General features: G+C 63.0%; 35 protein-coding genes, 2 tRNA genes and 8 pseudogenes (1 of these 45 only partly in view). 29 read left to right on the forward strand and 16 right to left on the reverse strand.

The window, feature by feature from the left end:
* The 5 genes from mce to WBG79_RS24275 all read left to right on the forward strand — a co-directional run.
* Positions 1-404 carry the 3' portion of a methylmalonyl-CoA epimerase gene (mce, locus tag WBG79_RS24255; RefSeq protein WP_337359820.1) on the forward strand. It extends 1 nt beyond the left edge of the window, so the window shows 404 of its 405 coding nt (coding positions 2-405); only part of the start codon is in view: it crosses the left edge, with 2 bases visible at positions 1-2; the stop codon is at positions 402-404.
* 43 nt (positions 405-447) lie between these two features.
* Positions 448-717, forward strand: coding sequence for a DUF1467 family protein (locus WBG79_RS24260; RefSeq protein WP_337359821.1), 270 nt, complete (start codon positions 448-450; stop codon positions 715-717).
* Between the two features lie 564 nt (positions 718-1,281).
* Entirely contained in the window at positions 1,282-2,598 is a 1,317-nt protein-coding gene (gene proS / locus WBG79_RS24265) for a proline--tRNA ligase (RefSeq protein ID WP_337359822.1), read from the forward strand.
* A 19-nt stretch (positions 2,599-2,617) separates the two neighbouring features.
* Positions 2,618-3,913 (forward strand): lipoprotein-releasing ABC transporter permease subunit, encoded by a 1,296-nt coding sequence (locus WBG79_RS24270; protein WP_337359823.1) that lies wholly within the window; start codon positions 2,618-2,620, stop codon positions 3,911-3,913.
* Positions 3,913-4,638 (forward strand): ABC transporter ATP-binding protein, encoded by a 726-nt coding sequence (locus WBG79_RS24275; RefSeq protein WP_337359824.1) that lies wholly within the window; start codon positions 3,913-3,915, stop codon positions 4,636-4,638. Before WBG79_RS24270 ends, WBG79_RS24275 begins: the two co-directional genes overlap by 1 nt.
* Positions 4,639-5,202: 564 nt before the next feature.
* On the opposite strand, the gene WBG79_RS24280 is transcribed toward WBG79_RS24275, so the two are convergent.
* Positions 5,203-5,643 (reverse strand): VOC family protein, encoded by a 441-nt coding sequence (locus tag WBG79_RS24280; RefSeq protein WP_337359825.1) that lies wholly within the window; start codon positions 5,641-5,643, stop codon positions 5,203-5,205.
* Positions 5,644-5,680: 37 nt separating this feature from the next.
* Here WBG79_RS24280 and WBG79_RS24285 point away from each other — a divergent pair, with 37 nt between their 5' ends.
* The 3 genes from WBG79_RS24285 (at position 5,681) to WBG79_RS24295 (ending at position 7,903) form a co-directional block, all read left to right on the forward strand.
* Complete coding sequence (locus tag WBG79_RS24285) at positions 5,681-6,442, forward strand: SIR2 family NAD-dependent protein deacylase (protein WP_337359826.1); 762 nt, start codon at positions 5,681-5,683, stop codon at positions 6,440-6,442.
* 190 nt (positions 6,443-6,632) lie between these two features.
* On the forward strand, positions 6,633-7,211 hold the full coding sequence (locus WBG79_RS24290) for a cold-shock protein (protein ID WP_337359827.1): 579 nt from the start codon (positions 6,633-6,635) through the stop codon (positions 7,209-7,211).
* Positions 7,212-7,411: 200 nt separating this feature from the next.
* Complete coding sequence (locus WBG79_RS24295; protein ID WP_337359828.1) at positions 7,412-7,903, forward strand: DUF192 domain-containing protein; 492 nt, start codon at positions 7,412-7,414, stop codon at positions 7,901-7,903.
* Positions 7,904-7,956: 53 nt separating this feature from the next.
* Here the strand turns inward: WBG79_RS24295 and WBG79_RS24300 are convergent.
* Positions 7,957-8,033, reverse strand: a tRNA-Pro gene (locus WBG79_RS24300).
* Positions 8,034-8,517: 484 nt separating this feature from the next.
* Between WBG79_RS24300 and WBG79_RS24305 the strand changes: the two genes are divergently transcribed.
* From WBG79_RS24305 to WBG79_RS24315, 3 genes are all read left to right on the forward strand, one after another.
* Positions 8,518-9,801 carry a DUF1236 domain-containing protein gene (locus WBG79_RS24305; protein ID WP_337359829.1) on the forward strand — a complete coding sequence of 428 codons (1,284 nt, stop codon included), beginning with the start codon at positions 8,518-8,520 and terminating at the stop codon, positions 9,799-9,801.
* 213 nt (positions 9,802-10,014) lie between these two features.
* Positions 10,015-10,320, forward strand: coding sequence for an ETC complex I subunit (locus WBG79_RS24310; protein WP_337359830.1), 306 nt, complete (start codon positions 10,015-10,017; stop codon positions 10,318-10,320).
* A gap of 21 nt (positions 10,321-10,341) precedes the next feature.
* Positions 10,342-10,418: transfer RNA gene (locus tag WBG79_RS24315), tRNA-Arg, on the forward strand.
* A 64-nt stretch (positions 10,419-10,482) separates the two neighbouring features.
* Here the strand turns inward: WBG79_RS24315 and WBG79_RS24320 are convergent.
* On the reverse strand, positions 10,483-11,697 hold the full coding sequence (locus tag WBG79_RS24320; protein ID WP_337359831.1) for a tyrosine-type recombinase/integrase: 1,215 nt from the start codon (positions 11,695-11,697) through the stop codon (positions 10,483-10,485).
* A gap of 1,006 nt (positions 11,698-12,703) precedes the next feature.
* Between WBG79_RS24320 and WBG79_RS24325 the strand changes: the two genes are divergently transcribed.
* From WBG79_RS24325 to WBG79_RS24370, 10 genes and pseudogenes are all read left to right on the forward strand, one after another.
* On the forward strand, positions 12,704-14,983 hold the full coding sequence (locus WBG79_RS24325) for a bifunctional DNA primase/polymerase (protein WP_337359832.1): 2,280 nt from the start codon (positions 12,704-12,706) through the stop codon (positions 14,981-14,983).
* A gap of 1,060 nt (positions 14,984-16,043) precedes the next feature.
* Positions 16,044-16,619 (forward strand): hypothetical protein, encoded by a 576-nt coding sequence (locus WBG79_RS24330; RefSeq protein WP_337359833.1) that lies wholly within the window; start codon positions 16,044-16,046, stop codon positions 16,617-16,619.
* 283 nt (positions 16,620-16,902) lie between these two features.
* Positions 16,903-17,172, forward strand: coding sequence for a hypothetical protein (locus WBG79_RS24335; protein ID WP_337359834.1), 270 nt, complete (start codon positions 16,903-16,905; stop codon positions 17,170-17,172).
* Positions 17,173-17,919: 747 nt separating this feature from the next.
* A pseudogene (gene istB / locus WBG79_RS24345) lies at positions 17,920-18,694 on the forward strand (IS21-like element helper ATPase IstB).
* 81 nt (positions 18,695-18,775) lie between these two features.
* A pseudogene (locus WBG79_RS27670) lies at positions 18,776-19,042 on the forward strand (transposase); the annotation flags it as partial.
* Complete coding sequence (locus tag WBG79_RS24350) at positions 19,024-19,188, forward strand: hypothetical protein (RefSeq protein ID WP_337359835.1); 165 nt, start codon at positions 19,024-19,026, stop codon at positions 19,186-19,188. The pseudogene WBG79_RS27670 and the gene WBG79_RS24350, both read left to right, overlap by 19 nt.
* A gap of 1,895 nt (positions 19,189-21,083) precedes the next feature.
* Positions 21,084-21,884, forward strand: a complete 801-nt coding sequence (locus WBG79_RS24355) for a S1 family peptidase (protein WP_337359836.1) — start codon at positions 21,084-21,086, stop codon at positions 21,882-21,884.
* The gene (locus WBG79_RS24360; protein WP_337359837.1) at positions 21,881-24,217 is read left to right on the forward strand and encodes a S8 family serine peptidase; all 2,337 of its coding nucleotides are present in this window, start codon (positions 21,881-21,883) and stop codon (positions 24,215-24,217) included. The genes WBG79_RS24355 and WBG79_RS24360 overlap by 4 nt, the downstream gene beginning before the upstream one ends.
* Before the next feature lie 59 nt (positions 24,218-24,276).
* The gene (locus WBG79_RS24365; RefSeq protein ID WP_337359838.1) at positions 24,277-25,659 is read left to right on the forward strand and encodes a hypothetical protein; all 1,383 of its coding nucleotides are present in this window, start codon (positions 24,277-24,279) and stop codon (positions 25,657-25,659) included.
* An 83-nt stretch (positions 25,660-25,742) separates the two neighbouring features.
* On the forward strand, positions 25,743-27,680 hold the full coding sequence (locus WBG79_RS24370; RefSeq protein WP_337359839.1) for a di-heme-cytochrome C peroxidase: 1,938 nt from the start codon (positions 25,743-25,745) through the stop codon (positions 27,678-27,680).
* 231 nt (positions 27,681-27,911) lie between these two features.
* Here WBG79_RS24370 and tnpC read toward each other — a convergent pair whose 3' ends face one another.
* The 8 genes and pseudogenes from tnpC to WBG79_RS24410 all read right to left on the reverse strand — a co-directional run bounded on the left by tnpC (position 27,912) and on the right by WBG79_RS24410 (position 33,381).
* A complete protein-coding gene (gene tnpC, locus WBG79_RS24375) occupies positions 27,912-29,495 on the reverse strand; it encodes an IS66 family transposase (RefSeq protein ID WP_337359861.1) in 1,584 nt (527 codons plus the stop codon).
* A 92-nt stretch (positions 29,496-29,587) separates the two neighbouring features.
* Positions 29,588-29,866 (reverse strand): IS66 family insertion sequence element accessory protein TnpB, encoded by a 279-nt coding sequence (gene tnpB / locus WBG79_RS24380; protein WP_337359840.1) that lies wholly within the window; start codon positions 29,864-29,866, stop codon positions 29,588-29,590.
* The gene (locus WBG79_RS24385) at positions 29,863-30,249 is read right to left on the reverse strand and encodes a 6-pyruvoyl trahydropterin synthase family protein (RefSeq protein ID WP_337359841.1); all 387 of its coding nucleotides are present in this window, start codon (positions 30,247-30,249) and stop codon (positions 29,863-29,865) included. Before WBG79_RS24385 ends, tnpB (WBG79_RS24380) begins: the two co-directional genes overlap by 4 nt.
* Positions 30,249-30,876: pseudogene (gene queE, locus WBG79_RS24390) on the reverse strand (7-carboxy-7-deazaguanine synthase). Before queE ends, WBG79_RS24385 begins: the two are co-directional and overlap by 1 nt.
* Before the next feature lie 3 nt (positions 30,877-30,879).
* On the reverse strand, positions 30,880-31,104 hold the full coding sequence (locus WBG79_RS24395) for a hypothetical protein (protein WP_337359842.1): 225 nt from the start codon (positions 31,102-31,104) through the stop codon (positions 30,880-30,882).
* 18 nt (positions 31,105-31,122) lie between these two features.
* Positions 31,123-32,188, reverse strand: a pseudogene (locus tag WBG79_RS24400) (IS630 family transposase).
* An 83-nt stretch (positions 32,189-32,271) separates the two neighbouring features.
* Complete coding sequence (locus WBG79_RS24405; protein WP_337359862.1) at positions 32,272-33,051, reverse strand: DGQHR domain-containing protein; 780 nt, start codon at positions 33,049-33,051, stop codon at positions 32,272-32,274.
* Positions 33,052-33,060: 9 nt separating this feature from the next.
* The gene (locus WBG79_RS24410; protein ID WP_337359843.1) at positions 33,061-33,381 is read right to left on the reverse strand and encodes a hypothetical protein; all 321 of its coding nucleotides are present in this window, start codon (positions 33,379-33,381) and stop codon (positions 33,061-33,063) included.
* A gap of 427 nt (positions 33,382-33,808) precedes the next feature.
* Between WBG79_RS24410 and WBG79_RS24415 the strand changes: the two genes are divergently transcribed.
* The 3 genes from WBG79_RS24415 to WBG79_RS24425 all read left to right on the forward strand — a co-directional run bounded on the left by WBG79_RS24415 (position 33,809) and on the right by WBG79_RS24425 (position 36,056).
* Positions 33,809-34,411, forward strand: a complete 603-nt coding sequence (locus WBG79_RS24415) for a hypothetical protein (RefSeq protein ID WP_337359844.1) — start codon at positions 33,809-33,811, stop codon at positions 34,409-34,411.
* 23 nt (positions 34,412-34,434) lie between these two features.
* On the forward strand, positions 34,435-35,169 hold the full coding sequence (locus WBG79_RS24420; RefSeq protein ID WP_337359845.1) for a caspase family protein: 735 nt from the start codon (positions 34,435-34,437) through the stop codon (positions 35,167-35,169).
* 74 nt (positions 35,170-35,243) lie between these two features.
* Positions 35,244-36,056: a hypothetical protein gene (locus WBG79_RS24425; RefSeq protein ID WP_337359846.1), complete on the forward strand. Its 813-nt coding sequence runs from the start codon at positions 35,244-35,246 to the stop codon at positions 36,054-36,056.
* Positions 36,057-36,189: 133 nt separating this feature from the next.
* On the opposite strand, the pseudogene WBG79_RS24430 reads toward WBG79_RS24425, so the two are convergent.
* Positions 36,190-36,521, reverse strand: a pseudogene (locus tag WBG79_RS24430) (IS66 family transposase); the annotation flags it as partial.
* A gap of 103 nt (positions 36,522-36,624) precedes the next feature.
* On the opposite strand from WBG79_RS24430, the pseudogene WBG79_RS24435 reads away from it, so the two are divergent.
* Both WBG79_RS24435 and tnpA (WBG79_RS24440) read left to right on the forward strand, forming a co-directional pair.
* Positions 36,625-37,733: pseudogene (locus tag WBG79_RS24435) on the forward strand (IS110 family transposase).
* A 457-nt stretch (positions 37,734-38,190) separates the two neighbouring features.
* Positions 38,191-38,520 (forward strand): IS66-like element accessory protein TnpA, encoded by a 330-nt coding sequence (gene tnpA / locus WBG79_RS24440; protein WP_337359847.1) that lies wholly within the window; start codon positions 38,191-38,193, stop codon positions 38,518-38,520.
* On the opposite strand, the gene WBG79_RS24445 is transcribed toward tnpA (WBG79_RS24440), so the two are convergent.
* The 4 genes and pseudogenes from WBG79_RS24445 to tnpA (WBG79_RS24460) form a co-directional block, all read right to left on the reverse strand.
* Complete coding sequence (locus WBG79_RS24445; RefSeq protein WP_337359848.1) at positions 38,501-39,718, reverse strand: IS256 family transposase; 1,218 nt, start codon at positions 39,716-39,718, stop codon at positions 38,501-38,503. The two genes, tnpA (WBG79_RS24440) and WBG79_RS24445, sit on opposite strands and share 20 nt — an antisense overlap.
* A gap of 60 nt (positions 39,719-39,778) precedes the next feature.
* Positions 39,779-40,180, reverse strand: a pseudogene (locus WBG79_RS24450) (IS66 family transposase); the annotation flags it as partial.
* 92 nt (positions 40,181-40,272) lie between these two features.
* Positions 40,273-40,620 (reverse strand): IS66 family insertion sequence element accessory protein TnpB, encoded by a 348-nt coding sequence (gene tnpB / locus WBG79_RS24455; RefSeq protein WP_337359850.1) that lies wholly within the window; start codon positions 40,618-40,620, stop codon positions 40,273-40,275.
* Positions 40,617-41,042, reverse strand: a complete 426-nt coding sequence (tnpA, locus tag WBG79_RS24460; RefSeq protein ID WP_337359851.1) for an IS66-like element accessory protein TnpA — start codon at positions 41,040-41,042, stop codon at positions 40,617-40,619. The genes tnpB (WBG79_RS24455) and tnpA (WBG79_RS24460) overlap by 4 nt, the downstream gene beginning before the upstream one ends.
* 77 nt (positions 41,043-41,119) lie before the next feature.
* Between tnpA (WBG79_RS24460) and WBG79_RS24465 the strand changes: the two are divergent.
* From WBG79_RS24465 to tnpB (WBG79_RS24475), 3 genes and pseudogenes are all read left to right on the forward strand, one after another.
* A pseudogene (locus tag WBG79_RS24465) lies at positions 41,120-41,353 on the forward strand (transposase domain-containing protein); the annotation flags it as partial.
* Between the two features lie 80 nt (positions 41,354-41,433).
* Positions 41,434-41,829 (forward strand): transposase, encoded by a 396-nt coding sequence (locus WBG79_RS24470; RefSeq protein WP_337359852.1) that lies wholly within the window; start codon positions 41,434-41,436, stop codon positions 41,827-41,829.
* Positions 41,830-41,836: 7 nt separating this feature from the next.
* Positions 41,837-42,184 carry an IS66 family insertion sequence element accessory protein TnpB gene (gene tnpB, locus WBG79_RS24475; protein ID WP_337359853.1) on the forward strand — a complete coding sequence of 116 codons (348 nt, stop codon included), beginning with the start codon at positions 41,837-41,839 and terminating at the stop codon, positions 42,182-42,184.
* Positions 42,185-42,398: the final 214 nt, after the last annotated feature.

Below are 42,398 nucleotides of genomic sequence, written 5' to 3' on the forward strand. Positions count from 1 at the left end.
TGATCGGACGCCTCAACCACGTCGCCATCGCGGTGAAGAACATCGAGGCCGCCTCGGCGGTCTACCGGGGGTCGCTCGGCGCGAAGGTGACCGCGCCGACGCCGCAGCCGGAGCATGGCGTGACGGTGGTCTTCATCGAGCTGCCCAACACCAAGATCGAGCTCCTGGAGCCGCTCGGGGCCGACTCGCCCATCGCCAAGTTCCTCGACAAGAACCCGGACGGCGGCATCCACCACGTCTGCTACGAGGTCGACGACATCCTGGCGGCCCGCGACCGCCTGAAGGCGGAAGGCGCGCGGGTGCTCGGCTCGGGCGAACCCAGGATCGGGGCGCACGGCAAGCCCGTCCTGTTCCTGCACCCCAAGGACTTCTGCGGCACGCTGGTGGAACTGGAGCAGGCCTGAGCCAAGGCCCGGCCCGCGACGGGCGGCCGACCCGGAGAGGATCATGGCATTCGGAACAGGGCTCGCGGTCTATTTCGTGATCTGGTGGCTCACCCTCTTCGCGGTGCTTCCCTTCGGGGTCACCTCGCAGCACGAAACCGGGGAGATCACCCCGGGCAGCGAGCCGGGCGCGCCGGCCGTGCCGAGGCTGCTCGTGAAACTCTTTTGGACCACCGTCGTCTCGGGGGTGATCTTCGCGGGCTTCGTGGCCGTAAGACAATCGGGCCTGACGCTCGAGGACATTCCGCTGCCGGGCTATCCGGGGCGAAGCTGAGCCGGCGTGCAGGCAATAAAAAAAGCAAGGCGGAGACCGCCTTGCTTTCTGATAGTTGCGCGTCCCAACCCCATTCCGTCCGCCTTCAAGCTCCTGACTGCGAGAAGCGACGGTGGCAGCAGCCTTACGGCGCGCCGGGGTTGTTTCCTCCCAAGACTTAGACCGCGATGCCTCGTTCGGGTCTCACGAAGGCCGGGCTGTTGATCAACCCTGGCGGACCCTGTTCTTATGGTTCGAGACCATATCGTGGCGAATTCGGTTTGTCACCATTTTGTGCAGCCGCAGCCCATGTTTTTTGCGTAGGGCAGCGAAAAGTCAGACCTTTGAATCGGTTAGCAATACGATTTCCTGGGGTCCGGTGCTCCAAAATGGAAATTTCGTAATTACAGCATGCGTTTCGGGGGGCGCCAAGGCCGCTCGGCGGCAGGCGGTGCCCGGGCCACGCGGCGGGGGCCGCCGATCCTGCTGCGCCCTTGTGTTTTCGCGGAGCATGGGGTTTCAGTGTCGGGCCCCGCCGCCGCGGTGGATTCCGTTCGACCCAGCCGACCGTTCCGAGGCCGTCCGATGCGCCTGTCCCGCTATTTCCTTCCCATCCTCCGGGAGACGCCCAAGGAGGCCGAGATCGTCTCGCACCGGCTCATGCTGCGCGCCGGCATGATCCGCCAGCAGTCGGCCGGCATCTATTCCTGGCTGCCGCTGGGCTACCGGGTGCTGACCCGGATCGGGCAGATCGTGCGCGAGGAGCAGAACCGGGCCGGCGCCCTGGAACTGCTCATGCCGACCATCCAGTCGGCCGACCTGTGGCGCGAATCCGGGCGCTACGACGACTACGGCAAGGAGATGCTGCGCATCGAGGATCGGCACGAGCGCGAGATGCTCTTCGGGCCGACCAACGAGGAGATGATCACCGAGATCTTCCGCTCCTACGTGCGCTCCTACCGCGACCTGCCGCTCAATCTCTACCATATCCAGTGGAAGTTCCGGGACGAGGTGCGGCCCCGCTTCGGCGTGATGCGCGGGCGCGAGTTCCTCATGAAGGACGCCTACTCGTTCGACGTGGACCAGGAGGCGGCCCGCCACGCTTACAACAAGATGTTCGTCGCGTACTTGCGCACCTTCGCGCGCATGGGCCTCAAGGCGATTCCCATGCGGGCGGATTCGGGGCCGATCGGCGGGGACATGAGCCACGAATTCATCATCCTGGCGTCGACCGGTGAGAGCCAGGTGTTCTGCGACCGCCGGCTGCTCGACATGCCCATCCCCGGCGCCGACACCGATTTCGACGCCGACCTCTCCGGCATCGTGCGGGACTGGACGACGCGCTACGCCGCCACCGAGGAGAAGCACGACCCGGCGGCCTTCGAGGCCCTGCCGGAGGCGGACCGGATGGCGGCGCGCGGCATCGAGGTCGGCCACATCTTCTATTTCGGCACCAAGTATTCCGAACCCATGGGGGCGAAGGTCGCCGGCCCGGACGGAGCGGAGAAGCCGGTGCACATGGGCTCCTACGGGGTCGGCGTGTCGCGGCTGGTGGCCGGCATCATCGAGGCGAGCCACGACGAGGCGGGGATCGTCTGGCCGGACGCGGTGGCGCCCTTCGATGTCGGGCTCGTCAACCTGAAGGTCGGCGACGCGGCGACGGACGGGGCCTGCCTCGACCTCTACCGGCGGCTCGGCGCCAAGGGCAAGGACGTGCTCTACGACGACACCGACGGCCGGGCGGGTGCCAAGTTCGCCGCCATGGACCTGATCGGGCTGCCGTGGCAGCTGATCGTCGGCCCCAAGGGCCTCGCCGAGGGCAAGGTCGAACTGAAGCGCCGGGCGACCGGCGAACGCGAGACCCTGTCGCCCGAGGCGGCCGTCGCCCGCCTGACCGCCTGAACGGAGACCTGTTGAGCCGATGGCCGTTGCCGATGCCGTGAGGACCGACGCCGAGCCGACCGAGACCCGGCCCTTCTCGCCCTTCGAATGGATGATCGCCTGGCGCTACCTGCGTTCGCGCCGGCGCGAGGCCTTCATCTCCATCATCGCCGGCTTCTCCTTCGTCGGCATCATGCTCGGCGTCGCCACGCTCATCACCGTCATGGCGGTGATGAACGGGTTCCGCGAGGAGCTGCTCGGCAAGATGCTCGGCCTCAACGGCCACATGATCGTCATGCCGACGGACGCGGCCTTCACCGACTTCGACGAGGTGGCGAGCCGCATCGGCTTCGTCGAAGGCGTGAAGTTCGCAATTCCCTTCGTGGAGGGGCAGGCGCTCGCCTCCGGCCCGGCCGCGGCGCTCGGCACGCTCGTGCGCGGGATCAAGAAGGAGGACCTGGACAAGATCACGCTCGTCTCGGGCAACGTGCAGCAGGGCACCCTCGAGGGCTTCGACCAGAGCAAGGGCGTGGCGGTGGGCGAGAAGCTCGCCGAGAAGCTGGGCCTGAGGCTCGGCGATCCGATCACGATCGTGACCCCGCGCGGCAACGTCACCCCGATGGGCGTGACGCCACGCGTGAAGGCCTTCCCGATCGTGGCGATCTTCAAGGTCGGGATGTCGGAATACGACGCCGCCTTCGTGTTCATGCCCTTCGTGCAGGCGCAGGCCTATTTCAACACGGACGACAAGGCCTCGGCGGTCGACGTCTTCGTGCAGGATCCCGACAAGGTCGGCGACATGCGCAAGGCGGTGGAGATCGCGGCGCAGCGGTCGGTCTTCGTCACCGATTGGCGATTCCGGAACGTGACCTTCTTCTCCGCGCTGGAGGTCGAGCGGAACGTCATGTTCCTGATCCTGACGATGATCGTGCTGGTGGCGGCGCTCAACATCATCGCGGGCCTGACCATGCTGGTGAAGGACAAGTCGCGCGACATCGCGATCCTGAGGACCATGGGGGCGGAGCGCGGCTCGGTCATGCGCATCTTCTTCATCACCGGCGCTGCGATCGGGACTACGGGCACGGCCGCGGGGGTGCTGCTGGGATTCCTGATCTGCCGCAACATCGAGGGCGTGCGCCAGTTCCTGTCCTGGGTGCTCGGCACCAACCTGTACCCGCCGGAGATCTATTTCCTGTCGCGCATGAAGGCGGTGATGCACACGGGCGAGACCGTCTCGGTGGTGCTGCTGGCGCTCGGGCTGTCGCTGCTCGCCACCGTCTATCCGGCCTGGAAGGCGGCGCGGCTCGATCCGGTCGAAGCGCTGAGGTACGAGTGATGGCGATGCAGGCGGTCGAGCGGGAGACGGCGGTTCCGGCCCCTGCGGGTGCGCCGGCGCTGGTGCTGTCGGGCGTGGAGCGGCGCTATCCGGAGGGGAGCCGCTTCCTGGAAGTGCTGCGGGGGGCGGACCTGGTGCTGCGGCCGGGCGAGGTCGTCGCCCTGATCGCGCCGTCGGGCGCGGGCAAGTCGACGCTCCTGCACGTGGCGGGCCTCCTGGAGCGGCCGGACGGCGGCGAGGTGATCGTCGGCGGCGTGTCGGCCGGCAAGCTCGACGACAAGGGCCGGACGCGGATGCGGCGGCTGGAGATCGGCTTCGTCTACCAGTTCCACCACCTTCTGCCCGAGTTCACCGCGCTCGAGAACATCATGATGCCGCAGCTCATCCGCGGCCTCGACCGGGCGACGGCCGCGAAGCGTGCGCTCGAGCTCCTCGACTACATGAAGCTCGGCGAACGCGCCACGCACCGGCCGACGGAGCTGTCCGGCGGCGAGCAGCAGCGCGTCGCCATCGCGCGTGCGGTCGCCAACGCGCCCCGGCTCCTGCTCGCCGACGAGCCGACCGGCAACCTCGACCCGAAGACCGCCCACTACGTCTTCGACGCCCTGTCCGCCCTCGTGCGCGCCTCCGGCCTCGCCGCCCTGATCGCGACCCACAACATGGACCTCGCCGCCCGCATGGACCGGCGCATCACGCTCGGCGACGGCAAGATCGTCGAGATGTGAGTGCGGGGAGCCCCGGCGGGGCTCTCGTTTCGCATCCCCGGCCGAAGCGAAGTGGATGCATCACCTCTCCCCCGCATCCCCGGCCGGAGCGCCGGGGGCCAGCGCTCTCCACGGGCCGCGGCGCTGCGGATGGGGGCTCGCGCTGGATCCCGGATCTGCGGCGCCTTCGGCGCCTTGTCCGGGAACGCGGATCGAGAGGGATGGGGGTAGGGCGAAGAAGCGCCGACCGTTGATGCAACGCTTCTCCTCCCGCATCCCCGGCCGAAGCGAAGCGGACGCAACACCTCTCCGTCCGCACCCCCGGTCGGAGCGAAGTGGATGCATCACCTCTCCCCCGCATCCCCGGCCGGAGCGCCGGGGGCCAGCGCTCTCCACGGGCCGCGGCGCTGCGGATGGGGGCTCGCGCTGGATCCCGGATCTGCGGCGCCTTCGGCGCCTTGTCCGGGAACGCGGATCGAGAGGGATGGGGGCGAAGAGGCGCCGACCCCTTGATGCAACACCTTTCCGCCTGCATCCCCGATCGGAGCGAGGCGGAGAGGACTGGAGTACGCGGGCGGGGCAGGCTCACCACACGCCGGTGTTGCCCATGCTCGCCCAGGGCTCCTGCGGAGGCTTGGCGCCGCCCTTCTGGAGGAGTTCGATGGAGATCAGGTCGGGGGAGCGGACGAAGGCCATGTAGCCGTCGCGGGGCGGGCGATTGATGGTGACGCCGGCGGCCTGGAGCTTCGCGCAGGTCTCGTAGATGTCGTCGACCTCGTAGGCGAGGTGGCCGAAATTGCGGGCGGTGCCGTAGTCCTCGGGATCCCAGTTGTAGGTGAGTTCGAGGAGCGGCGCCTTCTTCTCGGTGCCGGTGGCCCGGTCCTCGGGTGCGGCGAGGAAGACGAGCGTGAAGCGGCCCTTCTCGCTTTCGGTGCGCCGAACCTCGACGAGGCCCATCTTGGTGACCCAGAAATCCAGGGACTCCTCGAGATTGCGGACGCGGACCATCGTGTGCAGATATCTCATGGGATCCTCCTCTGACCTTTTTCCGGACATTACAGCGATGCCCACCAATATCGTCCGCGACCTCGACGAGGGAAGGCGCATTCTGGCAGACGAGATCGCCGCGTCGCGCGCGCTCGTGGTGTTCACGGGGGCGGGGATCTCGACGGAGTCGGGAATTCCGGATTTTCGCTCGCCGGGCGGGCTGTGGTCGCGCCTGCGCCCGATCGAGTTCCAGGACTTCGTCGCCTCCGAGGCGGCGCGGCTGGAGGACTGGCGCCGCCGCTTCGAACTGGGCCGCCAGTTCGGCGGCGCGGAGCCGAACGAGGGCCACAAGGCCATCGCGCGGCTGGTCGAGAGCGGGCACTGCCGCGCGGTGATCACCCAGAACATCGACGGCCTGCACGCGCGCGCCGGCGTGCCCGCGGACCGGATCGTCGAACTGCACGGGAACGGGACCTACGCGCATTGCCTGCGATGCGGCACGCGGGCCGGGATCGCGGCCGTCGAGGCGGAGATCGCCGAGACGGGCACGTCGCCCCGGTGCCCGGCCTGCGGGGGACTGGTCAAGTGCGCGGTCGTGTCCTTCGGGGAAGCCATGCCGGTCGACGCCATGGCACGGGCCGAGGAGGCCACGCGGGCCGCGGACCTGTTCCTCGCCGTCGGCTCGTCGCTGCAGGTCTATCCGGCCGCCGGTTTTCCCATCATGGCGAAACGGCTCGGGGCACGGCTCGTGATCGTCAATCGCGACGAGACCGAACTCGACGACCTCGCCGACAGGGTGCTGCGGCTGCCCATCGGGCCTCTCTTCAAAACGCTGTGATACGCCTGTTCCCGCATCAACCGCGCCGGCGGTGCATTCAAAAAAACCGGTTGCTCTTGCGCATTGTCAGTGGTCGTGCCTGAGACCGATGTTATGCTTTCAGTAAGAATCAAGGCGTGTGCGGCCGCCGGGTTCGAGCATCGGGAGCGGCCGGAGGTCGCTTCCGCGAGTTCTAGGGGGGTGGTCAGGCATGGGGGCCAAATTCGGACCGGACACCCGTCCTCTCGAAACAGGCGGCGACGAGGCAGCCGTCGACGTCATCGAGGTGGCCGGTTCCATCAAGTGGTTCGATGTCGCCAAGGGCTATGGCTTCATCGTGCCGGATAACGGACTTCCGGACATCTTGCTTCATGTCACCTGCCTCAGGCGGGACGGATTTCAAACCGCCTACGAGGGAGCCCGGGTGGTCTGCGAGGTGCTGAACCGGCCTCGCGGCCTGCAGGCCCTGCGCATCGTCCACATGGACGAATCGACGGCCGTCCACCCCTCGCAGCTTCCGCCCTCGCGCACGCACGTCCAGGTGGTGCCGACCAGCGGGATGGAGCGGGCCGTCGTGAAGTGGTTCAACCGCATCAAGGGATTCGGCTTCCTGACCTGCGGCGACGGAACGCCGGACATCTTCATCCACATGGAGACGCTCCGCCGCTTCGGCCTGGCCGAGCTCCGGCCCGGGCAGACCGTCCTGGTGCGCTTTGGGGAAGGTCCGAAGGGCCGGATGGCGGCCGAGATCCGCCCCGACGGCGGGGGGCACATTCCGAACTCCCACTGATCGGAAAACGCATCTCCGGGCGTCGGTCGGTCGTACCTGACCCGGCGGCGCCGGGGGAGGCGCGCCCCGCCTCGTGTGTGCGTGCGGACCAGGCGGTCCGCGGCTCGGTCTGGCCTTCTCCTGCCACTTTCATGCTATGACGTCGCGAGGCCGGCGGCCGGGCCGACCGGCTGTCGGACAGCTCTTGCCGGATCGCTTCCATGGACTTGCGACGTCTGCGCCTCGCCCTTCTTCTCTTCCTGGCCGTCCTGCCCCTTCTCGCCGCCCCCGGGCTCCCCGGCGTGGGCCGCAGCGGGGCGGCGTCGGCACAGGCCGGCCTGGACCGGCTGGAGCTCGTGACCGCCTCGGGGCGGCACGCGTTCCGGATCGAGATCGCGGCGGACGACGAGAAGCGGGCCGAAGGGCTGATGTTCCGGACCAAGCTCGATCCGGACTACGGCATGCTGTTCGACTTCAAGCGCGAGCAGCCGGTCTATTTCTGGATGAAGAACACCTACGTGTCGCTCGACATGATCTTCATCCGGGCGGACGGCACGATCGCGCATATCGCCGAGAACACCACGCCGCTGTCCGAGGCGACCGTGCCCTCGCAGGCTTCGGTGCGCTTCGTCCTCGAGGTGGTGGCAGGAACCTCGAAGCGTCTCGGCCTGAAGGCCGGCGACAAGGTCGTGCATCCGCTGATGCGGGGTTGACCCGACGGGCCTCCGCTCAGGTCAGCTGTGCCCGGCCCGGACAGGGGCGGGACTGGTCGGGGCAGCAGGATTCGAACCTGCGACCTGGAGTACCCAAAACTCCCGCGCTACCAGACTGCGCTATGCCCCGCCGCACGACGTCGAGGGCTTGGATACACGGGGCCCGCGCGCAGGTAAAGGCTCCCGGCCTTGCGGGCGGGCGACCCGGCGAGCCGGGGGGCAGGCTCGCCGGGAGCGTCCCCCGAAGGGGACGGTGCAGGAGCTCGGGGAGACTTCGAAGCCGCCGTGACCGGCGGCTGAGCCCTGCCCGGAGGAGGGGCGGGTGGCGTCGCCCCTGCTTCCGACATGGAGCTATACGGATGTGAGGCGACTTCGGTTTAGTCGCCGATCGATTCCGGACGACGCCGCCTGTCCCAGGTCGTGGAAGCATCTGGCTTGAACTGAGCCGTGGCTCCCATGAATTCCCTAAGTTATCGGAACCGGTGCAGCTCTAGAACGTTTGGAAGCGACCCCCCGAGGTCGAGTCGGCGGCGACAGGACTCTTTTGGCGTCTTGTGAGCCGCCTGAAACACCTCGCCCGGGCAAAGATCGACATGAAAAAAGGAGTCGACTCCATGCGAACTCTCCTGATGACCGGCACCGCCGTTGCGGCCCTGCTCGCCGGCCTCGCCACCGTCTCCGCCCAGACCGGGGACCCGCAGATCAAGCGCCCGGGCGCCACCCAGGAGCGCCAGGACAGCGGCACCCCGAGCCGTTCCGATTCGGCTCCGGGCCAGAACCGGCCGGCCGCCGACGACGCCAACCGTCCCGGCCGCTCCGAGGCCGCCCCCGGGCAGAACCGTCCGCAGGCCGACGATTCGGCCCGTCCCGGTCGGTCCGAGTCCGCTCCCGGGCAGAACCGCGCCCAGGACGACAGCCAGCGCCGCCGCCAGTACCAGGCCGGCCAGGACCAGGATCGCAACAAGCCCGAGGCGGACCAGAACCGCCGCCGCGATGCGCAGGGCGACGACGCGAACCGCGACCGCAACAAGTCGGCCGAGGACCAGAACCTGCGCGAGCGTGACAAGAACCGCAACGCGCAGGGCGACGACGCCAACCGGGACCGCAACAAGTCGGCCGAGGACCAGAACCTGCGCGAGCGCGACAAGAATCGCAACGCGCAGGGCGACGACGCCAACCGTGACCGCAACAAGTCGGCCGAGGACCAGAACCTCCGCGAGCGCGACAAGAACCGCAACGCGCAGGATCGGGACGGCGCCGAGCGTGACCGCAACAAGGCCGCGGACGACCAGAACCAGCGCGATCGCGATCGCAATCGTCAGGCCGGCTCCGACAAGGGCGACGGCCCGGACGCCAAGCTCTCCGTCAAGCTGAAGGGCGAGGAGCGCTCGCGCGTGACCGCCACCCTGGTCGAGCGGGCCAAGCCGGTCGAGCGGTCGAAGATCAAGTTCAACATCAACGTCGGCACCTCCGTGCCGCGCGGCGAAATTGAACTGCACAGCGTCCCCGAGACGATCGTTTCGATCGTTCCGCAGTATCGCGGGTACCGCTACTTCGTGGTCGAGGACGAGATCGTCATCGTGGAGCCGAGCTCCTATCGGATCGTCGAGGTCATCGACCGTTCGGGCGGGGGCGGCTCGACCGGCAGTGCCCGGATCATCGTCGACCGCTCCAAGTTCGGCCTGATCAAGCGTGAACTGAAGCCGCACCAGGACATCAAGATCAAGATCACCACCCGCCAGGGTGAGGTGCTGCCGGACGACGTCGAACTGCAGTCGATCCCGCGCACGGTCGTGGAAGAGGTGCCGGAGCTCCGCGAGTACCGGTACGTCTACTACAACAACGAGGTTCTCCTCGTTGAGCCGCAGAGCCGCCGGATCGTCGAAGTCATCGAGTGATCCATCTCTCCTACGACGTTCTTGGAACCCCGCGCCCTCCGGCGCGGGGTTTCCGCATCTTGTCAGGGTGGCGTGGTGCCGCTACGGTCGCGCGATCCGGGCCGGACCGACGAAACGCCGATGGCGCGGGCGCACGGAGCCGGCTATGAGAAGCGCGCCGGGATCCCGACGGGACTCGCGCGGGTTCGAGACAGCGACGGAGCGACGACATCCATGGTGGCGCGGATCTATCGGCCGGCGAAGACGGCCATGCAGTCCGGTCAGGCGAAGACCAGGCGCTGGTGCCTCGACTACGAGCCCGAGGTTGCGAAGGGGCCGGAGCCGCTGATGGGCTGGACCTCCTCCGCCGACATGAAGAGCCAGATCCGCCTCTATTTCGCGACGGCCGAAGACGCCGTCGCCTACTGCGAGAAGAACGGCATCGCGTACCGGCTGGTCGAGCCGAAGGAGCGCAAGCCGAAGACCATGTCGTATTCCGACAATTTCAAGTTTGGCCGGATCGGCATCTGGACCCACTGACGCCGCGTACCCCTGGCGCGAGGCCCCGTAGCTCAGCGGATTAGAGCAGCAGCCTTCTAAGCTGTTGGTCGTTGGTTCGAGTCCAACCGGGGTCGCCAATAATTCAAGCACTTAGGCCGGTGCTTCGGGCCGTCGTGCTAAGCCCGTGCCAAGCGTTCCATGTCACAGCTTTTCTTCGCGCCGAGCGGCGCGCGCGGCTGCGACCTTTTCGGATGCGACCACGGCTTTCCCTCGGACGTAGATTTGCGTGACCTTCGGCGTCGTGTGACCGAGAAGCTTCTGCGCGTCCTCCACGCCAAGTCCGGCCTCGTCGACTTCGGATGCAGCGCCTGCGCGCGAGTCCCGATTCCAGACGTCGCGCGGGACGCCGGCGGCATCGGCGATCCGGCGCCAGTCCTTCGAGAACGTGAACCCCTGGAACGGCATGCCGGTCGCCTTGCTGACGACGACAGGGCCGACCCGGCTCTCGATCGGGATCCGCTCAAGCTCGGCCACCACGAGCGGCATCGACCGCAGGGCGTGAGTGACCTTCGCGCCCGTCTTACTCGTCTGCAGTGTCAGGACGAGGCTTGCGTGGATGTCCTGCCAGACGAGTCCCGGCACCCATCGACGGGTCTTCGTCCGATAAGGCGAGCCGTCGTCCGCCGCGCAGGGTTCCCAAAGGCCGATCACGTCCGACTGCCGCAGGCCGGTCTCGAACTGCAGGGCCTGTGCGAGCGCGATCTCTGGCCGGCCGACCTCGTGCGCCTTCCGGATCACGGCGACAACCTGCTCGAACGAGATGAAGACGCGCCGGGGCGCCGGCTTCACGAACCGCATCCCGAGAAGGATCTCGTGCAGGCGCCGCGCGTGCGGGACCTCGGCGGCGGCACCGAACTTCATGATCGCGCGGACCCGCTTAATCAGACCGTGCGCCTTCCGGATGCCGCCGCCCTCGACCGAGTCTCGAGCCTGCCCATACCATCGATGGAAGTCGAGCACGCCGAGGGCGTCGAGCCGGCGCTCGCCCCATGCCCGGCGGATCACGCCGAGTTCCTGATCGTAATTCCGGCGCGTGTTCCATTTGGCGCCGTGGTAGGGCGAGGCCTCGTGCGTCTCATAGAGGTCGCACAGGCCGGCGATCGTCCCGCGGCGGACGCGAGGCTCCGCCTTCAACGAAAGCCACGCCTCGGCCCGCGCAAGCTCATCGCGGCACGCCTGTTCGATCAGCGGCCAGGTCGCCTCGTCGCGGATGTCGTAAACGAGGTTGACGGAGTGGGTCGCGTAGCCGGCCTGCACGAGGCGGATCGGGCATCGCCACAAAAGGCGGAAGGACCCGTCCGCGCGAGGGATCACCTTAAGGCCGCGCGCGTTTACCTTTGGCTGTTCTTGGCGCATGGGGGGTATCACTCCCGTCCGGTCGTTGTGCAATGATCTCGGTCCCCGCCGGACAATACTGGGTGTATCCGAAACCTCCTCATCGTAGTATTAATACCAGAAAACTCAAATCGAAATTGAGGCGAATGATGATAAAGAAGTAACCTCGTAATAATTCAGACATGGGTGATGTGTCCGTCGTTTATTGATTGCCCCCTTTGCCTTGGGCAATCGTAAGCGACTATACGTACCGTTGGCAGGCCAGAGGAGTTGGATGTCGACTCTTTTCCGCAGCACGGAGGTCATGAGCGTTAGTGCGGGGACCGGTGCGCGTTCATCGAAATTCCACGCGAATCATTCTCCTGACACGAGTACCCGCTTTCAAACTCTAGTTTTGCTACCGGGAACCAAGCCAGTTTGAAGCTGGTGCAATCGGGTCGCTTGTAGGCCGCGCCGACAATCCACAGGAAATTTAGATCCAGGCCCCGAAAAGTTCATTCGTCGGGAAGCCAGGTCCGCTTCACAGACTGTGTAATTCATTAGAATATCATAATATAAAAAACCTAACAAGGTGCCGTCCGAAATTCAGTTGATTTCCTCACTATAGCTAGAACTCCCAGTTAAGTTCGGCTCACCTGCTCCAGACACGTTTATACACGTTTTGTGAAGTCTTTCTTAGTGCTTAAGGTCAAGCTTCAAAATTGAAATGCATCAGAGATTGTGGTGACGCGTTTGCGCAACTCCAATCGCTGCGGCCAAAGTTCGCCGGGCTCTGGGCGTAACGCTCAGACTTTTCCTGCTCACCAAGTACAAGGGCGAACGCTATGACGCGAGTAAAGAGGTATTACGCGGAGAATGACTGGAAATACGAAAAAAATAAAATGATGCATTGAAGACACCAACCTTAATTGCCTCATGCCCGGCAAAAGTACAGAGGACGGAAAGCGAAAGGCTTTCTTGATTGCGCATTGTCCGTGGTGCCGAACATAAAACTCATCACATGTTGGGGTTTGTCGTGAACGATCTGATGAGAAAGCAGCTGATCGCTGGCGTTAACGAATTTCGTCGACGCGCCTACGAAAACGGGTTTCAGCCGATCCCGGTCCGGACTGGCGAGAAGGTCCCGGCCCGCCCTGGTTGGCAGTACACGGACGGCGTGATTCCGGCGACCATCACGACCACGAACACCGGCATCCTGTGCCGCGGCCTGCGCGCGGTCGACATCGACGTCGACGATCCGGAGCACGTCACCGAGGTCGTCGGCATCCTGCGCGAGGTCGCCGGCCTCTCGATCGCGCGGGTTCGTGGCGACAGTCCGCGCGCCCTGTTCGTCTTCACCGCGCCGCCTGGCGAGGCGCCGGCGAAGCGGATCATCAAGCTCGGCGCGGTCGGCAAGGTCGGAATCCTCGGCGACGGGCAACAGTTCGTCGCACATGGCGTGCACCCTGACGGCGCCCCGTTCGAGTGGCCGTCCGGATCGCCGGCGACGGTCACGCGCGACGAACTCCCGATCCTCGACGAGCTCGCCGAGGACGAACTCGAGACTCGCCTTCTCGCGAAATTCAACGTCGGGCAGGCGCCCACGCCGGCCCCGAGCCCGCCGGCCAGGTCGTCGCTTCCCTTGCCCGCCGGGCGCGACGAGAAGCGGATCGACTCCTACCTCTCGAACGCGATCGAGGGCGAGGCCGAGGCCGTCCGCTCGGCGCCGAAGGGCGGGCGGAACAACCAGCTGAACGCCTCGGCCGTGAAGCTCGGGCACTACGTCGCCGGCGGGCACCTGCCCGAGTCGCACGTCGTCGCCGTCCTGTCGGCCGCAGCTGCGTCCGCCGGGCTCGACCCGGTCGAGACGGCGAAGACGATCCGGTCCGGCCTCGCCGCGGGCATGCGGACGCCCAAGGACCCGCCGCTGCCGGCGGCGGACATCGACCCCGAGTTCGTCGCCGTGGTCGACAAGCTGCAGGCCTTGTTCTCGGCGCAACTGTTCGACGAGGACACCGGCGAGGTCGCGGACATCGGCGAGGACCTGCCAGCCGAAGCTTGGACGACCGCGCCGCCCCTGGCGGGCCGGTACGAGGTCCCTGACGAGCTCACGCGACCGCCGGGGCTCGTCGGGCGCCTCGTCGACTGGATCACGGACTCGAACCGGTTCCCGTGCCGCGCCCTCGCCCTCGGCGCCGCCCTGACGATCGTCGGCACGGTCGCTGGGCGCCAGTGCGGGACGCCCACGGGGGCGGGCACGCACCTGTACGTCCTCGCCCTCGCGCCGACCGGCGTCGGCAAGAACCATCCCGCGCAGTGCATCGCTCGTGCGATGGACTCGGCCCTGCTCGGGCACCTGCTCGGGCCGGACGACTTCGCCTCGGGGACCGCCCTATACAAGGTCCTGGCCGACACGCCGCTCGCCCTGTGCACGATGGACGAGTTCGGCGTTTTCCTCGCCCGCATCAATAACAAGCGCGCCGGCGGGCACGAGCAGGCCATGTCAGGCGTGTTGCGCAAGGCGTGGGGCAACTCGTTCGCCAGGATGACGACGCCGTCCTATGCCTCGATCCAGGCGCAGACGATCTACGGGCCCGCCCTGTCGATCTATGCGACCTCGACGCCCGAAGAGTTCTATCGGTCGCTCGCCTCGGCCGACGTGCACAACGGCCTGCTTAATCGCTTCCTGCTCCTGTCGACCGAGCAGAAGGCGCGCCCGGTCAAGCCGGCCATCGGGGGCGACGTGCCCGACGACATCCGCGACGGGCTCGCGCGCCTCTTCTATGCCTCGGGCGAGATGTCGGCGAGCGGAATCCACAAGGGCCCCTGCAAGGCGCCGGCGCGGGTCGTGCAGTGGGGCACGGACGCCGAGGCGATGTTCGAGGCCTTCGCAGAAGAGGTCGCGACCATCATCGACGAGGACACGGGCACGGGCGCATTCTTCGCCCGCACGGCCGAGATGGCGGTCCGGATCGCTACCATCGTCGCCCTCGGCCGCGACCCGCACGCCTTCGTGACCGTCGAGGACATGCAGTTCGGGATTGAGGTCGCGCGCTGGTCGGCAGAGGCGATGCGGACGCAGGCGCTCGAACACATGGCCGAGTCCGAGGCGCAGGCGCTCGCATTGCGCATCCTCCGAATCGTGCGGAAGGCGGGCGGCGAAATTACGCGGGCCGGCCTTCTGAGGGCACTGAATCATGTCGCCCGTAAACGGGATATTAACGACGCCATGGATGGGCTTCGGGAGGCCGGCCAGATCGCGCAAGTCGCTGACCGCACGCCGGGTGCCAAGGGGCGGACGCCCGTAGTCTACAAGCTTTTGCGGTAGCCCTCCCGGTAGGCCTCGGCGAGCAGGACCGGCGTCGGGCGGGGGTCTTCGCGCCCCGCTCGACGTCGAACGAGTGTTGGCGCCCGATGTCGAGGCAGCTAGCGAAGTGCGCCTGTGTTAAGCAGGGTTGTTGCGTGGGGGGCGGAGCTTGCCGGTGATTAGCGGTAAGGACTTCCCTGGTGGGCGCGCTATATTGTCCTCGTCGCACGCGAACTCGCACTGTGGACGGTTAAGGGCGGCGCCTGGTTCTCCCCACAGAAATCGCCGTTCTCGATTACAAAACGCCATTCCTCTTGGGCTGACTGGCTCTTAGATGACATAGGCGCCCACTTAGACGCACCCCGGATCGGCCTTCGACTCACGGCGGCCTGGAACTCGCCGAACGCCATCAGGAGCGTGCCCGGTCGGACGGGTTCAGATGGGCCGGTTGGGAAGGGCATCGTTTTTATGCTGCCCGGAATGACCCGCGTCTCGCCCTTCGCTGGCCGGCCTTTGGGATATCGAGTGCGCCACGGAACCGAACCCCACGGCAAGGCCGTGTTCCTCATGCTTCACACAGGGCCTCACGGGCGTCGTCGGGTGCTTCGCGCTAGGTCATGGGCACGTATTGCGCTCCTTTCGTTGCGGGATTTCCGTTGCTTCCAACGACGCGCTGTGCAGACGATATTTGTAGCCTCAGGCGACATTTTCGGGCCTGCATTCTTTCGCGCAGATTTCATTCTTTCGCGGACCTCGCACGGGGCGTGTTCACAGCACGTGTGAATTCTTTCGTATTCTTTCGTCAGGCGGAAACGAAAGAACGGAGCTATAATCATATAATAATATCATATATATAACTCATTCTTTCGTTTCTTTCGTCACTCCCTCCATCCAGATGTTTTTCTTCACGTTCTGTGTAGTTCCTTCTCTCCCTCTTAGGGCGGCGACGAAAGAACGAAGGAATTGCTCGCGTGCAAGATCTGGCTCGCACAACCGAACCCGAATCGGCCATGGTGCGTGTCGACACCGGGCGACAGGCTCCCGACCGTCCGTCTACTCACCGGACACGAGGTCGGGACACATGGCACGAGGACGACCCCGCAAGGCGGGCAAGCGATACCCTTCCGGCGACAGGATCACGAAGGCCGAGCCCGCCGACCAGGTCGGGCTCGAAGCGCGATGCCGTCACTTCGGCATCTCGAAGAAACTCGCCAGGGACGCCCGGGTCGGTTCCCTCGCCGGTCGGCTCCTGCTCGGCGAGCGGATCACCTTCGCGCAGTTCGACACCGGGCAGAAGTTCCGCGACACCCGGCTCGCGTTCCTGAGCCTCGTCGGCGCGCCAGGGCTCCCGGCGAACACCGCGGCCGAGGACGGGCAGGCCTGCGGCGCGTGCGGCGCCGAGGTCCCGTGCGAGGCCTGCGCCGAGGAACGGAAGGCCAGGTTCCGCGATCGATGGTTCAAGGTCTGCGCCGCCGTGCAGGCGGACGAACTCAATGCCCACATGCGGGTCGTCTGGTTCGAGAACTGGCGCGACGAGTTCGAGCCCCGCCTCGTGGCTGGCCTGTCATCGCTCGTCGCGCACTTCGGGCTCGAATCCGACGAGGCCGTCAACACCCGGCGTGGAAGGTCAAGGACGTGGCAAAGCGAACCGGCTTGACACGACCCGCGCACATCACCGATCAGTTGGGAAATTCATGCTGGTCTTCGTGTCACTGCAGGGTAGGGAAGCGGCCATCCCGGCGGGTTCAAACCTCGCATGTAGACGGTTCGAGTGTGACCTCAAACCCGCACTTCGCAGCAGGTACCCGAGGCGCAGGGACAGTCGGTCGGTTGAGGCCGAGGCCTATCCCCGACTATACCGCACCGCTCGATGGCAGAGCATCCGTGACGCCCAACTGCGGGCCGAACCCCTGTGTCGCTTCTGTGCAGCGCAAGGGCGAGTGACCGCCGCACGCATCGTCGACCACGTCGAGCCCCACAAGGGCGACCCGATCGCCTTCTACTGCTCGCCCCTGCAATCCCTCTGCGACCCGTGCCATAGCCGAACGAAGCAGGGCATCGAGCGGCGAGGCTACGACACGACCCCCGGCCTCGACGGATGGCCGATCGACCCTGCGCACCCGGCGAACCGAGGCTGGGCCATGGCAACGGTCGTCCTGCTCGCCCTGTTCGCTGTCCTCGTCGCCCTCATCCTCGTCGAGGCTTGGTAGGACCCTGCGCCCCCGTCGCAGGCTGACCGGGCCGCCTCGGGCTCGACCGCCCCCCGGCGGGCCTGGGGCGGTCACGGCGCCCCTCTGAGACCTGCCAGGGCAGGGTAGGGGGGGGCCTCGAAGTTTGGGGCTGGGACGCCCCTGACCGGCGCGGGGCGTTTACGCGTGACGCCGCAGATCAGGGCTTCCTTTTCTGGACCGAGTTCTGCTGGGCGCCCACACAGGACGTTTTCGCGAGTTGCGGGGCCTCGCGTCTGAATGCCCCGCGCTGATCCGGATCCCTTCGGCGCAGAAGATCGAGCCTCACAAGCACCGCGCGTTCAGCCGCCCGCCGCTCGAGGGCAAGAGCATCTGAATGGACCGTGCCCCCATCAGACGCATTGCCGGTGAGATCGCCAGGAGCCTGGAGGAGTTCGCGGTCTTGCAGGGCTTCGAACAAGGAGGTTTGTGCGGCAGCCACGGACGGGTCGCGATGCTCAGCAGCCAGCACCTGTCACTGCCGAATCAGTTCTCCCCAGAAGTTGGAGTGGGCCCCTTGGCCCGGACAGTCGGGGGGCAAATGATGATCCTGGATCTGTACCGGCAAGGCCCGTCGGTGTCGGCGATCGCCGGCGGACGGATAGCGACCGCAAGACCGTTCGCAAGTACATCGAGCGCGGCTTGGAGGCTCCGGCCTACGGATCGCGCTCACCGCGGGCCACCGCGCCCGATCCCTTCACGGCCTACCTGCGTGTACGCGTTCTCAAGATGCCGCGCGCCCTGGAGGCGCTCGATCATGTGGTCCGGCGGCTCGAGCAGGGCGAACTCTCCGCCCTGGAAGCCATCGACGCCCTACTCGCCGAGGAGTGACCCTGCGCGAGAACAGCCGCATCAAGCCCGCGCTGCGCACGGGCCGCCTCGCCACCATCAAGACCATCAGGGGCTTTGACTTCTCCTTCCAGCCATCGCTCGACCCCGACCGGATCCTGGCGCTCGCCGGGCTCGGCTCCGTCCAACGCGCCGAAGTCGTCCACTTCCTCGGCCCGCCCGGTACCGGCAAGAGCCACCTGGGCGCCGCCCTCGGCGTCGAAGGCGTCAAGGCAGGACGAAGCGTCTACTTCACCACCCTCGCCGACCTCATCACCGCGCTCGCACGCTCCGAGCGCGAGGGTAGGCTCGCCGAGCGCCTCCGCTTCTTCTGTCGCCCGAGCCTCCTCGTCGTCGATGAGATCGGTTACCTGCCCGTCGTCCCCGGCGGCGGCACCTCTTGTTCCAGCTTGTCAACGCTCGCTACGAACGAGGCGCCATGATCCCTACCTCCAGCCGCGGCTTCGCTGAATAGGGCGAGGTCTTCGGAGGTACCGTCGTCGCCACCGCCCTCCTGGACCGCCTGCTCCACCACGCCGTTGTCGACCAGATCGAAGGCTCCAGCTGCCGACTGCGCCACCGAGAGCTCCTGAACGCGAGATCGCAAGCGCCGACCACGACATCGCCGCCATCATCCGCGCCTACGAGGGCCTCGGCCGCCGCGCCGCCCTCCTGAAATCGATCCCCCGCCTCGTCCCGGTCACCGTGACTACCTTGATCGCCCTCATGCCCGCACTCGGACGGCTCGACCAAGGCTGCGGCCGCACTCGCAGGCCTCGCCGGCTTCAATCGCGATAGCGGGCAGTTCCGCGGGCAACGCAGCATCCACGGCGGCCGTAAGCGCGTCCGAGACGCCCTCTACATGCCCGCTAACGCCGCCATCAAATCCCGATGCCCGCTTCACCGACTTCCACACGCAACTCGTCGAACGCGGAAAAGTGTTGATGCAGGCCCTCATCGCCGTCGACGGGAAGCTCCTCATCACCGCCAACGCCGTGCCCAGAAATGCTGCCCTCTACCTTAGCTAACTGCGACCCTACAGTTACCGGCAGCACGCTCGTCTTCTTCGCCGCGATTCTCCGCAAGGTGGCCGCCGAGGACCCGACCCTGGCCGCGCTCGCCGACCCGTTCGCCCTCATGCGCGAACTCGAGACCGCCGGGGCCGCTTGACGATTGAACGATATTTACTCATCGGCGTAGGCCCGCCGGTGCGCTCGCGACGGGCGAGTCTGGGCTCCGAAGTCCCATCGGCGCCGCACCGGGATGGTGCGCGGCGATCGGCTTCGCTAGCCCTCCCTGCCCGACCACTGATCGCTTTCCCGCTTGGTGTCGCCGTGTCCGATGTTTCCCGTCTAGACATGAAGCTCTCCGGCGAATTCCCGTTTGAAGCCGGCGAGTTTTCCGATATGGCGCCGTCTTTGGCCACCTGAACGCCTCTGGCCACGTGATCGCCAAGGGAACGCTCCAGGGCCCCGCGCGACTGGCAGAAGGCCGGGGAGCTGCCTGCCGATGCTCCTGCCGCTCGGCGGGTTCATGGACTGTCCGGGCGACATCTTGTCGGTCGGGCGGTGGACCGGCATGGAGAGGACGCGAACGGCCTCCGCGTCACTAACCGGCTCTCCGTCCGGGGCGCGGAACGCGACTAGTACGTGTTCGAGAAGCTCAAGCCCGGCGAGCTCGACGGGCTCTCGGTCGGCTACCGGGCGAAGAACCTCACGCTCGGGACGAACGACGGTGAGCCCCGGCGGACCCTCGAAGCCGCAACCTCCTCGAGGTCTCGATCGTCACCTTCCCAGCCAATGGCAAGGCCCGGGTCGCGGAAGTGAGGTCGATTGGCCGGCGGAACTACGAGTGCTTCCTGAAGGCCGCGGGCTCTCGGGGCGGCTCGCCACCAAGCTGGCTAGCGCTTGGCCGGCCGACCCCTTCACTAATCCGGACAACGACGCAGCGTCCGCGCTCCTGACGTTCATCAAGGCCGCGGGGCGAACTCACGAAAGGGCTCTGACCATGGACATCAGAATTTGCCGACCGGTTCGGCGGATATCACGCCAAAGACGAAGTCCGCCCCGACGGCATCCGCGCGGCGATCGACGCCCAGCGAGATGAACGCGAGGAGGTCGATGTGCGCCTGAACCGGGCCGGCCTGTCCGCCCGTGCCGGCGACTCCAGCGGGAGGCCGAGGCCGCCCTCGCGACCTCACTGTCATGGGGCGACGAGACCGAACTAAAGGGGACGAGCATCGATCCGATCCGGACGGCGGCCTCTTGGTGCGCTCCCTCCCCGCCACGACGATCATCCTGCGCCTCTTCGACGTCTCGCCGATGTGCCGGATCACCCGGAACGCGATACCTCAACCCCAACATGTAAGGAGATAGATTTCGCGCAGAATGCCGAGGCTTCGTGGGTTGGGCGAGATCGCGGTGCGGCCGAGGACGTCGACGCCACAGAGTCGGAATATCTTGATCCCGGTGCAAGTGAGATCCCATCCCATTGCCGCAGATTGTGATCATGGGCATACAGACCTGCCTCGCTTGGCCGGGGGCCAGCTCTAACCATTGCCATGACGTCTCCGAACGCCCGAACGTGGTGCCCCCCCCCCCCCGAAGTTCCGCGTGTTCATCGCTTCAAGGCCGAAGCACGCCTTGTGAGGCTTGGAGGAGGCTATAATCCCCTGCCGACTCGCCTCACCAAAGATCGACCGAGGCCATGGTGGCGCATGTGCTGGGGCTAAAGTGAACCGATCAACAGCCCCAGCGATACGGTCTGCGACCGTCTCCACAGTCTGGGCTTGCAATCAGTCACTGTTAGCGTATTGTGAAGCGTCGGAAAACCTCCTTCGCCTATCTGGGAGGGTTTGCTAGGCACGTTCACCATTCGAGTTGGACGTGTACTTCCGGTCTGCAAATACTAAGGACATTGCTCCGGCACTAGATGACATGTATTAGGCGCCTCCTGAGTGGAAAGCGCGTACTGACGTATCTGCGAGAAGTCGCCTTGTACTGAGGACATCCTGGCCCTAAGGATCGATTAGTCACGTGTCTATGCGGGTAAGCTAGGAGGAACGAATGGTTAGGACCATTATCGCCGCATTAGCAATTGGCATTGTGAACTCGCCTGCTTATTGCCAAGTACAAGGGGATAAATTCGTGATGGTACCACTGACTGATGTCGCGACTGGACCTTCCCCGGAAGTAATTGGAGGAAAGCCATCAGAGCCAAAAGATTGGCCTGCAACTTTCGTCTTCGAGACAAATTCCGGATTTTGTACAAGTACCGCAGTGTCAAATCGTGTGATATTGACTGCTGCACATTGTATTTCGGATGGCGCATCTGGCGTGATTAAACTGACTTCCCAAGAAATAGCAGTTAAGTGCCGCAATCATCCAGATTATCAGTCCGACAGACCCAACATATCGGCAGATATCTCTGTTTGCACCACCGACAAGCAACTGAAAATTAAGCATTTCGAGCGAGTAAACACCAGGGGAAGTCTGGTGTCCCCCGGCCGCGACGTCACGCTGCTCGGATACGGCTGTCGTGCCCGAGGTGGAGCAGGACCGAGTGGCTCCCTGTATGAAGGCCAAGCCAGAGTGGTCCTGACGCCTGGGCCCGCACCAGAACAACACTATATGGTTGTGAAGGGCGGCGCGGCGGTCTGCTTCGGTGACAGTGGTGGAGGAGCGTATATTGCCGATGGAACCGTTTTGTACATGGTCGGGATCAATTCGCGCGGAGACATACAGACGACATCCTGGTTATCGACGACGTCACAACCGAGCTTGCTGAAGTTTATTCAGGACACAGCTAAGCAGGTTGGGGCCAAGGTTTGCGGGGTTGATGATTCTGCTGAGGAGTGCAGGCCATGAAGGGGGTTGATCCTCGAAATATGCGTTTTGCAGCGAGTTTCATGCTTGCACTCTCGTCTGTAGAGGTCAGCTCTTGTGGTCCAGCTCAAGCTCAGATCTTGCCTGAAGCAGCGTCTGAGTCACCGTCTGTAATCGAGATCACTCCAAAAACCTTCCTAAGCAAACAGCTGGTTGAGCAGTTTGCGAAGATAACTGCTACTAATATTGTGAGTATACCCAACGAACCCATGGCTTTGCAGGCTTATATAGTGGGCCAATGTGGATGGCTTGATCCCGTCATTCTCTCGGAGATCGCGCGCCTGAATGGAATCGCCCGTCTAACACCTGAAGCGATGGCGAGCTTCGAAGGTAAGACAATCGAAATGCCGTCGTGTACCCGGCTCTCCCCTGCGTCGGCTTTGCTGAACCGTGTTTCGGGTTCCGCCAAAGCCCCCATCGATCTTATACCAACCGTTAGTGGAAGTCGCACTTTAGATTTTCCGTTGCTTGAGGCGGCCTTTAGATCGGCTCGTGATGAAATTAAAAGCACTACTGGTATAGAGCAAAAAAAAATTGTGATCCCGCAGTACCCGCACTTGAACGAACTATCAGTTGGCATCGCGAACATGATTTTAGCAGGAGGAATAACGGAGCGCGATGTAGATACTCGTCGAGAGGAGCTTTTTTGGAGCAATGTCACACGGTTAGCATTTAATGTCTTTAGCGACAAGCAGGTTGCTATAGATGTTTTACGGGATGCGGAACTTAAGAGTGTCACGACGATAAGACTACGGCCATCACTTAATTTACCCTTGTCGAGAAACAATACGCAGGTTAACGTGGGAACAAGCTATACCACTCTAGGAACAGGTGAATTAGAAGCTGTGAAGCTGCTGGATCCTAAGCAGCTAAATGTGAGTGCACCCGTTCCAGCGCACATATTCCCGGTTGACACACCCGTTCAGTGTGACATGCCTGCGGGGCAGTCAGCCAAATGGCCAATAGCTATGGAAAGAGTGCTGGATGCGCTGCTACTAAATGCATACGAACGCGAGCGGCGGGGCCGCGTCTCTTCGGCATCGATCGTGCTTGTAGCCGATACCGGCTTTCCGATCGACGCCTTTACTAACGTCAATTCGGGTACACGGTCGGAAAACGTTATCGAACCTCGCCTGTTTTTTACTCATCAAGACTTTTTCGAGAACGAAGAGGAGAAAGGTCAAGAGACGGAGCTAAACGACTTCGATGGTGACGAGTTTCGTGGCAATATTCTCGGTATTTCTTTGCAGAATTACGATGGGAATGTCAATCCAGCGCCAAGCTATAAATACCGTGACCATGGAATGTCAGTGGCCTCGCTGGTAATTGGTGGTATGCATCTGAATAGATATCGGATGCTACGGACGCTGCCAATCCGCCTGCATTTCGCGAATCTCATGAATGATTCTCAGCCAGATCGGGTGCAGTTGAGCCAGAACGAGCTTGGATCGCTTGTGCTGTATGCAAGGAGACACAGGATCGACGTTGCAAACTTGAGCTTCTCTTCTACGCAACCGATGCAATCCCTCGAAATGCAGCTGCAAGGTGCAACTGAGACTATCTTCATCGTGGCCGCCGGAAACGAAGGGAAGTCGCTCGACGTGCACAAGCGCTATCCTGCGAATCTTGGAGGAGGGGCAGGGGAATTTAATAGAATTGTAATCACCGTTGGTGCTCATGGTCCGGACGGGGCGATTACTTCTTTCTCTAACTTCAGTAATAATTTTGTGGACATACTGGCACCAGGATGTTCCATCCCGGTGCCGACACTAGACTATACCAATGATCGGCCTGTTATCAAAATAGACTATCAATCGGGCACTTCGTTCAGTGCACCTATAGTTAGCTTTGTGGCGGCACTACTTAGGTCAGAGGGGGTGCGAGTTCAGGACATCAAGAGACGTATAGTTTTGACCGCATCGCACGATAGCAAATTAAAGACCAAGGTAAGGTTTGGGGCTCGATTAGACATTCCGAATGCTCTATCCGTATACAACGACGTTATTATTCTACGAACTTCGAGTGGGGCTGATGGTGAACGCTTGCGAGGAAGGCTGAATCAGCGCCAGACAATAAACCTCCCCGAGGATTGCGGCGGTTCGACTACAATAAGGAGAGTAGCGCGTTTAGATCAGATTGGTTTGCCTGGTGAATTTCGAATCTTTGCTCATAATGAAGGCTCGATTCCTGAACCTAAAGCATGCAAGCTCGCAGATGAAGGCGAGCAGACGCTTAGCTTTTATGACATAGATGCTTTGTTGGAGAAAAGCGTCAAGCTATCCGATGTGGGGATCTTGCTCACAAGGGAGCGTTGATTGAAACATATGTGACTTACGTCCGTAAGAATTTATATGTCTTTCCAACGGAGGCATAGATGAAAACGACAGCTGTTACTATTGTTGTTGTCTGTCTCGGGTTGCATGTCCAATGGTCGACGGCGCAGGAGCCTGCGGTTGCGGCGCCTGTTGTTGGTGTTTTTTCTCAGCACCGCCTAAAAGTGGTTAAGAACCCGGCTGTTTTGGCCACAAATGAAGACATCGACGAGATACTTAGGAGCATCTCACGCAGTGCTCAAAGAGCAAATTATGGATGGGACAAGCCCTGCTCCGTGGAGTTCGTGAGAGAAGCAGAGGTGATAAACGATGGGCGGCTGCCAATTCGTGGCTCGGCCCGACAACATCAGGAAGCGTTAAGTCGAGTGCAGCCGGATGCCAATGTACTGTTGGTTTTGTCAATTGAGGATTGTGCTGGGTGGCAGGCAGCCGGATGTGCTCCGTTGGGTTCAGACAAGATGGCGGTAACTGCAGACTTTTCCTCACGCGGGGAGATCGTGTGGTTGCACGAGCGGGGCCACGTAGTCGGGCGAGATCATGTTGCACAGGGTTCCAGTGTTAGTCAGGCGAGTGACATTGAAAAGACCGACGTTATGTTTTGGAATCCAAGTAAAATGAGCACGGCAATATCTGAGGAAACATGTAAAGCGATGCGAAATGCAAGACTTCCATCAGTTCGCGGAGTTTCATCGCCTTCTTTCCTAGTCGTCGGGGATCAACTCACCACGGTGGCAGGCCAGGAGTTGCGCGATATGCCAGAGTATCTCCGAGAGCTTTTAGAGTCGGCTTGGCTTGAACGGCCACCTCTTGAGGCTATCTCGAAGTTAACTGACAGAGATCTTGATATCATCCGAAATTTACTAAGGGCGGAGCCTAGCGATCTCTGGGTCAATGCGCTCCGAATTCTTGAGATGCTCGGGGCAGAGCAAGATGCCACGCTGTTGGCTCGGCCACTGGGGTTTCCTGTCTCGTCGATTCCTAGCGAGCCCGACAGAAGTACGAGATTGAAAACCAACCTTCTTAGGTCACTGGCTTTGCAGAGTACAAGTTCACTTGGTCAACTTGCTAAGCGAACACAATCACTAGAGGCGATTTTTCTTCTCCGAATGGTAGCTCATACTACAGTTGCGGCCAAGAGCGTGGGCCAGGAGTTTTCTACTGAACTTGCTCGATCAGCTGTTCAAAGTTTGGCCAGAACCGGTCATGAGCTAGCTTTACCGATTGTGCTTTCAGCGGTTCGAGGGGCGCGCGGTGATTTTCCTGCTGTAGTGTCATCAGGCAGAACGGTCCGACCGGACCCATTGCCAGGTCCGCTCCTGGACGATGTCCCTGCGTTTGATGACGACGAATCCAAGGATTTGCTTACCGACTGGACAGGTGCTCAAGCCGCTCAGTCCAATATCATCCTTAGAAGGAACAAATAAGTCCCAGAATTCCCTGATGAAACGTTGAACTGTAAGCGGAGACGAATGCGCCGTATCTGCTATATAACTAAGGAGCTCATTTCATGAGGAAAAGAAACAATGCGCCGTTGTTAGGACGATACTCTAGCCGCAAGACGGCGTGGTGCGTGGCGCTTGTCTTGATTTTGACAGCGTTCCTGCCCCAGTCAACTGGGTTTGCAGGCGCGGGCACGGGGTGCGGAACGGCCGTTCGTTGCTTGGACCAAGGCTGGAATGATAACGATCGGGACTGGTGGTACGAGGTCTCCCAGGGTTCGCGACTTCTTCCAGTCGCTTGGCTTCGCGCGCTCGAACTGCCAAATAGCGAGGCACTCCTGCTGGACGACGTAAATGTCATCCGCCTCGGCTACATCCCGCGAGGCGGTGGCCAACTGCCCATTGGCTTTGCGGTGGATCTCGACGGGACCGATAACGCCGACCTCATGTGCGACGTGTTCCCCCGGTCCTGTGAGACGCGATTGATGCGGCAGCCCTGGGTCGGGATGAACTGCTCCGCCTGCCACACAGGGCAGATCACGTATGCTGGACGAACAATTCGGATCGACGGCGCGCCAACGCTGGCCGATTTTCAAAGCCTCACCGAGCAGGTGGTCGGTTCACTCGGAGCCACTCTGAAGGACCGCCGCAAGTTCGACCGCTTCGCGCGATCCGTCCTTGGGCAAACCATGTCGGTCGAGAATCGACAGCTTTTGGAGGTGCAAGTCGTTGAAGTGGCAGCCTGGCTAGAGCGACTAGAGGCCCAGAACGCCTCCTCCGTCCGATATGGACATGGCCGACTCGACGCGCAGGGCCACATCCTTAACAAGGTCGTGTCCGTCGTTGGCGCGCCCGAGCCGGTCATGTCGCAACCGGCCGATGCACCTGCGAGCTATCCTCACATCTGGAACGCGCCCCAGCTCGGCAAGGTGCAGTGGAACGGCATTGCCGCTAACGCCGCAAGCGTCCCATTTTTCGGCAAGAACACGGATCTCGGCGCGCTCGTGCGCAATACCGCCGAAGTAATTGGCGTCTTCGCGCATATCGAAACTGACAAGCGCCGGCCGCACCACCGCTCCAGCCTGCGTGTTGCGGCAATGGTCGACATAGAACGTCAGCTAGGCACGCTGATGTCGCCGCGATGGCCGGAGGAACTTCTCGGGTCGATTGACTGGGACCAAGCCTCAATAGGGAAAGGCCTGTTTGAGCGAAACTGCGCCGGGTGCCACAAACCGCTCGCCCGGACCGACCTCAAGTCCGCGGCCGGCGAGCAAATGAAGCCGCTCTCGGCGGCAGGATTTGAGACTACCGATATCGCGCTCGCTTGCAATACTTACTTGCACCATGCCAAATCAGGCAACCTGGCCGGGCGACGGCAGCTCGTGATAGTCAAGGATCGCATCGCCGAGGAGGACGTCACCCGGGCTATGCTGGTCAACTTGGCGGTCGGCTCGATTCTCGGGCAGGCCGACGAGCTTGCAAGAAAGACTTTGGAAGATTATTTCTTCGGCACAACCCGCCCCGCCGCTGTCGTTGGTGCAGAACGCGAGGCAATCAACTATCTCCCCGAGGAGAAGGATCCGACCCGCAAAGAGAAGGCTGCGCTGTGCCTAAGAAGCCAGGATGACATTCTTGCATACAAGGCTCGCCCGCTGAACGGAATCTGGGCAACCGCTCCCTACCTTCACAACGGGTCCGTGCCCACGCTCTACGATCTTCTTTTGCCGGCTCGACTGCGAATTGCCGTGCGCTCGGGCGAACCGGCGACCCGCACCTTCGATCCCGGCAGGCCGGTACGACCCGAGCACTTTTTGGTCGGGGCGGAGTTCGACCCGGTCCGGGTCGGCCTAGCGGTGGAGCAGCCCGGAGCTTCGTCGGTATTTACGGTGCGCGATACAACGGGCGCGCCAATCCTCGGCAACTACAACAATGGCCACGAGTACGGCGCAGAGTTGATGAGCGAGCATGAGCGTCGGGCTCTTATCGAATACCTTAAGACGCTTTAATGGGAATGCACGAATGCTTGTCCAACTCGGCCTCATGTAGCCTTAAATTGGACTTCCTGAAACGCATCGTCTGGTGCGCCGTTCTCGATCGTCAGGCGAGGGAAAGTGGAACCCGGCTCGGAGCAAGGCAGATCTGGGGAGGTCGGGGAAGAGTCTAGGAGGCCGCCTTACATTGCCGCTATCAGCGCGTTCCTGCGTAACCTTCCGGTGACGGCCACAGACACAGGCTGTTCAGGCTGCGGAACGTGACGGCTGGGGCTTTTGCCATTTCCAGGGCAAGAGTTCGTCGAGCCGGCTTGCCGGGTGTTCGGCGATGCGTGCGAGCACGTCGGCGAGCCATGCCTGGGGGTCGACGTCGTTCATCTTGGCCGTCGCGATCAGGCTGATGATCGTCGCTGCCCGCTGGCCGCCCCGGTCGGAGCCGGCGAACAGCCAGGATTTCCGGCCCAAAGCTATGCCACGGAGGGCTCGTTCGGCCGCGTTGTTGGAGAGGCAGACGCGTCCATCGGCCAGGAAGCGGGTGAAGGCGTCCCAGCGCTTCAGCAAGTAGTCGATGGCCTTGGCGATGTCGCTGCTGCGGGACAGCGTGGCGCGATGCTCGACCATGACGGCATGTAGAGCGTCGACCAGCGGCCGGCTCTGTTCATGTCGAACCTCGAGCCTTTGGTCGGCGGCGAGGCCGTTGATCTCCCGCTCGATCTCGAACAGCGCGTCGATGCGGCGCACGATGTTCAGCGCGATCGGCGATATCACCGGCGCAACCTTGCCCTTCGACTGCGCCTTGCGGCGCGCCGCTGCCTCAACGTCCGCCATCACGAAGAAGGGGCGACGGGCATGGCTCCAACACCCCGCTTCGAGGATCGCCTCCGTTCGTCGCGCCGGATCGTAGAGTGCGCCGTAGCCGCTGTAGGCATCGGCCTGGAAGAGCCCCTGCCAACCGGCGAGGTGCGCGGCAGGATGGGTCCCCGCGCGATCGGGCGAGTAGTAGAACACGGCCGCCGGCGGGGCACGGCCGGCGAAGGGGCGGTCGTCGCGGACATAGGTCCATATGCGCCCGGTCGACGTTTTTCCCTTCGCGAGCACCGGGACCGTCGTGTCGTCACCGTGCAGCCGCTTGGCGGCAAAGACGTGAGCTTCCAGGCGCCGGAACAACGGCATGAGCACGTGGGTCGCCGTGCCAACGTGATCCGCCAGCGTAGACAGGCCGAGGTCGATCCCTTCGCGGGCATAGCGCTCGCTCTGTCGGTTCAGTGGCTGATGCTGGCCATACTTCTCGAACAGCACCATCGCCAGAAGGTTCGGTCCGACGTGACCGCGCGGGATGGCGTGGAACGGCGCCGGAGCTTGGTCGATCGCTTCGCACTCTCGACAGCTGAACTTCTCCCGAACCGTCTGGATCACCTTCCATTGCCGCGGCACCACCTCTAGGGTCTCGGTGACGTCCTCACCCAGCTTGGACAGGCGATCCCCGCCGCAGCACGAGCACACGGTCGGCCCCGGCACGACGACCCGCTCGCGCGGCAGGTGATCCGGCAGCGGGCCTCGCATCGGCCGGCGCCTGTCGCGCGCCTCGTTCTTGGCAGGCTCGATGGCGGCGAGCGCCACCTCGGCCGCGATCTCCGCAGCCGCCAGGCTCGCCTCGGCGTCTTCGAGCATCAGCTCCAACTGCTCGAGCCTGCGGCCGCGTTCTGAGGAAGTCCCGAACGCCTGCCGGCGCAGCCGGGCGATCTTCAGCCGAAGCTTCTCGATGAGCAGCTGATCACCGGCCTGCACCCGCTCGAAGGCCAGCCGCGCCTCCCGCTCCGCGAGGATCATCGCGTGCGCGCTAGCAAGGTCGGAGGGCAGGTCGGGTGCTTCTGTCACGCTGCCGATTCTGCCACAAAGCAAAGCTGAAGCAATGGCTTATCTCATCCAGCCGCGGTCGGGCGCCACGTCTTCTGCGGCATCCGCCAGTCGATCCCTTCGCGCAGATAGCCGAGTTGGCCGGCCGTGATCGTCACCGTGCCGTCGGCGGTCGACGGCCACAGGAAACGCCCTCGGTCCAGCCGCTTGGCGAACAGGCACATGCCCTGGCCGTCGTGCCACAGGATCTTGATCAGGTCGCCGCGGCGACCGCGGAACACGATCAGATGTCCCGAATGCGGATCGCGCTTCAATGTCTTAGAGAACGAGCGCGGTGCGATCATCCATTGATCTTGGCCCCTGTCGTCGCCCAGGAGTAGCTGCGGGTGTCACCGCTCGAGTCTCGGTAAACGCTTTCGTTCGCGAGGCCGCAGCAGACCGGCGCCGTGCGATGCAAGATCCACACGGATAGATTCTCCAGTTTGGCTGGGCCGAGGTCGTTGATCCCATCGAGGAAGCGGTGGTCGAGGGCTCCGCGCTCTGTCTCAAGCGCGCGCTCGAACTGGCCGAGGTCAACCACAATCCCTGTAACTGGACCAACGAGACCTCGCACCGTCACTTCCGCGCGATAGGAGAGGCCGTGGATGCGGCGGCTCGGCTCCGCGTCAACCTCTCGGTGAAGCGTGTGCGCTGCCTCGAACCGGAACTGTTTGCTGAGGTCAAACATCAGGGAAATCCGAGCACCTTGTGAGTCTGGATCGTCAAGCGCCAGCGCGAATGGCAATGTAGTAGGCCACGGCTGCAGCCGTGTTGGCCTCACGGTTCGGGCGGGGCGTGGGCTGCAGCAGCAGGTGACCATCCGAGCAGTTCGAAGCGCTCGGTTGCAACGTCACGCTGAAGATAGATGAGGTTGAGTTCATCGCCGCCGCTCACGGCGAGAGGTGCCGTGACTTTCGGGCTCGCAGAGCCAATCGATGCCGGCCGGCGGCTCGACGGTCCCATTCGCCTCGACTGCCACTTCGAAGTGGGCGCCTTTAAGCGCGGCGATCAAGCTCTCGTCGTGAAGAAGGGGCTCGCCAGCGGAAAGAACGACCAGTCGTCGCCCGGCCGCGCCGACCGGCCATGCTCGTTCGACGGCCCGGGCAAGCACGGGCGCAGTCGAGAACCGGCCACCACCCGGCTCGTCCATGCCGACGAAATCTGTTTCACAGAAGTTGCACCACGCCGTGCGACGATCGCTCTTCCGGCCAGACCAGAGAGTGCAGCCGGCGAAGCGGCGGAATACCGCCGCACGCCCGGCAATCCGCCCCTCACCCTGCAACGTGTAGAGGATATCTTTGACAGCGTAGAACATAGGTCACGCCGCCTCCGCCTGTGAGAGCGCCCGCTTCAGTTCGCCGACCAGGTAGAGCGAGAGTTGCCGGATGTCAGAAGGAACATTCTGAAGCCCGTTCCAACGCCGTCTTGCCTCGCCGAACGCCCATTCGCCAGTGCTCCACGCTGTCTTCGGCTTCAGGAGTCGCAGGCCGCGCGCGAACGCGTCGCGGTCCTCCGCCCCTGCCATCACGTGGAGCGCTTCCATGACTTATACCAACGGCCCTCATGGCTGACCGATATGCGCCCAATCGCGTAGGCCGATGGACGTGATGGTCTCGGGGAGCGCGACGAGCTTGTTCCAGGCTTCGCACGCCGCCGCGATGATCTCGTCGTAGGTCTCGAAGACCCGGTTTGAGAGGAAGTTAGCGCGCAGGAACTGCCAGACCTGCTCGACTGGGTTCAGTTCTGGGGAGCGCGACGGCAGGAGGATCGGCGTGATGCTGGCCGGCCACTTCAACGCGCCAGTGGTGTGCCAGCCGGCGCGGTCGAGCAGCAGCACGGCGTGGGCGCCCTTGGCGATGTGGCGGGCGATCTCGTCGATGTGGAACTGCATCCCCTCGGTGTCGGCGAAGGGCAGTGCCAGAGCGGCGCCGACGCCCCTGGCCGGGCAGATCGCGCCGAAAAGATAGGCGCTCTCGTACGCTGGTCTGCGGGTTGGCTCGGTCGCGTGCCGCGCCGGGCCCACTGCCGGACCAGGCCGTTCTTCTGGCCGATGCGGGCTTCGTCTTGGAACCAGATCTCGATGGGCTTGCGGCGGGCTATCCGGCCGACATGGGCTTGGAGCGTGCGCGCGAAGTTTTTTTGAACGTCTGGATGACCTCGCCATCCTGCTTTGGGTGTCGTGGACGCGCGCTGACGTGGGAGAAGCCAAGCGTACTTAAAAGCTTGCCGATTGTGCGCTCGTGGTACTCGACCCCGAATCGCTCGGCGACGAGCGCCCGAAGATCGACCCGCCGCCAGCGCACCACGCCATGGACCGAGCGATCGGGGCCGGTCTCGACGATGGCCGCAAGCTCCGCCTCTTGGGCGGCCGTCAGCCGCCGCGGTCTCGGCCGCGCGAGATCGTCCTTCAGGCCTTCCGGCCCATGTTCGTTGAAGCGGTGGACCCAGTCGCGCAGCGTCTGGCGGTCCATCCCGCCGATCTTGGCCGCCTCGGTCCGGTTCATCCCGTCCAGCACCGCCGCAAGCGACAAAAGCCGCCGGCTCTGGTTCGCGTGCCGCGACGCCGCCGCCAGACGTCGCAGCTCCGACGCCGTCCAATCTCCCGTGATCGCGATCGCCCTGGCCATGGCATGAACCCTCCATGCCATCTTGAATCACGCCGCAAAGCCGATGGGAATCCCCCGCGAGTCAGCCGTCGCGGCCGTTGGTATTAGCCCATTGCAATGATTCCAGCGCCATGAACGAGACGTGAGGTTTTGGGCGTCTTGCCGTCCGAGTCGTCCTCAAACACGTGCTTGACGGCGTGGAAAGACTCGCTGACCAGCCGAACACCTCTGTCCAGCAGCAGCCGGTCGTCATCGGCGTAAAGCCGTAAGGCGCCATCGGTAAGCGAGTTCATGATCACCCGCTGAAGCACCGTATCGCGGATCATGCCCTTCGGGTTGGTCTGCTGCCGGATTAGCGCGCGCAACGCCGAGCCGGGGCGGTAATTGAGCGCCTCGGTGATGAGCGCGGCTTGGCTGCGGTTCGACATTCGCCGGGGCAGGTCGCTCACCTGTGGGAGCAGTTCGTAAACGAGGGCCTTTGGCAGCGGCCGGGTGTTGTTGATAAGAATGAACTGCTTCTGTAGTTCCTCACCACTTTCACAAATGAAGCCAGAAACGAGAACTTCGAACTCGCGGCCCCGTAACTCGCTCAGCGCCGTGAAACGCTGCTGCCCGTCCACGATCCAGGCTGGCGGCCCGGCGGCGACGCCGATCGTCAGCCGGCTGAACCGGCCCGGCGCACCGTTGAGAGGCAGCAAGGGCTCCAGTGTCGCGGCGCCGGTGAACGCCACGACGATCGGATTGGGGAGGATTGCGTTCGGTTTCTCGAGATAATCACGAATCTCGCGAATATGACCGGCGATCTGAGGTCGCTGAAAACCTTGAAGTGTGCCACCGGCATCCCGTCCGGCGACGTCGAAAATTGCTGAATCCGGCGATTGCAGCTCTCACCATCAGGATAACTTCAGATTGAGAATATCTTGGCACTTCGCTCCTGCGGACGCCGACGGCCGTGTGGCGGCACGACTGCTGGCGATCGCCAACCCGGTGTCGAAAACAAGCCGGGCAGCGTTGCGCGGAGAGCCGAGAAAGATCGCGAGACGCCACGCGACTGGGTGGATCGTCACCACGCCGAGGCGATTGCCGGGCTGGCCGACCGGCCTCGCTCCGGCCGGAGGTAACTGCTCACCGGGTGGCGAGGTGGCACTGAAGACCTTGGTCCCGGGGCCGGACTCGGCGAAGGACGGCGTTTCGACTTGGCTGGTGGTCGACATCTGCCCGCTCTGAGAGGAGCGGTTCGGCGCGGTCTACCCGAGTTCGGCAAACTGCAGGTGTTGCGCGGACTAGGCAGGTCCTAGACCCGGCCGCATCACCCCAAACGGAGCAACGGCAGAAGGCCTTAAAAACTGCCTCTCTAAAGCCGTGAGGCGAATCCGCCAGTTGAACGAGAAAGTACGGCCACCATGACATTTGCCAAATGGAGACCTCGACATAGCTGCGTTGGTCGCCCCCAGAGGAGTATGGAAACGCATAAAAACTAACCTCGCCCCCCTTTTCATCACGCCTCGGCCCTCGAAGAAAGCTCACAATTCGCGCAGAGCCCACCTACCCCTTTGATGGCAGACTTCTATTTCAGAAGTCTAGACATGGCAATTTCGGTGGTGTAGCGTTTGTTTACATTGTAATTCGTGGGGGGGGGCTATGGGCTATAGCAGTGTATTGCTGACCTTAAGCTTCATGGTTTTTCAGCTCATTCCGCTTACAAACACTAGTAGTCAGGAAAATCAGCCTTGCCCGTTCGGGGATCAAACGGTTTGCATCGTTAGATTCAACCCAGCCCGACCTCCGAGACCTACGTCAGGAGACGAGTACAAGCTTGTCAAGTCGGAAAGCGACTTATATGCCGAGGATTTCTACAACTTAATTAATAACGCTGTCAGTCGGTACGCCTTCATCAACCCGCTTATCCCACCTCAAGCGGTAGATCAAATGGCAGCAGTGGTGGATCCTGTACCGTACGAAAGCGCCTTTTATGCTTATCTGACCGAGGATGCGTATTACAAGTTTTACCGTATCAGTTTCGTCAACGGAGCAAAACTGGTCCCGCATCTAAGCCAAGCAATCCGGCGGGCAGGGGGCTTGCGCCGGGTTGATTATCTTCTTAGCAAGAGTCGCGGCAACAATAATACGCTTCATGGTTTCGCCATCTCGACTGTGAATGGCGCTCAGTTTTTTGGTTCGATGATCGCGGATTTGAATGGTAGCGTGATCGCTGTTGGCGTACAAAACCCGATATCACAATGACGGTGAGTCTAATGCGAGTATTAATGACCTTTCTTGTGGCGATAAATTGCTTCATTGTGCCTGTGCGTGGTCAAACTATCCATGTGTTCGAGATTTATGATACGCATGACCGCGTTGCAGGTCCTTTCATAGAGGTGGCGGCCGAGCAAATCGAACAATTCACCTCGACGGCCGTTCCAGATGCATTGGGTAAAGCCTACCGAACGGTGCGAAAAGTATACTCCGGGTCGAGCTTTGAGATAGATGGCCTAAGAGATTATTTGAGATCAGTAGAAATGTTTGGAGCCCGGGATATTGTTCTGCTATTTTACATTGGTCATGGTGCGGACGACCCACATTCCCGGCTCCCTATGTTGTGGTTGCCCGACAGAGCTTCTGGGCAGACTCAATACGCCGCACAGACAATTGTTGACGAACTAAGGGCCCGCCGACCTCGAACCTTGATTGCGGTTTTCGAAGCATGCAACGTCGACGACAACATAGTTCCACCGTCGCCTGGGACTGTCGCCACCTTCGATCCAAATCAAGTTCGATCCATCTTGTCCAACAGTTTTGGAATTGCGATCGCAAGCGCGCAAGAAGGTCAATATAGTTTCGTAAGTTCCTCGGGGGGCATTTTTTCAAACAAGTTCCTTGGCTTATTTCGAGCGGGATCAAGCTTAACATTATCTTCCTTCATCGCCGCTGCCGGCTCTGGAATCAAGATAGATCTGCCGAGACAACCAATTCAACGACCTTGGGTTGAACGCTTATGGTAGCGACTTACATGTTTCGGCTTCTTCTCATGCTCGCGGTTTGTGGAGCAGCGAATGCGCAGCAGAATATCGGTCTCGTGGACCAGGAGGCCGTTTGCAATGGAGCGATGGCAGGATCTCCAAACTTGATAGCTGCCCGCTACGCGATTTTGGGTCTTTCTGGTGTCCCAAGGGAACTAAGCAAAGAGGTCGTTCCGAATTGGCGTGAATTCCTGTCTTTGGCGCACAAACAGTTAGAGGAACGTTTTTCGTTGGGATCTCAGATCGCGATCGCAAAGAGACTTCCCTTCGTTGACCAACCAGGTGTTCTATTCAATCCTGGTTGCTTCTCTAAATCTGCTATGTCCGTGGTTCTTTCTCAGGATTTCATTGAATTCTCATTTGATAGTCAACACTCAGAAAGAGCGGCCTTAAGTATAGCTATACTTTTCCACGAAATGGGCCATGCGTTTGCTTGGGTTCGTAAATTACACGATGGCCAAGACGTTGAGCTTGCCCGCGATTTGCTGAAGACTCCGCGCGAATACGAACTTTTTGCCGATTACTTTGCCGGATATGCCTTCTTTTTTTGGCACCATTGGATTCGAGATAACTTAAATGCAAAGCACCCAACATTAGGTGAAACTTTAGCTTTTATATCAGCTTTTGACTACTTTGTTTGGACTTTCAAATATTTTGGATGCTATGTTAAGGCGGCGTCTCATGGTGACTTCAACCAACGGCAAAAGGCATTTATAGAAGGGGCCCTTGAGGCGGAAAGGACGGGCAAGCGCGTGCTCAAGGCGATTTCGGACTCCGATATCGAACTCTTAATTTCACGCGGTAGAGCTTTTGTGAGAACCTTAGCACTCCAGAGAATGCGGGAGATCCCTCGAGACAGGTGTAATTAGTGGTTCGATTTTTTTAAGATCTGAACGGTGACTGGGAAGTGGCCCCGGACCCTGACAGCCCGCCTGAGCTTGGCATGCGGGGCCCCGATGGCGTTGGCGGTGTAGGCGAACCACCGGACGTCGCGGGTCAGCGCATCACTCGATAGCCTGCGTAGCCGTCGACCTGCAGCGTGCCGACGAAGCCCTTGAGGTGGCGGACGATGGCCTCGCTCTTGCGGTCCGGCGCGTAGAGGTAGGCGACGCCGGGCGGGTCGCACCCGCCCCAGGGACGATCGTCGCGGGCATAGGCAAAGAGCCGACCGGTCTTGGTGCGGCCGCGGCCGGATCGAGCACCGGCGCCGTCGTTTCATAGGCAAAGAGCTTGTCCGACGCCTTCAGACGCTCGAACAGCCGCGCATGGACAGGCCTCAAGTGAAAGGCGGCCTTGCCCACCCAGTCCGCGAGTGTCGAGCGGTCCAGGCGGATGGTAAGACCGTATGTCCGCGGAGCCAGAGTGGCTCGCCCTAGACTGCACCTTCGAGGATTGCTCAGAGAGGCCGAGCCTATCTTCACTGCAGGAGGACGAGCCGTGGGTCACTGTAGCGAGATTTTCGTAGGGATCGACGTGTCGAAGGCGCGGAACGCCATTGCTGTGGCGGACGGGGAGCGCGGCAGCGAGGTGCGCTTCCTCGGAGAGGTGGATGTGGCCTTGGAGAGTATGCGCCAGGTCGTGAAGCGGATTACAGCGAAGTGCGAGCGGGCGCACTTCTGTTATGAGGCTGGTCCAACCGGCTACGGGTTGCACCGGCTGATCACCTCGATGGGTCACCGTTGCTCGGTCGTGGCGCCATCGTTGATTCCGAGAAGCCCTGGCGATCGGGTGAAGACCAACCGGCGAGACGCCGTTGGTTTGGCCAGGCTCCTGCGCGCCGGCGAGTTGACCGCCGTGTGGGTGCCAGACGAAAGCCATGAGGCGATGCGGGACCTGGTTCGGGCTCGTGCCGCCGCCGTCGAGACCCAACGCGGGCATCGCCAGCTGGTCAGCAGCTTTATGCTCAAGCATGGCCGCGTGTATTCGCGTCCAAAGTGCTGGACCATGCGCTATTTGAGATGGTTGCAAGAGCAGAAGTTCGACCACCCTGCCCATCAGATCGCACTGCAGGAGATGGTGGAGGCAGTCAGAACGTCAAAGGAACGCGTGCTACGGCTCGAGGCGGCGATCGAACAGTTTCTGCCGCAGTGGTCGTTAGCACCTGTTGTCCAAGCGCTGCAGGCCTTGAGGGGGATCGACTTGATCGTCGCTGCGACCTTCGTCAGCGAGATTGGTGATATCGCCCGCTTCGAGAGCCCCCGCCAATTAATGGCTTATCTCGGCCTCGTACCCAGTGAGCACTCGACTGGCGACACCGTCAGGCGCGGCTCGATCACCAAGGCCGGCAACGGGCGGGTACGGCACATGCTGGTCGAGAGCGCCTGGACCTACCGCATCCGCCGCGGGTCGGTGCGAAGAAGCTCTACAAACTGGAGCAGGTCTCCCCAGCCGTGCGCGAGATCGCCTGGAAGGCACAGACCCGGTTGACGGGACGCTATCGAGCGCTAAGCGCCAAAGGCAAGAAGACGACGATCGTCTGCACCGCCATCGCGCGCGAGTTGGTCGGCTTCATGTGGTTCATCGGACAGCAGATGCGCGCCGCCTGATCGGCGTGCCGCAGACTGCGGCAGGTTCATAGATCACGCACAGGCGGGGGCGGGGCCGCGGCAGGGGAACTCCCATCAGACGCTTTGTGGCCGGCTCGCTCCGACGCCCGCTGTAAGACAGGGAACGCCCCGGACGCACTCTCGGGAATGCGGTAGCCAACCCGCGCGTCAGAGCTTGATCACCGACGTCCATCAGGCCCCGCCTCCACCTGTGCGCGATATGAGGAGCCGTTCTGCGGAGCGGACGGCTTTCTGCGCACGAAACGGTTGACAGCGGACATCAGAGCGTCATCCCGGCCCCACCTACCAATATGCTCGAGGATCGTCGGAAGTTCGGAGCCTGGAGGGCTCCCACACATGTCGATTTCAGAGTAAGCCTCCGGCGAGTACCGCCTTGTGGCCCGTTCCGCGGCGATGAAGGTTCGACCTTAAGTCGAGACTTAAGGTGATGAGGTCGATGAAGGTCGAAGTGCTCGGGGCGGAACGCCGTCGACGGTGGCGGGACGAGGAGAAGGCGCGGATCGTGGCGGAGACGCTCGGCGGGGCCGAGACGGTGTCCGAAGTGGCGCGGCGTCACGACATCTGCCCAAGCTTAGTGTTCACGTGGCGCCGCCAGGCTCGCGAAGGGCGACTCGGCAGTGTCAGGGACGCTCCGCCGCTTCTGCCGGTGACGATCGAAGGCGACGGCGCCGCGACGGCCTGCGGATCGGATCGATCCCGCCGGGACTGTCGGGATTTCCGTGTATGGCCTGAGCGGTTGAATGGCATCAGGCGAGGGCCTTCGTGAAGCGTTCGCCGAAGAGAATGGCGAACTGGGCCTTCGCGGAGGACCATTCCCTGGCGGGCATGGTCCACGCTTTCTCGGTGCGGTTCAAGACGAGGAAGAGCAACTTCAAGGCAGCCTCGTCGGTTGGGAAGTGGCCCCGGGCCCTGACAGCCCGCCTCAGCTTGGCATGCAGGGCCTCGATGGCGTTGGTGGTGTAGACGAGACGCCGGACGTCACGGGTCAGGGCATAGAACGGCACGACCTCCGGCCAGGCCCACCGCCAGCTCTGGGAGATGGCCGGATATTTCCGCCCCCAGTCACCCGCCTCGAAAGCGTCCAGGGCGGCCGCGCCTGACGCCGCATCTAGTGCCCGGTAGATCTCCTTCAGCGCCGCCGCGACCGATTTGCGGTCCTTGTAGGACACATAGTCGAGGCTCTGGCGCAGGAGGTGGACGATGCAGGTCTGGACCGTGGCATCGGGGAAGACTGCGACGATCGCGTCGGGAAAGCCCTTCAGCCCGTCGACCACGGCGATCAGGATATCCTCGACGCCGCGGTTCCTGAGCTCGTTCATGACCCGAAGCCAGAACTTTGCGCCCTCGTTCTGCTCGAGCCAGATGCCTAGGATTTCCTTGGTTCCGTCGGCCCTGACGCCAAGCGCCACATGCACGGCCTTATTGCGGACGAGACCCTCGTCCCGGATCTTGACCCGTAGCGCGTCGAAGAAGACCAGGGGATAGACAAGCTCAAGCGGCCGCCCCTGCCAAGCCGTAATCTCGTCCAGCACGGCGTCGGTGACGGCGCTGATCAGGTCCGGCGAGACGTCAATGGCGTAGAGCTCGCGCAGATGGCCGGCGATCTCGCGCACGCTCATGCCGCGTGCATACATCGAGATGATCTTGTCGTCGAAGCCGGGAAAGCGTCGCTGGTACTTGGCAATCAACTGCGGGTCGAACGTCGCCTGCCAGTCCCGGGGAACCTCCAGTTCGATGCGGCTGCTGTCGGTCAGCACCGTCTTCTTGCCGTAGCCGTTACGGGCGTTGCCGTTCTCGCCGCTGGCCAGATGGTGGTCCATCTCGGCGTTCAGCGCGCGCTCGGCAAACGCCTTCTTCAATTCGTCGATGAGCCCGTTCGGGTCAAATGCCGTCTTGGGATCGGCTCCGGCCAGCAACTGGTCGAGGATCGTGTCAGGAATGGTGGGCTGCTTGCGGCGGGCCATGGGACATCTCCTTTGTTCCCATCATGCCAAGGCCACACACGAAATTCCTGACACTCCCGCCGGGATGCGCTCCAGCGTCTCCGTGACGTCCTCACCCAGCTTGGACAGGCAATCCCCGCCGCAGCACGAGCACACGGTCGGCCCCGGCACGACGACCCGCTCGCGCGGCAGGTGATTCGGCAGCGGGCCTCGCATCGGCCGGCGCCTGTCGCGCGCCTCGTTCTTGGCAGGCTCGAGGGCGGCGAGCGCCACCTCGGCCGCGTTCTCCGCAGCCGCCAGGCTCGCCTCGGCGTCTTCGAGCATCAGCTCCAACTGCTCGAGCCTGCGGCCGCGTTCTGAGGAAGTCCCGAACGCCTGCCGGCGCAGCCGGGCGATCTTCAGCCGAAGCTTCTCGATGAGCAGCTGATCACCGGCCTGCACCCGCTCGAAGGCCAGCCGCGCCTCCCGCTCCGCGAGGATCATCGCGTGCGCGCTAGCAAGGTCGGAGGGCAGGTCGGGTGCTTCTGTCACGCTGCCGATTCTGCCACAAAGCAGAGCCGAAGCAATGGCTTATCTCATCCGGCCGCGGTCGGGCGCCACGTCTTCTGCGGCATCCGCCAGTCGATCCCTTCGAGCAGATAGCCGAGTTGGCCGGCCGTGATCGTCACCGTGCCGTCGGCGGTCGAAGGCCACAGGAACCGGCCTCGATCCAGCCGCTTGGCGAACAGGCACATGCCCCGGCCGTCGTGCCACAGGATCTTGATCAGGTCGCCGCGGCGACCGCGGAACACGATCAGATGCCCCGAATGCGGATCGCGCTTCAATGTCTCCTGAGCGATCAGCGCCAGACCATCGAAGCCCTTGCGCATGTCCGTGTGGCCCGTCGCGAGCCAGACCCTGACGCCGCTCGGAACCGGGATCATCGGCCGCCCAGGACATCGAGGACAAGACGCAGCGCATCGGCATCGACGTCACGGTCGACCCGGACCCGCCGACCACGGCCGAGGTCGATCTCGATCAACCTCGTCGCACGGCGGGATCGATCCGATCCGCAGGCCGTCGCGGCGCCGTCGCCTTCGATCGTCACCGGCAGAAGCGGCGGAGCGTCCCTGACACTGCCGAGTCGCCCTTCGCGAGCCTGGCGGCGCCACGTGAACACTAAGCTTGGGCAGATGTCGTGACGCCGCGCCACTTCGGACACCGTCTCGGCCCCGCCGAGCGTCTCCGCCACGATCGCGGTCTTCTCCTCCACCGTCCGCCGTCGACCCGCGCCGTTGAAGCCCTCGAAGCGGCGGACAGGACCATCGTCGTCCTTGGACACGTGCTTATGCTCTGAAATCGACATGTGTCGAAGCCCTCCAGGCTGCGAACTTCCGACGATCCTCGAGCAAAATGGTAGGTGGGGCCGGGATGACGCTTACGGTTCGCGGCATCGCGATCGGCCGCAAGAACTGGACGTTCGCCGGCTCCGATGCCGGCGGTCGCCGCGCCGCCGCCATGTACACCCTGATCGAAACCGCCAAGCTCAACGACATCGACCCAAGAGCGTGGCTCGCCGACGTCCTCGCCCGGTTGCCCGGACATCCCGCACGGGCGATCAACGACCTGCTGCCCTGGAACTGGAAGGCCGCAGCTCAGCAGAAGAATGCTGCCTGAGCGTAAGCCTCCGCCGAAGGCCGCCTTGCGCCGAGAGCTGTGTGGGCTGAAGTCCTAGGAGTAATCCTAGGAGTAGTCCTATGACGAAGGTCCCGCGGGTCGAGGTAATCACGTCCGTCGAACTTCGGCGGCGATGGCGCCGTTCGGAGAAAGAGCGGCTGGTGGCTGCCTCGTTCGAGGACGGCGTCATGGCCTCGGAGATTGCGCGGGACGCGGGCATTCACGTGAGCCAGCTTTTCCGCTGGCGGAAAGAGCTGTGCCAGTCAGTGACGCCGAGGGCGGAGGGGACCGCGCTGGTTCCGATCGAGGTGGTGCCCGTCGCGCGTGCGCCAGATCCCGTCGATATCTCGCGCCGGCGAGAACCCGGGTGCGCCGCCAAGTCGGGACGATCGAGATCGACCTTGCGAGCGGCGCCCGGCTTCGCGTCGACCGTGACGTGGATGCCGATGCGCTCCGTCGCGTTCTTGACGTTCTAGGCGGGCGATGATCCCGGTTCCGAGCGGCGTCAGGGTCTGGCTCGCGACGGGCCACACGGACATGCGCAAGGGTTTTGACGGCTTGGCACTGATCGCGCAGGAGACGCTGAGGCGCGATCCGCATTCCGGGCATCTGATCGTGTTCCGCGGCCGCCGCGGCGACCTGATCAAGATCCTCTGGCACGACGGTCAGGGCATGTGCCTGTACTCCAAGCGGCTGGACCGCGGCCGGTTCCTGTGGCCTTCGACCGCCGACAGCACGGTGACGATCACGGCCGCCCAGCTCGGCCACCTGCTCGAAGGGATCGACTGGCGGATGCCGCAGAAGAGGTGGCGTCCGACTGCGGCAGGATGAGATAAGTCGTTGCTTCAGCTCTGCTTTATGGCAGAATCGTTGGCGTGACCGAAGCACCCGAGCTGCCTTCTGACCTCGCCGCCGCGCACGCGATGATCCTCGCGGAGCGGGAGGCGCGGCTGGCCGTCGAGCGGGTGCAGGCCGGTGAGCGGCTGCTCATCGAGAAGCTTCGTCTGGAGATCGCCCGACTGCGCCGCCAGGCCTTTGGTGCTTC

The sequence above is a fragment of the Prosthecomicrobium sp. N25 genome (genome assembly GCF_037203705.1).
Lineage (GTDB): Bacteria > Pseudomonadota > Alphaproteobacteria > Rhizobiales > Ancalomicrobiaceae > Prosthecodimorpha.

Excerpts from the sequence above, each read along its gene's own strand:
- WBG79_RS24260 (WP_337359821.1), top strand. The coding sequence starts at position 448 with ATGGCATTCGGAACAGGGCTCGCGGTCTATTTCGTGATCTGGTGGCTC.
- proS (WP_337359822.1), top strand. The coding sequence starts at position 1,282 with ATGCGCCTGTCCCGCTATTTCCTTCCCATCCTCCGGGAGACGCCCAAG.
- WBG79_RS24270 (WP_337359823.1), top strand. The coding sequence starts at position 2,618 with ATGGCCGTTGCCGATGCCGTGAGGACCGACGCCGAGCCGACCGAGACC.
- WBG79_RS24275 (WP_337359824.1), top strand. The coding sequence starts at position 3,913 with ATGGCGATGCAGGCGGTCGAGCGGGAGACGGCGGTTCCGGCCCCTGCG.
- WBG79_RS24280 (WP_337359825.1), bottom strand. The coding sequence starts at position 5,643 with ATGAGATATCTGCACACGATGGTCCGCGTCCGCAATCTCGAGGAGTCC.
- WBG79_RS24285 (WP_337359826.1), top strand. The coding sequence starts at position 5,681 with ATGCCCACCAATATCGTCCGCGACCTCGACGAGGGAAGGCGCATTCTG.
- WBG79_RS24290 (WP_337359827.1), top strand. The coding sequence starts at position 6,633 with ATGGGGGCCAAATTCGGACCGGACACCCGTCCTCTCGAAACAGGCGGC.
- WBG79_RS24295 (WP_337359828.1), top strand. The coding sequence starts at position 7,412 with ATGGACTTGCGACGTCTGCGCCTCGCCCTTCTTCTCTTCCTGGCCGTC.
- WBG79_RS24305 (WP_337359829.1), top strand. The coding sequence starts at position 8,518 with ATGCGAACTCTCCTGATGACCGGCACCGCCGTTGCGGCCCTGCTCGCC.
- WBG79_RS24310 (WP_337359830.1), top strand. The coding sequence starts at position 10,015 with ATGGTGGCGCGGATCTATCGGCCGGCGAAGACGGCCATGCAGTCCGGT.
- WBG79_RS24320 (WP_337359831.1), bottom strand. The coding sequence starts at position 11,697 with ATGCGCCAAGAACAGCCAAAGGTAAACGCGCGCGGCCTTAAGGTGATC.
- WBG79_RS24325 (WP_337359832.1), top strand. The coding sequence starts at position 12,704 with ATGAGAAAGCAGCTGATCGCTGGCGTTAACGAATTTCGTCGACGCGCC.
- WBG79_RS24330 (WP_337359833.1), top strand. The coding sequence starts at position 16,044 with ATGGCACGAGGACGACCCCGCAAGGCGGGCAAGCGATACCCTTCCGGC.
- WBG79_RS24350 (WP_337359835.1), top strand. The coding sequence starts at position 19,024 with ATGCTGCCCTCTACCTTAGCTAACTGCGACCCTACAGTTACCGGCAGC.
- WBG79_RS24355 (WP_337359836.1), top strand. The coding sequence starts at position 21,084 with ATGGTTAGGACCATTATCGCCGCATTAGCAATTGGCATTGTGAACTCG.
- WBG79_RS24360 (WP_337359837.1), top strand. The coding sequence starts at position 21,881 with ATGAAGGGGGTTGATCCTCGAAATATGCGTTTTGCAGCGAGTTTCATG.
- WBG79_RS24365 (WP_337359838.1), top strand. The coding sequence starts at position 24,277 with ATGAAAACGACAGCTGTTACTATTGTTGTTGTCTGTCTCGGGTTGCAT.
- WBG79_RS24370 (WP_337359839.1), top strand. The coding sequence starts at position 25,743 with ATGAGGAAAAGAAACAATGCGCCGTTGTTAGGACGATACTCTAGCCGC.
- tnpC (WP_337359861.1), bottom strand. The coding sequence starts at position 29,495 with ATGATCCTCGCGGAGCGGGAGGCGCGGCTGGCCTTCGAGCGGGTGCAG.
- tnpB (WP_337359840.1), bottom strand. The coding sequence starts at position 29,866 with ATGATCGCACCGCGCTCGTTCTCTAAGACATTGAAGCGCGATCCGCAT.
- WBG79_RS24385 (WP_337359841.1), bottom strand. The coding sequence starts at position 30,249 with ATGTTTGACCTCAGCAAACAGTTCCGGTTCGAGGCAGCGCACACGCTT.
- WBG79_RS24395 (WP_337359842.1), bottom strand. The coding sequence starts at position 31,104 with ATGGAAGCGCTCCACGTGATGGCAGGGGCGGAGGACCGCGACGCGTTC.
- WBG79_RS24410 (WP_337359843.1), bottom strand. The coding sequence starts at position 33,381 with ATGTCGACCACCAGCCAAGTCGAAACGCCGTCCTTCGCCGAGTCCGGC.
- WBG79_RS24415 (WP_337359844.1), top strand. The coding sequence starts at position 33,809 with ATGGGCTATAGCAGTGTATTGCTGACCTTAAGCTTCATGGTTTTTCAG.
- WBG79_RS24420 (WP_337359845.1), top strand. The coding sequence starts at position 34,435 with ATGACCTTTCTTGTGGCGATAAATTGCTTCATTGTGCCTGTGCGTGGT.
- tnpA (WP_337359847.1), top strand. The coding sequence starts at position 38,191 with ATGAAGGTCGAAGTGCTCGGGGCGGAACGCCGTCGACGGTGGCGGGAC.
- WBG79_RS24445 (WP_337359848.1), bottom strand. The coding sequence starts at position 39,718 with ATGGCCCGCCGCAAGCAGCCCACCATTCCTGACACGATCCTCGACCAG.
- tnpB (WP_337359850.1), bottom strand. The coding sequence starts at position 40,620 with ATGATCCCGGTTCCGAGCGGCGTCAGGGTCTGGCTCGCGACGGGCCAC.
- tnpA (WP_337359851.1), bottom strand. The coding sequence starts at position 41,042 with ATGTCGATTTCAGAGCATAAGCACGTGTCCAAGGACGACGATGGTCCT.
- WBG79_RS24470 (WP_337359852.1), top strand. The coding sequence starts at position 41,434 with ATGACGAAGGTCCCGCGGGTCGAGGTAATCACGTCCGTCGAACTTCGG.
- tnpB (WP_337359853.1), top strand. The coding sequence starts at position 41,837 with ATGATCCCGGTTCCGAGCGGCGTCAGGGTCTGGCTCGCGACGGGCCAC.